Consider the following 56,299-nt stretch of genomic DNA (forward strand, 5'->3'; position numbering starts at 1 on the left):
GTTCTTATGACAAGAAAAATAGTGAACACCTCGCACCCACTAACTCCTAACCATTGGTAGAGTGTCATTTTAAGGGAGGCAAAATGCCTCCCTTTTCTATTTCACTGTTAATGAATGACACCAATCAGCCCAATATCACTCTGGGTGACAATGCCTTTCTTATCAACCTCAAATACAAGTCCTGACTCAGTCTCGAACGACAACAGATTTTCATTCAATGTCAGCTTAGCTACTGAAAGAGAAGAGTATGAATGATCACTGATTTTCACATAGTTATGAAAATATGATGCATGCCGCGAGGTTGCCATCACTGTATCTCCATATTTCACATCTATCTTAAAATCACCAATGCTGGTATCAAGTGCCACATAATTATCTTCTTTTGCACACACACGTATACTCTTTACGACAAAAATAACGTCTTCTTGTAGTTGAGGGCTGTAGTACTCATAATTCTCTTTCACGAAGCAACCGTTGGGCTTCTCTTTCGCGATTGCAGAAAGGTTTTCGAATTCCGATTGTGGAATAAAGCTGTAGTTTATTTGTTCCTGCCCTAGCGCCAAAATCAGCTGCTCTCTAAAATCAACCATATCTTTATTGGTCATCTCAGCATCTTTAAGCAGATACTGAACATTAAGAGCCTGTGTCGCTGCTTTTTCACTGAGTACCTGAATCAGCTCGCTCTTCTGTAAATCCATCGGGATCACCTTTGAAGGTTCATCTTTACTTGGGCTAGCACACCCGAAAAGAAGCATCGATAAGATTGCCATTAACGCAAATTTTTTCATCCTAACACCAACTGGTTAAGTTAACTCACCGCAAATATAAAACACCGTTCAATATTTTAGCAAGAAAAGTTATTATTTTTATTCTTCCCCTAAATCACCAAATACCGCGATTTTCTTTTAGAGGCTTAGTTAGCAAATTTATACTTGATGCGAGGACTATAACAGATGAAAAGCAAAAAGTTGTTATCTGGCATCAATAATTATGAACACTGCTCAAAACTCAAGCAAGATACCTAACTCAAGAAAGATACCTGAGCCACTAGTACCTCAAGTAAACAATTGTTGTATATAACAACGTGATGCCCTGTTCGACAGGGCATCTGGGAAAGCTATCGTGGTTTAGCCACATATTCATAATTATCACCACGACGCTTGTAGTAGTGATTGTCGATAATGGCGTAGGTCGCACCTGCAATCACAGCAAAAGTAGCGATTTCAGGAAGACGGCTACGGTGATAATGACGGTGCTTGGGGTATTTATGTACAACCACAACTTTCTTATGTTTCTTTTTAGGCGGCTTTTTCTTCACCACCACGACATGGTGCTTATGTTTGTGCTTGTGCTTATGATGCTTGTGTTTGTGGTGGTGATGATGGTGGTGATGTTTATGCCCTTTTGCCTCTGCTACATTGGGTACAGTTATCCCCGCAGTGGCAATGATCACCGCGATAGCGCTCGTCATCAGGACTTTTGTCAATGATTGCTTATTTTTAGGCAGTTGCTTTGATTCCGCTCTAAGTAGTAGTTTCATGGTTTAGCTCCACTCTTTTTTATGGCGCTAGGTTACTTTCCCCAGTGAAAAACAATGTTCGATTTCTGTAAAATTTCGTCAAGCGGACAGTCAAAAACCCTAGAGATATTAATGGTACTGATTAAGTGATTGAATTGTTGGTAACCCTCGAAAAATCCCCTTACATTTCAACTAGAGCAAAAAAACTATTCCAGTTTTGCAATCTAGGATTCTTTATTCAGATAGTTCATTTTCTCGCCACCGGCGTATAGTTAACCACATCAACAAAGCATTTGTTGATGGGAGATGATGTTCCTCCTTTAACCGCCCTACTGGGATGATGACGTCTAACAACAACGGCAATGAATGGCCGGGGATCCTTAATGACACTGTGCTCTCACAGTGCATCTAGGTATGTTGTTAGCGTTAAAACTCCTCCTCCATTCTTTGCTCAAAAATACACCTGTTAGAGATGAGCAAAAGCAATGCAATATTCAACTGAAATCCAGAACATGTGCCCAATCCAGAGAGGGCCTCAACACCAATCATCCCCTATCCCTGTCGAAGGGCGCTGGGTTCACCCCAAAGATGTTATCGCTATTTCCGGGGTCAGCCACGGCGTCGGCACTTGTGCGCCTCAGCAAGGCGCGGCCAAACTTACCCTTAATGTCAAAGACGGCGTTATCGAAGAGGCCCTTATTGAGACTATTGGCTGTTCGGGCATGACCCACTCTGCGGCAATGGCTTCCGAACTTATCACTGGCAAAACCATTCTTGAGGCACTGAATACTGATTTGGTGTGTGATGCCATCAACGTCGCGATGCGCGAAATCTTCCTGCAGTATGTCTATGGCCGAACTCAAACCGCCTTCTCATTGGATGGCCTACCCATTGGTGCCGGTCTTGAAGATTTAGGGAAAGGCTTACGCAGCCAGGTAGGCACCCATTACGGTACGAGTGCCAAGGGGCCACGTTATATGGAAATGGCCGAAGGGTATGTAACCGAACTGGCCTTAGATAAAAATGATGAAATTATCGGTTACCGCTTCGTCAACCTTGGGAAAATGATGGAATCCATCGCCAAAGGAACCGCTGCCGACGAAGCGATGCAGTTGGCAACTGGCCAATATGGTCGATTCGACGAGGCAGTCAAAACCATTGACCCACGCCGGCAATAACGAGATTAGTGATTACCTTTGCACCAAGAGTGACAGTGTCACTAACCGTATAGCAAGAATTAAATTTCCCGAGGACATCATCATGGCCGCTTTATTCGAAAACTACGACCGCCGCATTAACCAAATCCAGCCATTGCTGGAACAGTACGGCTTCACCTCTCTGAACGACGCCCTAGACTATTGTATAGAACACAAGGTTAACCCTTACGAAATCGTCAAAGAAACCCAACCTATTGCATTTGAAAATGCAGCTTGGGCGTATGTTCTAGGGGCCGCCATTGCATTAAAAGATGAATGCCAAAGCGCCGCTGAAGCGGCAGAAGATATCGGGCAAGGCTTGCAAGCCTTCTGTATCCCAGGCTCGGTAGCTGACCAACGTATGGTAGGATTAGGACACGGGAAATTAGCCGCACGCCTACTCAGTGAAGATACACAATGCTTCTGTTTTCTCGCCGGCCATGAGTCTTATGCTGCGGCAGAGGGCGCAATCAAAATTGCCCTCAATGCCAATAAAGTTCGCCGCCAACCACTCCGGGTGATCCTCAATGGTCTTGGCAAAGATGCTGCCTACTTAATTTCCCGAATCAATGGCTTTAACTATGTCCAAACCCAGTATGATTACGACACAGGAAAGCTCGCTGTTGTCTCAGAGCGCCGCTTCTCACAGGGACCACGAGGCGAAATCAACTGCTATGGTGCCGACGATGTTCAGGAAGGCGTAGCTATTATGCATCGAGAAAACGTCGACATTTCGATAACGGGCAACTCAACCAACCCTACCCGCTTCCAACACCCCGTCGCAGGTACTTATAAGAAAGAATGCTTGGAACAAAGCAAACCGTATTTTTCGGTCGCATCAGGTGGTGGCACTGGCCGTACACTCCACCCCGATAATGTGGCAGCTGGCCCAGCTTCTTATGGAATGACAGATACCATGGGAAGGATGCACTGTGATGCCCAATTTGCTGGCTCATCATCCGTACCAGCCCATGTTGAGATGATGGGGTTGGTAGGTATGGGCAACAACCCGATGGTTGGCGCAACGGTTGCGGTAGCTGTAGCTATTGAGCAGGCTTTGAAACCAGCTACTCATTAAGAAAAGCTTGTTCAAACTATCTAAACTTTGGCCCAACCTTTGGACATGAAACTAAAAAGGTTGGGCTGGCTATTGCACCTTCTAACCGAGTTCGAAAGTGGTGACACCGAAAGTACGGTTGACTGAAATCTCAGGGGTTTCGCCGGTATACATGCGGGCGGTAGTAAAAACAGGCTCCATGCTGTATTTTTCAGCCAAAGCCACACCAGCTAGGTTAACTTCCGGCACATCCAGATAAATATTATCTGTTGGCGTTGCTTTGGACTTAAGGGCGAGAAAGAGTTCCCCAGCCAACAAGGCATCATTGGCAAAAAGCGGCCCGATCTTAAAGCCATTTCGACATGGGCGGATCACTCCATAACCCACCAGTTTACCTGCTTGTTTAATACCCAATGCACTAGATCCAGTTTGTCCTATCCAGTGTTTTAAAAAAACATGCCTTTCCGTAGGGAAAAAAGCGGAATCATAGTCCTGAACTTCACTAAATGGCAGTTCATTGAGATCAACCAAGCCAATACCTTCAGGCTCATCACCTCCACCAAAGCCTTCAAAACGGATATTGCCATAAGCGAGTTTAAATCCTGATTGTTTATAGTTGCCCTGCTGCTCAACAACGCCGTCTAAACCCACATTACAGCCTTCGAGATATTTCAGCCCTGCCTGCCACAGCTTGAGACCATAACCTTTGCCTCGAAACTCGGGCTTTACGATATAGAAACCCAGAAAGCCATAGCTGTTGTCATACTTCACTACAGAGATTGAGGCTATCGCCTCATCACCGAGAAAACCCATTAGAAAGCCATTCGGATCTGCCGCATGGAATGACTCGATATCATGTAGCCCCGGATTCCAACCTTCAGCAGCCGCCCAATCTACCGCTTTTGCTAGATCCTGCTTCGACATAACTTTGATGTGATAGTTTTCTTCTGCCATGTTTTCCCACCTTTACTCTTGCCCCACCCTAATATGCTAATGGTAGATTATATTTGTACTTGAATTGGGTAGAGGGGGGCTAATAACTAGCGTAACGGGTCAAACTGGCTCGGGCTACTAGCAGAAAAGTATGGTTTATTTTCAAATTTCATTTGAGAATATATCAAAGGTTCTCCTGTTCTCAGACAGGCTTACTGCATCTACTATTCATTACATCAGCACGGCACACGCCGGCGTTACAGACAAACATTGTTTTTTCGAATAGAGGAAGTCCCATGACTAAGCTAACCATTGTTGCCAACATCATTGCCAAACAAGATAAAATTGAACTCGTCAAAGCAGAGCTATTAAAGCTTATCGATGTGACCCGAGCCGAAGATGGTTGCATCAACTACGATCTTCACCAAGACAATGAAAACCCAGCGCACTTCCTGTTTTTTGAAAACTGGACATCACGTGAATTATGGCAACAGCACATGGGCAACAAGCACCTTGCTGATTACTTGGCTGCAACTGAAGGGTGCGTAGAACAATTTACCGTAAACGAAATGACTCAAATCGCTTAAATTACCGCTCTTAATCACGCCCAAAAAAATTACCCATCGCCGCTTATTGCGGCGATGGATTTATACATCTCATCTAAGCAGGTTACTAAAAGTTAACTACTTGAAGATAGTGGTATTCGTGTCCACAATGAGCACTGTAATTCAAACAATCTATACCAATGGAGTGAAACATGGATTATTCGGTGAAGCTCAAAGCAGGTAACGATTTCCCTGCCCTAACAGCAACAACCCTCGATGGCTCTGAAGTAAAACTGGGCGAGCCTCAAGGTGATGCAACTTGGCAAGCCGTATTTGTCTACCGTGGCAAGCATTGCCCTCTTTGTACCCAGTACCTCAATGATCTTGAAAATTACAAACAAGCTTTCGCAGATGCTGGGGTTGATATCCTCGCGGTCTCTGCAGACTCTAAAGCGCAGCTAGAAGCCCACCTTGAAAAACTCGATATCTCTTTCCCTATTGCTTACGGGCTAACTGAAGAGCAAATGAAAACCTTAGGTGTTTACATTTCCCTGCCGCGTTCCGAGCAGGAAACAGACCATAACTTTGCCGAGCCGGGCTTGTTTGTGGTCAACGAACACGGAAAGTTGCACGTGGTCGACATATCCAACAACCCATTTGTCCGTCCTGAACTTGGCGCTTTAACCCGCGGTCTTGCTTGGATCAGAAACCCTGACAACCACTACCCAATCCGCGGTACGTTGGATTATTGATTAACTGAAAAAAAGATGAAGGCGGAACTCCAGCCTTCATCTTTTTATTACGCTTATTCAACTGAGACGTTGCTGAGCTAATTACATACCGCTGCCCGCACTGATAAATACGTCATAGAAAAATGCACGTCCCATCAACTCTGAAGCTAGTACGATAGCGAAACTGGCAAAGGCTACAGACTTGGTGCTATGGTTGCCCTTGGTTGCGCTGACCAGCCAGAAAATGATCCCTGCCATCAACAAACCGACACGAATCAGAGCCACACGGAATGAATAGTCCACCACCTCAAATGGGTTTACGTGGACGTTTAGCTGACCAAGCCATACCAAATATGCCGCGTACCCCATCAAAGCAATAGTGCCAAAGGCCGCAGCCGAAACGGCAAGGGTTTTATCCGCTTTCGCCGCCAACTCTCCCATTCCCTTGGCTTGCAAGCGAAGCATTACCGCTGCAGCAATAGGCCCAAGAACCGCAGCCGTCATCAAGAACTGGAATGAGGTAAACGGCGTGTTCCAAGTCGGTACAGTGGCCAACGTATACACATTTGCAATCGCAAGGATGAAAACCAGCCCCATCACCATTGCGATTGGCAACAGGAATTTCCGAACATCTGGCCTGATATCAAAAAGGCGCATACCGGTATATGCAGCGCCCGCACCACCAAATAGGCTAAGGCCGACAATCTCAAGGCTAAGTGCGCTACCGTGGGCAAGACCAAACATAACGTTAAACATACGGAATGGTTGGCCTAGGTGGGTGACAGACGCCATAGCACCGACACCCAGCAGGACAAAGACCGCAATGAAACTCTGGGTCATCACCTTCTCATTGGGTTTTAGCCGCATTTCAACCAGGCCTAAGGCAATGAACATACCGACAGCAGCCTGTGCCAAGACAGTAAAGATAACAAGTGATAGCTGGCTCATGCCCCCACCTCCGTTGGATTCTGGATTTTCCCTTTGGTATCACCACTTAGTTTGCTGTTGGAGCAAGTGCTAACAATCAGGTTCGGGCTTGTCAAACGAGGATCAGGCAACGGTGCAATGTCGGCCCGTGCGCCATATTTCTCACGCAGCTCATGAATCGGCCCAAAGTCCAAGGCACGCAGCGGGCAGGACTCCACACAAACTGGCTTTTGCCCAGTGCCGATACGCTCATAGCAACCATCACATTTGGTCATGTGTTTCTTTTCAGGGTTGTACTGCGGTGCACCATAAGGGCAAGCCATTTCGCAATAGCGACACCCTACACACACATCGCCATCAACAACAACCAAGCCATCTTCTTTTCTTTTGTGCATTGCACCGGTTGGACAAGCCTTGGTACAGGCAGGGTTGCTACAATGATTGCAACTCACCGACATGTAGTAGGCGAAAACATCATTGGTATAGGTACCGTCAGTGCCCATTACCCAGTCACCACCTGCGTATTCATATACCCGACGCCAATTCACACCAACCGGCAGGTCACTTCTATCTTTGCAAGATACCTGGCACGTTTTGCAGCCTGTGCACTTACTGGTATCAACGTGAAAACCATACTGAGTCATTTATACCCGCTCCTTAGACTTTTGCGACTTCAACGAGGATGGAGTGCTGGCCGTTGCCCTTGGACAATGGTGTTGCACGCTGATTGGTAAGTGTATTGACACAACCCCCTAAATCGACGCCGTTTTTATCCGGCGAGTACCAAGCGCCCTGACCTAAGCCGACAACACCGGGCATGATTCGTGGCGTAACCTTCACAGCCATACGGATCTCACCGCGGTCATTCCAGATTTTGACGTGGTCTCCACTTTGCAAGCCACGCTTGTTGGCATCAATTGGGTTGATCCACAGCCCGTCAAAGACGGCTTCGCGCAGCCACGGGATATTATGGTACGTAGAATGCGTACGCCCCTTGGTGTGATAGCCTGCAATTTGTAACGGGAAGTCCTTAGCCCTTGGGTCTAAATGACTGTCCCAACTAACCACATACTGAGGCAGTGGTGTCACGATGTCGCCCTCGACCAAATCCCATTCTTTGGCAATGGTCTCAAGCTTCGTGGAATAGATTTCGATCCGGCCTGATGGGGTTCCTACCGGGTTGGCAACAGGGTCTTTACGGAAATCTTCCAATGCGATACGCCCTTCTTTCGGGGCGACAATCCGGTACGGACCCTGCTTACGCAAATCTGCCAAGCTCGGGATCGCTGGGTCTTGCTTCATTCGTTCGCTATAAAGGAATTCCAACCACTCATCATGAGTGCGACCTTCCGTAAACTGTTCGTATAAACCAAAACGCTTTGAAAGTTCGGCACACATTTCATATACGCTCTTGGTTTCAAACAGTGGCTCAATAACCCTTTCAAGCGGGAACAGAGCGGCCATCGAACCCGAAGAGTAGCCGTCTGAGCTAACTTCGGTATTTTCAAGCGTAGTCACATCTGGCAGCAGCAAATCAGCCCAGCGAGCAGAAGCTGTCATGTGGTTATCACACACTACGATAAACTCACAAAGTGACTCATCTCCCAAGATCTCTGCCTGACGGTTCAAGCCCGCATGCTGGTTCATCAACACGTTACTGGCACAGGAAATAATAAACTTGATAGGATTTTCTAGCTTATCGCCGCCTTGTAGGCCATCAGATTTATCCGTCATTTCATGGTGACGCCAGATAGCATCCACCCACTTGAAGAAGGTAACCCGGGTTGAAATGGGATTTGAGCCGACAGGTAAGCGAGGCGCAGGATAGCCATAGTTAGCTGGCATATCGCCGGTATTCGTGCCCGCAAGGCCAATGTTACCCGTAAGAATTGGCAACATTACGATTGCACGGGATGTTTGCTCACCATTGGACTGGCGCTGGATACCCGTCCCCTGAGTAATAAAGCAAGGTTTAGCGGTACCAATTTCACGGGCTAGTTGAATAATTTTCTTGGCTGAAACACCGGTAATTTTAGATGCCCATTGAGGTGTTTTCTCTATACCATCAGGCCCTTGCCCAAGAATATGCGCTTTATAATGACCATTTTCAGGTGCGCTGTCAGGCAGGGTTTTCTCATCAAAACCTTGGCAGTACTTATCGAGGAAATCCTGATCAACCAGGTTCTCGGTGATCAACACATGGGCGATACCTTCAACCAAAGCAGCATCAGTACCCGGACGGATTGGGATCCACTCATCTTCTTTACCCAGCATGGTATCGGTATAGCGTGGGTCGATAATGATGGTACGCACGTTGCGCTTACGCTGGGCATTAATATGTTCGTGGATCTCACCGCCGCCACTCATTCGTGTTTCAGCCGGGTTGTAACCGAACATCACCAGCAGCTCGGCATTTTCAATTTCCGTGGTATAGGAGCCGTAAGCCGATGGCTTGGAACTGCCATAGGTAAAAGGTAGTGCAAACTGGATTTGGCCCCAGCTGTAGTTACCGTAGTAGTCGAGGAAACCACCCATCAGGTTCATTAGGCGCTTAAAGCAATCTTTGCCGTCTGTACGCAGCCCTTGGGTGCCAGAGCCATAGGTAATATGCACTGCGTCGTTGCCGTACTCTTTGAGGGTATACTTCAGCTTGTCCGCCATTAAATCAAAGGCTTCATCCCAGCTAATACGTTGGAAGCGGCCTTCGCCACGCTTACCAATACGTTTCATCGGATACTTGAGCCGATCTGGGTTGTATACCCGGTGCTTGATTGAGCGGCCTCGCAGGCAAGCTCGTATCTGGTGCTGGCCGAATTCGCTGTCATCACCCCGGTTATCCGTTTCAATTTGGGTGATCACCCCATCTTTGGTATGCACCCGAAGGGCACATCGACTTCCGCAGTTCACCATACAAGCTGACCAAGCTGTATTTGTATCACCGGCAGGTATTTCAGGTTCTTCGGCTGCCACCGTTTTGAACGGCAAAGGTGCCATTGCCACGCCACCAACAGCCGCCCCCCACTTCATGAATGTCCGGCGTCTCATTTTAGAGAAATCCGTATCGCTCATCCTCTACTCCGTAATCAGTATTGATATAAATTAAGTTGCCCATGTCCCATTGCACTTATCATGGGAAAAACAAAAAAGATGAGTTGATGTACGGGTACCGAGATGTCGTAAAGGTATTGCTATCAACTCATCCATCGCTAAAAATTCTTTATAGCGAACAAAAATCCGTTATAGTGTCCAACGGATTTTTTGCATTGTCAATTTGAGATTGTTGTTAATAGAGGTAGCGCTTGTTGCCATTCAGCGCATCAATAGGTTGCTTTCTGCATTCTTCAGACCTAACACTCTGTAATTAAACCCTTTATATTCGAGTTGCGAAGCTCGTATACAGCAACTATGATTCACCCTCTTTAGGCGCTGTCTGTCAGCGTTAAAGCCAGTGGTGATGTTGGTCATCTAAGCAACAAGTTTCAAAAGAGGTAAAAATGGACGACTTTTCCGTGTTGGGGGACAACTTAAAAAGCACCCGTAAGAAAATGGGCCTAAGTCTCGACAAAGTGTCTGCTATGACGGGTGTCAGCAAAACCATGCTGAGCCAGATAGAAAGATCGGAGTCGATGCCGACCATTGCCACCGTTTGGAAAATCGCTAACGGGCTCAAAATTAAACTGGAAACTTTGCTGGAAAACTCATCCTCAGAGGTTGATGTACAGAATATCGAAGATATGATTCCGGTGATGGATGATGACGGTAAAATGATCATCCATAGTATTTTTCCTTTCTCGCCGACTAGCGGTTATGAAGTATTCCACGGCACCTTCAAGCCTGGCTGCAATTATTCAAAATCGAATCATACAAACAGCACCACAGAGCAAATTTTCGTTAATCAGGGTGTACTTGAATTAGTAGTGAGCGGCCAGTCTTATGTGCTCAAAGCGGGTAGCTCCATTACTTTCGATTCAATGCAAGAGCACAGATATATCAACCCTGGTGATGAAGATGCCAAAGTGGTGATCATCGTCAACTATTAACAAAATGGATTTGTGACGCAAAAAGGTCATAGTCTTGCAAACTAACTGTCATCCCCCTTGCATAGTCTCTATCGAAACTGAGCGAATGCCGTTAGAAAACGGCTTAGCAAAAGCTAACGTATACAAAAAAGATGATAGGAACACAGTTTGACAACCAATAACTCTGCACACATTAACTCTACAAACAAGCAGCCGGCAAAAAAAGTGACACCTTACCTCGCGATTTTCGATTTAGATGAAACATTGATTGCTGCTGACTCTGCTAGCCTATGGAGTGCCTACTTGGTCGAGAAGGGTGTGGCGCCATCATCACTTCTGCAAGAAGAAAAAGAGATGATGGAAGCCTACGCCAAAGGCCAGATGGATATGGACGACTATATGCAGGCAACACTCAAGCCGATGATTGGTATGGATGATACAGCCATCGCAGGTTTAGTGGATGAGTTCATTGTTCAGCGCATCAAGCCTGCGCTATACCAAGATGCGATTGAGCGAATTGAGTGGCACAAGCGCCGTGGCGATACCATTTTGGTGATATCGGCTACCGGTGAGCACCTAGTTAAACCTATTGCTCAACTACTCGGTGCTGACGACGCCATTGCCATAAATCTGGAACAGGTCGATGGTAAATTCACTGGTAAGACAACAGGTACACTCAGTTACCAATATGGAAAGGTGATCAGGATGAAAGCTTGGCTCGACCAACAAGATACCACGTTCAAAGGCAGTTACGGATACAGCGACTCTATCAACGACCTTCCACTATTGGACGCAGTCGATCGCCCATTTGCCGTCAACCCGGACCCTGCACTGGCGCTTCACGCCCAGATGAATGAGTGGACTATCATGGATTGGCGCCACGATAACAATATCCTGCGCTGAAGCTCCCCTCTTTACATAAACCGTCGTCATTCAAGGCGACGGTTTAACAGCCATTAAATCTTTGATTCATCCTCATCCGTTAATTCATATTTATCTCTAGCACCCAATGTTATTCAGATAATTTGATGTTGTTGTTCAATTGTTAGTACTTATGTTCTTGACAGTGATGTCTACAATAACCGTATAAGTGACATACGGTAGAACAAGATGAACAAGGACAGAAAGACATACGATGGATTATCCATCTTCATTCACTGGCTTACAGCCCTCACCGTGATAGGGCTATTTGCAGTAGGCTTGTGGATGGTTGACCTCAATTATTATTCGCAGTGGTATAAGCCTGTTCCCCACTGGCATAAATCAGTCGGCATCTGCCTTGCTCTGCTAACGCTCTTCAGGTTGATATGGAAGCACGTCAAAAAACAACCAGCAATTGAAGGCGCGGCATGGGAAATCGCTGCAGCAAAAATGGCACATGGCCTCATCTACATTTTGCTTCTCTGTATATTCATGTCTGGCTATCTCATTTCAACAGCCGATGGACGTGCAATCGAAGTCTTCGACTGGTTCGCAGTACCGTCTATGGGGGAGTTATTCCCTAACCAAGCAGATATTGCAGGAGAGGTGCACTATTACCTCGCCTTTGCCCTTATCGGACTCGCTAGCTTGCATGCCCTCGCGGCGCTCAAGCACCACTTCATAAATAAAGACAACACCCTAAAAAAAATGTTGGGAGTAAAGTAAATGAAAAAGCACATCATCGCCATGGGACTAATGGCAGCGGCATCTGTTTCAGGTATTGCTCAAGCGGCTGATTACGCCATTGATACAAAAGGTGCTCATGCCTCTATCAACTTCAAAGTCGATCACCTGGGCTATAGCTTCATCAAAGGTCGTTTTAATACTTTTGACGGTACGTTTAGCTACGATCCACAAAACTTGTCAGCTTCTAAAGTAAAAGTGAATGTTGATACCACCAGCCTTGACAGTAACCATGCTGAGCGTGATAAGCACTTACGCAGTGCCGATTTTATTGATGCGGGTAAGTTCTCAACTGCAACATTTACCTCAACCAAAGTAGAGCCAAAAGGCAATGGCGAGATGACCATCTTTGGTGAGCTAAGCCTGCACGGTCAAACCAAACCTATTGCCATTGATGCCCAATTCATTGGTGAAGGTGAAGACCCATGGGGTGGCTACCGCGCCGGTTTCACTGGCACCACCCGTATCGAGTTTAAAGATTTTGGTATTCAAGTAATGGGCTCTTCAAGCTATGCCGATATCGAACTTCATGTTGAAGGCATTCGCCAATAACCATCTCAATGTCAAATAAATGCAAAATCCGGCTATTTGCCGGATTTTTTGTATGCATTTCAACCGTTCAGCAACATTTTTTACGCATGGTTACAGATCGAAACAGGAACCATGCGCTAGGATGAATGTCATAAAAACAAAGCATAATGACGTGCTACTCAATGAGAAGGTAAATCATGACACCACAAGAAAAAGAGCTGATTCAGAATGTCGCCAACAAACTGAAGCAAAGCCCAAATAAAACCAAGGATGCAGAAGCAGAAAGCTTGATCAACAATGAAATCGGCGCACAGGATGATGCAGTCTACAAGCTTACCCAAGCTGTTCTTGTGCAAGAAATGGCGTTGAAAGAACTCAAGCAAAAGAATGAGTACCTTGAGAAGTGCGTTGAGCACCACAAATCTGAAGCTAACCGAGGCGCACTAAGCAAGATGATGGGTGGCAACCGCCCTGCCCCTCAACCGCCACAACCAACCCACCAACCAAGTGCCTTTGGTAGCTTTATGCAAACGGCAGCCAGCGTTGCTGTGGGTATGGTAGCTGGTAACATGATCAGCAATATGCTGTTCAACAATGATGACCCGGCAGCTGATGCCATGGCCTCAACGGATGCACAAGCTACAGACACGCCAGCCGAAGAAGCTCCTGCAGATGATGCATTAGCGAGCTCTGGCGCAGAAGAAAGCAGCGGTGGTTTCTTGGATGATTCCTCAAGCTTTGCTTCAGAATACACTGACAACACAGGCGGCTTTGGTACCGATGGACTGGGTGGCAGCAGTGAAGGTTTTGGCGATGCCGGTTTCGGTGATGCAGGCTTTGGTAGCGATGGCTTTGAAAATACCGACTTTGACGACACACTAGCCAACAATGGTTTCAGCAGCGAAGACGACTTCTTCGGTGGTGGCGGTGATGACGGCGGCTTTGACTTCGGTGGAGACGAATAACCACCTCACCATCTCTATAGGGCACGATTCGTGCCCTTTTTAGCCTCTATTATCTTTTGGCGTGTCCATCACTACCATGGTACTAATCGAGTTTACCTGAGGGATCTCACCCAGCACGTCTGCATGAAAGCGCTTGTAAGCATTCAGATCTGAAGTTTCGACCCTTAGCAGGTACTCACTCGCACCCGTGATGTTATGGCACTCCACGACTTGCTTAGCCAAACAAATATGGGATTCGAAGTCCAACTGCGACTTTTTGCTGTGGTTAGCCAATCCAACACTTACATAGGCAACAAACCCTACCCCCATTTTGGTCTGGTTTAAGATCGCCTTATAACCGGTAATGACCTTTTGCTTCTCGAGCTCCTGAACGCGCCTGAGTGTCGCCGATGGCGACAACCCTACCCTTTGAGATAACTCAACGTTGGTTAATCGGCCATCCCGCTGTAGCTCTTGCAATATTTTTTCGTCAAATCTATCCATCACGCAACTTTATTGTGATTTAGGTGTTTATCAAGCAAAGTTAGACACAAAATTGCCTGCCTCTTTCATTAATATACAGATTAAAGATGAACAGACCAACTAGGCAACATTATGGAATACCAACACCTCATTGCACTTGTTACATTTGCTTTTGTTTCGACAGTTACCCCTGGGCCTAACAATATTATGTTAATGACCTCGGGTGCGAATGTCGGCTTTTTACGCACCATACCCCATATGATGGGGATCATCTTTGGCTTTAGCTTCATGGTGATTCTAGTGGGGATTGGTTTAGTCGGTGTGTTCCAGAGTTACCCGATATTGCATCAGATATTGCAAGTTGTTAGCGTCATGTACTTACTTTACTTAGCGTTTAAGATTGCAAAAAGTAAACCGGCCTTTTCTAATACAACCCAATACCAACCTATGACTTTCTTTTCGGCTGCGGGTTTTCAGTGGGTTAACCCCAAAGGTTGGACAATGGCAATCACGACTGTCAGCGTATATAACACCACATCAGACTGGCGTGGGATAGCGCTCATTTCATTGGTATTTGCTGTTGTTAATATCCCTTCAGTCAGCATATGGACCTTTGCCGGGCGGCAGCTGCAATCTCTTATTCAGCACCCAACCAAGATGAAATACTTCAATATCGCGATGGCCGCATTGCTGGTTGTTTCCTTGAGCCAGGCTTTATAACTGGCATATTATGAAGTAAAAAAAGCCTCCGGAGTGGAGGCTTTCAAGGTTTATTTCTTCTCTTTTGCATTATCTAGGATTTCTTTAATACGCTTATTTGATACACGCTTAGCCATAACCATAACTCCTTTTAAAAATTACATACCACGGTCTAAAACTTCATCCCATTGTGCTGAAGCACACTTTATGGACTTAACTTTAATATACGTAAGTTGATGCACATTGGAATACCTTATTAAACATCAAACACCTAGATAGAGCCCCCTTAAATAGAATTAATCACTAAAAAATAGGCCAAATGGAAAGTAAATATCCGAACAAGATTAATTTATCATCAGTTTATCAATGAATTTTAATAAAAGCGCAAAACCTTTATGCATATAGAAATTTGTGAGGTCGAACTCAAAATGTGGCTTCTTGTTACGATTTTAGCCAAAGTTCTAGCACAGTTTTCGAGTCTGTCGCTAGGCAATACGCAAGGTAATAACTACAATTAAAACTTATGTTTAGAGAAGATTATAACTATAAGGTTTGAATTAACTTGCTGCGCTTTGTTCAATACTTTGCTCTTGTTGTCGGATTTATTTCATTTTTTGGTTGCTCATCGTTGCCTGAAGCAGAAAAAACGCCAACATATACTATTCCATTCGATGCACAAACCGAGCTAGGGCGTCAGGTTAAGCCTTACCTTGATGACTATGCAGACCTAACCGGTTTCTATCCGCTTGGTGATGGTCAAGAGGCTTTTCTGGCCCGGTTGGCATTAATTTATAGTGCCGAGCATAGTCTAGATCTTCAGTATTATATTTACCGCAGCGACAGTACCAGTTCACTGATGACTTACGCTCTCTACCAAGCCGCCGAGCGAGGTGTGCGAGTAAGGATTTTACTGGATGACATGCAGTCACGTAACGACACGTCACTCGCTAGATTGTCGAGTCATCCGAATATTAAAATTCGCCTGTTCAACCCTTTCGTTAACAGAAAGTCACGCATCTTTGGTTTCATCAGTGACTTCGACAGGCTCAATCGCCGAATGCACAATAAAGCCTTAATTGCCGATAATGCTTTTTCCATTACTGGAGGACGGAATATCGGCGATGAATACTTCGCAGCAAACAGCGCCATTGACTTTGGTGACTTTGATATTCTTATGGTCGGTGATGCCATTACAGATATTTCCGTTCAGTTTGATCTCTATTGGAACAGTAAACCTGCGATACCTATTGAGTCGTTGGTACAACCCCAGCCCAAGCCAACACCAGAAGAAGTATTCGAATGGGAAACTGAACTCAAGCGTGACTTTAAGCACTCCGAATATATGGAGTCGATGGCTAAACTTCCACTCACGGATCATATTAAAAATAAAACACTAGAGTTTTACTGGGGAAAAGCTGAAGTACACTATGACCTTCCCTCGAAAGTGTATTCACCCGAAGACACCGATCTCATGCTCCACCAACTGGGCGCGATCCTTGAGCAAGCTGACAGCGAACTCTTACTGGTATCACCCTATTTTGTACCAACATCACAAGGAGCTGATGCCCTTGTCCAAGCCGTTGATGAGGGTATCGATGTCACGATAATTACTAATTCTCTCGCCTCCAATGATGTATTTGCGGTTCATGGTTGGTACGCCAAGTACCGAGAGCCCCTGCTCGCCGGTGGAGTCAAATTGTATGAAGTTAAGGTCGATCCTAGCCTTAAGAAAAAACGCTCATGGTTGGGTAGCTCCCGAACCAGTTTGCATGCAAAAACTTTTATTATCGATCGCAAAAAGCTGTTCGTCGGTTCCTTTAACTTCGATCCCCGCTCTGCCTACCTGAATACGGAAATGGGGGTGTTGATTGAATCAAGTGAGTTCGGTGAGCTGTTATATCGCCAAGTAGACAGAAACCTAAAGAAAAACACATACCGCTTAGCATTGGATGAATCAGGTAACCTTGAGTGGCACAATGATGTAAGCGGAATTATAAAGCGGAAAGAACCTGACTCAGGGCTATTCCTTCGTTTCTCAGCCTGGTTTGCTGGACTGCTTCCTATAGAAGACCAACTCTAATTAGCAAAAAAGCCCCATCAACAATCATGTTGATGGGGCTTTTAATGAAATCTGCTTTAACGAACGTCTTAGGACAAATTAACGCTTCATTTGACCATGAGCCGATGCCATCGCACCTTTACCGACACCTTCATAGGCAATAACTTCAATGGTTGAGCCTGATGCTACAGAGGTACTCACCTGTTCTGCAATATATTGGGCAAGCAACTCAACCGTCGTATCGGTATCTATCATCTCAACATCACTACGGGCAATCGCTAGCTCAAACTCTCCTTGCGGCGCTGTGTAGCGAAATGCATGGTGAGTTTGCTCAGTCACATTTGCAGCAAGTGAGCTCAAGTTAAGCTCGCTCAACACGCATTCATCCTCGGTACTACCAAGGTAAATGTCCTGCCAGCGCTCAGCCCATTGTTGCTCCAAAGCGGTATCTCGCTGACCGTTAATCACTAACTCAACCGGTGAACGGTGGCCATGAGCAATTCGCTGACAGTTACCATCGTGTTTTTTCAAACCGTGGCTGTAGTGATAAAACGGTCCTGGGATATGCTCGTGGCGAAGCGTTAGCTCCAACCCTTGTACATTCTCTGGCAGCTTTCCTTCGAGTACTTTATAGATATGGCGTGTGACAGACTCGATAGTGACTTCACTGTCTTCGATAAAGCAATATGCTTGCTCTGGACAGTGCAGGTGAAGGCTTTTGTCTCCACGCAACAAATCAACGGTAGCGTAACCCGGTTTGGTTGCTGCTGTACGAATTGCATCGCTTTGGCTCGGGACAATCAATCGATGATCAACATATTCGTCAACAATCTGTTTGATTTGTTTTTTTACCCGGCTGAAATCGAGCACCATGCTCATTTCATTCAATTCGCCCGACATCACCACATCGAGAATCCAACTCTCCCCTACCATACCTCGTTGTTGGCAAAGGTAAGAGGCATCGATGACGGTAAGATCTCTAACAAATAGCTTCAAACTGAAGTCCTTACTGATTCTGGTTGCGGCAAGGCATTATACGCAGCTAAATTCCTGAGTAAACCGCTCAAGCTATCCAGTGAACCATTAAAAACGATAGGTGGCGCCAAGATAGGCAGATGTCACCCCTTTGAGCTGCGTTTCAACGGTCACAGGCTCACCGGCACTATTTTCTGCCTGCCAAGAACGTCGGTCTGAAGGAAGAACAGTATGGCGCAAGCCAACCTCTAGGCCCAGATCATCCATGACATCCCAACCCAAACCGGCTTGAAAGCCGAATACAATGCCACTTTCATCATAATTATCTGAAAAATCAGAATCGGTTTCTGCGAAGGCATAACCAATATGCAAACCAACAAAAGGCCTTACAGAGCCTTGCGGGCGGAAAATATGATCAGCACTTAAAAGGTGTAAACCAACATTAGTGTCATAGGCGTCCTGACCATCAAACTGAGTCGTTGTAGAGTGGTACTCAAAGCTGTAATACACACGCCCGCGATCGTTAGGCATGTAAACACCCAAGTCTAATCCACCAAAAACGCCATAGTCCCCATCATCAGAATCAATATTTCCGGTAGAGATGGAGGCGGTGTCATCATTACCGAGCAAATTGCCACCACCTCGAAGGCCAACAAAATATTGGAAACCGGGCTCCTGAACAACAGGCACTTCTACACTCTTTGATGAAGCTTGTACATTAGCGCTCTCACTGCACCATGCCTGCATAGAAAATAGCGACAACAAAACCCCAGACGCAATTACATTCCTTTTCATTTTCACCATACCTGTAGCGAAATTTATCTTTTTACTAGGGTCTGCTTAGCTTTCCCCAAAACTATCAGCATCTTAATGTAAACATAGACGCAATACTAGGTAACGCTATCTTATTTCATGCCTGTTTTATTCTTCTCGTAGCCAGCTAATTGCCTCTAAAGAGTCTTCAAAATAAAGCACTTCCCCACTGACAAACCAGCTCCCCACTTTACTCATCACTTCTTGCCAGTGTTGGTTACCATAAATAGCCACTTTATTGAATTTTCGACCAAACCTGAGGCCAAGCTTCAGGTCGTCCCAGGCTGCGTGTAGATCCCATCCTTCAAAGTCGGTGCCATCAAAGTACACATTGACGATTGGGTTCTCGATCCCTTCTAAAGCGTCTTCTATCAATGGCGTTATCTTTTCATAATCGGCATGGGTTAAGGTACCGACAGCTTTCAGCTCCATAAAGACCAAATCATCTAACCGCTCAACCTCAAGGTGGATACCATGGACATAACTCATGTTTACTCCTCATTGCATCCGGCTATCTCCATAGTTTATACCCTAGTAGCCTGAGTAGCTGGCTGAAGTCACCCGTGTACTTAACCTCTTGTTCTCGCTATTATTCAACCAAGGCCCAAGCTGTAATCTCACCAATATGGCTCTTATCACCGAAGAAGACAGATTCAACCCAGACACAATTAACAGCCAAGTTGTTGGCATTGCCGCGAGTATTGGCCGCCATGACTCAGGCATGCACAGCCACCAGAAAGCCCAACTGCTCTACGCCCCTTCTGGTTCTATGAGTATTACGTTGGAAAATCAGCAGTGTATCTTACCGCCTACTCGCGCAGCTTGGATTCCAGCGGGTGTTCGCCATTGTGCCGTCATGACCAATGTTGTCGCCTACCGTTCGGTGTATTTCGATGTCTCTCACTTAGAACGGCATGGTGACCAAATCAAGATCATGGACGTCAACCCACTGCTGCGCGAACTGATTGAAAGAATGGCTTTTTGGCCCTGGGATATGCCTTATTTAGAGCAAAAAGCACTGGTGGAATTATTTTGGCAAGAACTCAAAGCAGCCCCTGATGAAAGCTTGTTGTTGCCTATACCTTCAGACAAAAGGCTGGAGGCATGGTTGAACAAACTAGATAAAGAAGGTCATTCTCCGCTACCACTGAATGAAACAGCCCTATCGATAGGAGCCAGTGAAAAAACCATATCACGAATTTTCTCTCGGGAAACAGGTATGCCCTATCAAGCCTGGCGCCAACAATGGCGTCTTATGAAGGCGATAGAACTTCTGTCTGAGAACAAACCGGTCTCGACCGTTGCTTTTGAACTGAACTTTTCCAGCGACAGCGCATTTGTTAGTTTCTTCCGCAAGCAAACGGGAAGTACGCCAAGTGCATATATCAAACGCCCCAACCAATAAGACCTGACAGTTCATTTGCACTCACTGACTTAACACCAACGTCTAACTTGTTGGCAGTATTGTTCAAACTTCTCTTGAAACATTGCTTGCAATACTGCTTCTTCAGGCGCTATCTGGAAATGGTTCATATAGAAGACGAATAGCACGACCATGAGCAAAGGGCTAAGTGCCGAAAGATAGACAAACGCCGCACATATAAAGCACAACAAGCCAAGGTACATAGGGTTACGTGAAAAGCGGTAAATACCTGATGTTACTAACTTGGATGTTTTATTGGGGAAACGGGGGTCAATCGTGGTTCGGGCCTTGGAAAATGACCACACCGCAGCCAAACCAAGGAATGTCCCTAACAAGCAACACCCTAGAACAATCAACATCTGGGCCGAAAATGAAAAAGTGTAAAGTGGCCAATATTGAGCAAGGGCATACATACAACCAAGGGTAATGAGCAGCACCAAAGGTGGGGGTAAACGTAATTCCATTTTTGCCTCCTTTTTCTTCTATTTTAGTGTCTCTTATTGTCCCAATCCTAGCCTGTGATTGCCCAGATCTTACAAAATGTTTAAAATCGCGGCTCAATTCCCTTGTTGAGTAATATCTGGCTGCATAAATGCAAAAACTAAAATACCTCCAAGGCTACCCTGATCAACTCATTGGCCAAGTCAGCCAACTGGTCGAGCAAGGGAACCTAAAACGTTATCTATTAAAGAAATACCCAGAGCAACATACTATCCAGTCAGAGAAAGCGCTCTACGATTATGTGATTGAGCTGAAAAACCAATACCTGAAGAAGTCATCGCCTGTCAGCAAAGTGGCTTACGACGGCAAGATCCACATGGTTAACCATGCACTGGGAATGCACAGCTTCGTTTCGCGTGTTCACGGCAACAAACTCAAAGCCAAAAATGAGATACGGGTTTCAACTATCTTTAAGCAGGCTCCTTTGCCATTACTGCGTATGATCGTGGTGCATGAGCTTGCTCATATCAGAGAAAAAGAGTACCAGAAAGGGAGACCACTTTTTTTACGAGTTTAACTGTGTGCGTTCGTAACCCCCATTCTATATAGCTTTCAAGAAAAAGGAGAACTCGTAACTTTATGAATTGACATCTACGCATTACGAGTCCATCTCATCAATTTCACGACATCTTACAGTCGAGAGACAATAAACAAGTAGACTCTAAAAAGGTTTGGGACGGCTTACTTGGTTTCCGCTTTACCATCCAATTCAGCATCCAGCAATGCCTGAACCGAGCGCGCAAGTAGTACCCAGCGCAGGAAAGCGTGAGGTTGTTCGATAGTCGCTTTACGAGCTATATCCTTGTCACCAACCAGAATCACCTTGACCTTGGCACGGGTGATGGCAGTGTATAACAGGGTTCTATCCAAGATCTGACTTTTAATTACCGGGATGATCACCTTCGGGTACTGACTGCCTTGGCTTTTATGCACCGTAATGCAGTACGACAGGGTGAAGTGTGCCACGTCCTGCTCGATGACTTCTCGGGTTTTACCATCATCCCACTCTATCTGGCCAAAGCTCAGCACCTCGATCTCTTTTGCGTCTGCACCTAAAGTCACGTCTTCTTCGTCGGCATATTCAACTTTTAGCTTGACCAGTTTGGGAGTTTCGTAAACGTCTGTAATGCGACCCGTGTCGCCGTTGCGCAATCCTCGTTCATACAAATTATCTATGCACATGATAGGATCGCCCCGGCGCAGTCCTGTCCGCATCCAATTACCTTCGTAGTCCTGAACATCTAGCGATTCGGGGTTTGGGTTGAACATCCGCTGCGCAAGTGCGTTCAATTCAGCAGAACCAGGGCGCTTCATGATCTTCTCGATGCCCTGTTTAGTTGCTAGTTCCTGCTTCGTGGGCTTAGAACCCCGAGTCGCACAGAGGATCTGTGTGTTATTTGGATCGTCTTTCATCAGGCGAAGGACAGTCTGGTTGATCTCGGTTCTTTCGCACTCAACGAACGAGATATCATCGTTCGGTTCACTCGAGACGATGTCTACCCACTGACCCTTGCCACGTCGTACTAGCTTTGCAAAACGGGGGATTAGACTATCAGCGCCCTGACGCTTAACTACCGACAACTCAACACAGGGGATCTTTGGCGGGTTGCCGTCACGAGGTGTGATCAAATCCTGCAAGACTAGCCCTGGCCCAACCGGAGGGAGTTGATAAGGGTCGCCAATGAGGATGATCCGTACTTGCGGTGGCGTGTGACGGATCACCTGATACATGCTGTGGATATCAATCATACTGGTCTCATCCAGCACCAGGAATGTCTGCTCCGGTGGCATATTGAGTATCTTATTCTTGGCCACCATCCGACGCCACTTGAAGCGCTTCAGGTAACCGGCAATGGTTCGGCTGCGCTCCCCTGTCGTCTCGGTCATACGTTTTGCAGCCCGACCAGATAGGGCCATCTGGATTCGCTTGAACCCGACCTTATCAAATAAAGCGTACAGCGCCTCCAACACGGTAGTCTTACCCACGCCAGCCCCTCCTGTGATTACAGAGAAACGATTATACAGGCACGTCGTCACAGCGAGGCGCTGCTCTTTGTTGAGTTCAAATATATCATATTGATTAAAAACGTCTTTTCTGCGTAACTCATCTGTCTTCTGCTGCTCGAAATTAGCGATTACATCGTCGACTTGGGCAGCGTTCAGGGGAAGGGACATCGGCCCCTTAATCAGGTCAGTGATACGCTGTGCAACAATCTGCTCCATAACGGCCGGTTCCATCAGGCGCACCAGTCCGTCAGAGGTGAACTGGTAACGGTCAGTGAGCAACCCTAACACCTTCGCTAGAGCAATGCGGTCATGCTCAACACCCAGCTTTTCCTGAAGCTTTTCTGTGAGAGTTTCCTGGGTGCAGCAGGTATGACCACCATCGGTAAACAGATCCCAGAGGGCGCTCTCAATGCCTGCACGTATACGGCGCGAATCGTCGCGCTCAACCGAGAAGTTCTTCCGGGCAAACTTATCGACCTTAAGCCAGTCTGTTGGAGAGAACACAGCGAGTCGGTAAGGGTTTTCTTCGATAGCCCTAATAGCGTCTTCACCGTGAAACTCATAGACCATTTCCCCGGTCTGGCGGTCAAAGCCACGCTTACCAAGCCACTTGAAGACTTCACTATCACCGTATTGCGCCCAACCCTGAACCAGGATGTTGGCCGTCCGCTCGGTGATCGTCACTTTGGTACATCCCATGAGCCCAGCGACGTCACCATTGTCTAACAGGGTAAAAAGGTCTTCTCCAAAGCACTCCCATAACGCGTTGGCCTTGACACTACTGATGCCTCTATACACCTTAACCATCTTATTCTTGATTCGAACCCGATAGTTCTGCAGGTGCCAGACTATATGTGGGCCAGCGGGCCGTTTCAGATAAATTTCATCCGGCTCAAGATAATATTCCCTGATTTCCGTTTTATGCCGGACAGTACGCGCCTGACGCGTTACGACTCCACCAACAAACCAACTCTGGCCCTCTTCTACCTTTTCGTAATTCAGCAGGCTTGCGCTGGCTTTGACCACATAACGGGCAAATTGACCGGTTGAAACACGCTTGTCTGATGCAACAGCAATGAAGGTGGTGAACTCTCCTTTGACGCCTCGGATAGAGGTAACACGCACATCGCCGGTGAAGGGTTTCATTTCGGTCATAGGGGGTTTCTCTTCAAGGTATCCAGTGCCCGGGCCATCTCATCTACACCTTCGCGTTGGCAAGCCTCAAGTTTATTCTCTGCCTTTTCAGCCCGCGTTATTGCAGTTGCAAGGGCCGTCTTGGTGACTTTCAGTTCCTGTCGCAAGGCTGTTATCACCTGTGAACTGCTGTGTATCTCCTCCAAAACTGACTCGCCGTTACTGCCAATAGCGCCAGGAACCAAACTCCCTAGGATACCGAGATTCCGGAGCTCCTCTTCCAGGTGGTTGAGGTCAATGATGATCGGGCTTTGTTCGACGCCGATCCGATCCTTCTTCGACCGAAACAGGTTACGGGTTGCCTCCATTTCCGCAGCCATCGAACTTTTGTTCAACTCACTTGGATTTTTCTCGTTGACGTAAGGCAGCCAATCATCACCCTGTTTGGAAGCCCGATAGGCCTGCCAAAGTTGCACGCCCGCGTACCCCTTTGTCGGTGAGGGTTTCAATCGCTCATACGCTTGGATCACTATCTGTAAGGCATCCTCTGTTGATAGCGATGAAGCCCACAAAGTGAAAAGCTCTTGGTGCTTGGCCAATACTACCTCACCTGTCGCTTCCTTGTTGTCCTTGTCCCACTTCTTGAAAGCCGTGATGGCCTCATTGATGTTCATCAGCTTTCTCCAGCCATGCAGCCAGAACAGGCAGTTCTGTTTCGGTGACCAATACCGCTTCTTCGATTTCCGTTTCACCCAGTAAGTAAGGCTGTCCTTGGTGCTGACTCCAACGCACCGTGGCTTCCTGCCGGTCAGGATCATCCGGGTCAACCATTTCTAGCAGGCGACGGATCACCTTAATCACCTCGCGGGGGTATGCCTGGCTGGCACTGTCCGGCAATACAGCCGGGGTCGAGCCCGTTACCTGCTTTCCTGTGCGTTCAGGGACCGGCAGACCGCCTGTCACCGGATCAACCCCCATGGTGATTGCTTGCGCTGTGTCGTGCGGAGCCTGCCGTGTTTCCTGGAGCACCCGCTTTTCTAGATCTTTCTGTATGCCTTCGAGCAACTGGTTACGCTGTTGCAGATCCATTACCATACGCCGCGTAGACGGGTCTAATGCGCTGACGTCGATGGTGCGCGTACCCAACGTAGCCTTGATATTCGGGGTCTTAACCGGGTACGCAGCCTGGTACTCCTTGATGCGCAAGTCGATGTAGGGCTTCGCCTTGGAATTGGAGTTGGCGATGGTGCTGTAGGCTGGGCCACCAAAATGCTCCTGACCCAATCTGGCGATAGTGGCATAACTCATTTTGTTACCGCTGTCGGCGATCAAGTCACACGCCTTCTTGGCCATTTTCAGCGTTGCCTTCAGCTTCGGGCCCGCGCCAGTCATAATCTGCAGGTATATCTGCTCAGCGCTCGGACTCAGGTCGGGTAGAGTGTTCATAGCGTATCCATCTAGTCGGAAATAGAGGAGTCGTGATCTATCACGTTGATGCGGATCTGCTGCAGGTTGTTGAACCGACCCTGGTCATCAGGGAGCGCTAGGGCGGGTTGCTCACACACATTCCTTATTCCTTGCTTCAGATTGTCGTCGAATCCCAGATGCGTCAGTCCCTCAGCGCAAGCCTGGGCCTGCTCATCGCCGAACGTGGCTGATACGATACTGGCAAGTGTAGCTACCTTCATCGTCTCTTCTGCCGCCGTGTGAGGCTGATTAAACGGCAACATTAACTCCGGGGCCTCGGCGGCCAAGATGCGATTAAGGAAGTCCTTCACCAAGTGTCGACAATCCTCTGGTAGCTCTTGGCCGGTGCGGACATAACACAGCATCTGCTCCATTACCGTTCTAGCCAAACCGAAATCATTGCCTGACGCGACTACAGAGCTGAAATCGATCTGTTCGCTATCACCAATCACTACCATCTGCCCTGTTCCCTGTTGAGCACCCAACTCCTCTGACAGAGCCTGCGAGTCGGTGAAGTCCTTCCATCGCTGATACCATTGCAACACCACTGGTGCCAGCGACTCATCTTGATCAGCCAGCCGGTCTTTTGCTGTATTCCGTCGAATCACCAGTCGGTCGTAACGTGAACGAGTATGTGCCAGATCCCCATGAGGTAAATTGCCACCCTCTATCTCGCGATTTAGCGTGTTGATCTGCCTGCTCAGCGCCAGAAGGCTTTCCTGTGTCTGCTTGCGCTCGCGGGCCTTGCGACGCAACAACACCATCAACTTGTTAGCCTCCAATGCCTGTTGCAGCAGAAAATCAGGGCCGGTGCGATAGAAGCGCCCGCCTGCACAGCCACCGAGTTGTTCTGTGTATTCAGTCACCAGCTTGCCGGCTGTATCCGTTTCACGGATGGTGGTGGCGCAAATATCACAATGCGAGCCCTTACCTCCCATAACGCACACACCGCCTTCAACCGGTGCAAGTGCAGCAAAATCCAGAGGCAGGTCAGTCACGTGCTGGCGTACCCGTTCAGCAGGGGGCAGTAGGGAGTTGACCTCCTGCATCTCAGCCAGCCGCTCGGTGATGGATTCAATCCCATCGATCAAATCCCCCCGCAGGAAGGCTTCCATTAGCTGCTTGCGCATGTACATCGGCGTGGTCTGGAAGTATCTCAGGGTCATAATCACAGTGGCATGCCCGGCAATGTACTCTGACACCAAGTGTGCCGGAATGCCGAGTTCAATCAGGCGACTGATACCGGCCACGCGCAACGAGTGGATGTCGTATTTGGCGCGGCGCCTTTCTACAGCTTTGGTGTCACCTGATTCAACCTTCGTGGTCAACGCTAAGCGGCTCAGGCGCTTATCCTTGCGCAGTTTACGCTCCACATGTACGCATAGCGCATTGTATAGCTTTTCAATCTGCTGTGGGGAGACCGGCTGCGCGGTGCGGTGTTTCGTGCCGTCCGGCCAAGTGACAGTAATCTCCTTGTGGCCTAACTGGCGGCACAGCGGTACGAACCAGGGCAACTGCTGGCGCAGGTCGTCGTCGCTGGGCACCAACCTGCTGTCTGAGGCCACGTGATAAAACGAGATGGGGCTCGGATCGGGGTCGTGTTGGGCCATGTACAAGTGTTGGAAACGTAGCACTTCGTACACCCGGGCTAGGTGCTGGCCACGCTTCTGCAGGTCGCTGTCGTCGCTAAGCATCAGCAACTGGCCATCCGGCCAAGGCAACGCATAGCCGGTCTTTTTGCACCCGTCCCAAAGCGCAGTCTTGTTTGTCGAAGCCCAGATTACTGGTTCGAGAGCGCCATCCATCTCGTCCGGGTGCAGTTGAATCGTCCCGGATGCCGAGCCGTAATACGCCTCTTGGTCCGAGCCATCAGCGTAGCGGAAGGCAGCCAGCGAATGCTCATTGGGTATCATGCGGCCTGTGCTAAAGTCGAACACCTCACTATCCATCAGGCCCTGATCGAGCCAGCGCACCTGCTTGCCGCGCAACGGCATCAACAACAACAGGGCCAGCGCCACGGCGGTTGACGGGTTCCAGTGCCATTCATCGTCGAATTGATACCAGTCGGGAGCCCGGGATTTATACGCGTCAGTTATAGCCTCTGCTTGCTGCCGTGCCCAGTCGAAGGTCGGCACCTGGACGGTGATGGTGGTCGGCTGGTCAGCCAGCAACGGTTGTCCGTCATCATCTAGCAGGATATTGCCATGTTCATCCTTTTGTGGCTGGTATACCTCACGTTGCTCGGACTGGAGTCCCAGCAACTCATCGACGAGGGCTTCCTGCAACTCGGTCAACAGGCGGCTACGCGGGGTTTTACGGGTTTTCCTATTGTGGTTGGAGCGCTTTAATATCTGCGGCAAATCCTGAAACGGGTCTACCGGCTCTTCCGGAACGGTCAGATCCGGTTCGATGCTCGGCAATTTGGCTAGGTTACAAACATCCTTAAATACCTTCGCAGTAAAGCTCCAGAGAGTGGCTGCGATTTGAGATTCCGGGTTACCCGTCGCATTCTGGCGTTGCTTAAGGTATTGATGGAACGTGGTTGTATCACCGGGTGCATGCACATTATTCAAATGAATCGGGGTGATATCCCAGGGACCCAATTCAAGTGGTAGGGCCCATTCAATTAGGCTCGCAATCATCCTGCGTCTACCAACGCTCAAGTTTGGTTGTGCACGGTCCCACAGAGTGAAGAAACTAGCCCAGTCAGCGGACAAGTTAGATCTAGCCCAACCTGGGGTGTATTTCTTGAAGGCAGTCAGCGCGTTGCGGTGCTGATGTTCCAGCAGATGTGTGGGAAAAGGCGGTGTGTTGCGGTGCGCTTTAAGAACCGAAGCAACAGTCTTTACAGACTCATGGTTCCCAATCTTAGGATACGGCACGATATCCATGATAAGTTCCGGCGTATCGTCGATATCGCGCAGAGTACTACTGGCGTAGACCTTGCTCAGCCAGCGCGATGTCCACATCCTTTCGTCGTTATCGAGAACATCCCATTCGAATTGCCGACCTAACTCCTTACGCAGGGAGGTCAGATCTGGCGTCACCGTACTGGCGTTTAACGGCATCAGCCAACGTCCCCCCAGAGCGCCGAGGAGCAGCCACTGGCTGCACGCCGTTTGAAACCGTGGCCACCAATCCCAATGTCTTGCTGCATTGTTTATGGACAGGTATTGAGCTACATCAGGCGCTAGACGCCGGAACGCCGCACCGGCTGCAGAGGACATCAAGGCATCACGCGTTGTCATAAACAGAGCCTTATTTTCTTGGATATGCCTGACTTTTTCACCCTCAGGTATGAACTTCGTATTATCGGTATTGTGAATCAGCATCAAGTCGGCCAGCAAGTTGTCCCGGTCATAGTCGGCCAATGTGTTGGTTGGCAAAAGCAAGGTGGCATGAGCACCTAAAAGGGTTGTACCGCCACCGAACCGTATCGCTTTCGCTGCTCCCTCTCCCCAGGCCGACGTCTGCCACGCCTGGCGAATAGCCTGCTCAGCATTGGCCTGACTTCCGTATCGTTCGACCAGGTTTTTGAAGGTTGGGGCCAGACATATGTAGCCACCTCTTTTGTATACATCGTTGGCAAATTCCGGCAGAAACTCCCAGCGCAGGTCGCCCCAAGCGAGACGCCCGTTGAACCTAAAGGATTTATCATGAGCCAGCCAACCCGGTAGGCAATGCCGCTGGAAATCCGTAAGCACCTGAATAACATCCGCTGTCGTCATGGTGTCATCGCACAGCACTTTGTCTGTTTCGTTGAACTGGACAGTTTTACCGCTCCAGTAGCCGGTCATCTTGGTGGTTTTTTCCAATATAGGTAAGATGTTATCTTTCATGTGGTACATCCTCCAAAGACTGCCTGACCACGGCAGGTAAGGTGTTGGTCGGGGTATTCAGTTTTTCGATCTGGGTCATCCAGAGGTTGTAAAAATCGTTCGTCCAGTGCTCGGGTAGATCTGGCACCCGGCTTCCCTTAAGGAACAGGTTGGGAAGTAAGTCTTCCCGTCCAGAGGCCCGTAAATTCGCCTCGGTGATTGAGTCGCGCACATTGCTATGGGAAAGGTGGAAGTAAACCTCAGTCGATGTCGGCTGCCCGTGGTGCATCAGCACCTGTACTTCCTCCAGGCGAAGACCCAAAACGTTGGCGCAGTAATACCCGAAGTAGTGCCGCAGGCTATGCCAGCCCAACTTGTAGTTGATGCCAAGTTTCTTTTTCAGACGGCGCCATATCGCCTTGACGGCGGTCATGCTCAACGGCATGCCGTATCTATCTCCCGGCTCGATAATTATGAACAGCCAGGGGTGTCTCAACGTCAGCGGTTCATCAGTAAATGGATTCCGCTTCAGATATTTAGCCTCGTACTCAAGGAATAGATCGTACCAGTAGGCCCCCAAACGGGGATCGCACCACCAGACGTAATGGACGTCGTAATCCCGGCCGTCCAGTCCATTTGCCACCATGCTCTGCTCGCCAGCAGAAAGTGTCATCCCTTTGAAGCCGCTATGCAGGCCCTGATTGCGGCGGTCGAGCTGCGTGCGCGGCGCCAGATGACGCAGCGGATGGGTCTCCGGCACATCGCGGTTCACCGACGCCCAGTAACGCTTGAAAAACTCCTCACGGGTGCCGGACTGAGAGATATTGTCTTCATCGAGCCACTCGGTCATTCCGACCTCGGGATGGGCTAGCCGGATTTTTGCCTGACCCATGCTATCGACGCCCTCCACATCGGAGTAGAACAGGTGCAGGGGTTCTGAGCGTCTTAGACTGCCGCCGAGCATCGTCAACAGCAACAACTTGTCACGTACGTTGTTAGCCGCGCTGTCAATGAGTTCAACAATGCGGTTCGGCGGGAACGACTTCATGTTTTTGATGGGCTTACGACCCCGCGCCGACCTGTCCAGTCGGCGCTGGATTGCCTCCTGGCGCTGCTGTACCGTGCCAGAGCGGCTGCGATTTAGATGCAACAACATGTCCCATTTACTGCGCTGTTTGAAGTCCTGAAAGCGCTCCCAGGCACTCATGAAGCGGGTTTCAGTGGGGCTGAGGCGGTTGGTGCCGTGATAGACGCGTTGCCACTTGTCGAACGCGGTTATCGCATTGGCGTAAGTTGTCAGCGATGTACCCTGTGTCCGCTTGCTGAACAGGAGGGGTTCCCAGAATAGCCCGAGGTTGCGTAACCAGTCGTATCGCTTAGCCCGCCGGGCGCAATGATGATCGGTGCCATACATTTTTGCATCTAGGAAGTCGGCAACCAAGTTTGCAGACTCGGCATCTGTCAGCGGTCGGGTACCATATCGGGCGCAAGTGAAGGCATACAAATGGCATAATGCACGTGTCTGCACCTCCATCTCGTTATGGCTGGCATCGCGTTTCATCAAGTCATAGAGATATTGATTGATCACAAAGCCGGGAGCGCCATTAGCCAGATAGACCATGGGGAACTGGCGACCATCTGAATTGCTGTCGTAGATCCAGACAGTTTTGTACCACGGAGATCCATTCATGACACAGCTACTCATAACTCGTAAGGTAATCTTTAGCTTGAAGTATGGATCTATATACAGTATTTATCAAAAAAAATGACCAAATAATGACCAAAAAACAGCCAAAACATGATCTCCTTGTAGTATTATTCGTAAGAAATTAGGGTCTCCCTTACACAACAAAGCATTCTACCAGCTATGCTGCCACATGGAGCCTAGCTACCACCAGCTTGAACTCGATGCCCGCTTGCTGCTAACCCAGCTAGAAATTGACGGACCACTGTACAACTAGCGTTGAGAGGCATTTAATTTCTGGTATTTATTGCGCATTTGCCTAAAATACCCTGCTAACTACATTATTAGGTGTTTACATGAAAATTTGTGCTGTTGAGCTTCGTAGCAACGAGGCTGTCATTTGCCTTCTTACCAAGAGTAACGGTCTGTTCGATCTTCCAGAATGCCGTGCTCAAAAGTTCATCATGCAAGACTCAATGGACAATGAGCAAATGCGTAACTTCCAGCAGACTTTCAAAAAGCTTCTGGATGACTACCAAATTGACCGTGTTGTGATCCGCACTCGTGAAACCCGCGGTAAGTTTGCAGGCAGCGCAATTGGCTTCAAACTTGAAGCTGCAATCCAGCTAATTGACGGTGTTGAAGTAGACTTCATCTCTAGCCAAGAGATCAAACAGAAGCTAAAACGCAACCCGCTAGCTATCGAATTCCGTGCAACAGGCCTACGCCAGTTCCAGGAAGCCGCTTTCATGACAGGTTTTGCCTACCTAGGTAAATAACGTTATATCAAAGCTAAAAAAGCCAGCATTGAACTGACCCCCAATAGTTGGACAACCAATTATTGGGGGTCTTTTTATGTCCAAATACAGTTTCTCCCTCATTTAACCTTTGTATATCAATTGAATTCGTTCCCGAAGCCATCGATGCCCTTGATCATCGTCCATCGCTTTATGCCAAAGTAAATAGATTTGAATCGGACTGCTGCTAAATGGAAGATCAAACATTTTCAGGCCGAGAATATCCTGAAAATGATCAGCCATAGAAATTGGCAAGGTAGAAATTAACTCTGTCTGAGACACTGTGACCATAGACTCAAACAAAGACTGGGTGTGAGACACGATATTCAAGCGATGGATTTGTGCTTTGGTCAGCCATCTTATCCCAGCCAATTGGTCGCGCGTTCTGTTCAGTTTGACGTAGGGTTCAGAAAGAAATTGCTCCAACGAAATTACCTCTCCCTGTAACCTAGGGTGCTTATTGCTGGCAATAACACAGGAACGGTCAACGCCCAATGACTGGGCCATAACACTGGGGTGATCAGGTACTGTCACATCAATAAACAGATCTCTCTCACGATCCAGAAGTTGCTGCATAAGTGCCTCGCTACTACTGGGCTGATCATGAAAGACAATCTTCAAATCAGGATTTACTAGATCATTTAGCTGATTGAATAGCACGGTATTGCTAAATTCTGGACAAGAAATCGTAAATTGGCGTTTTGAACTCATAGGATCAAACGCAGTGATCCCCGCAACGGTTCGGTTTAATTTCGTCAAGTCCACAGAGACATCACGATAGAGCGACATGGCAATAGCGGTTGGCTTGACTCCCCGACTCTGACGGATGAACAACTCTGCTCCAAGGCTATCCTTGAGCTTTTGCATGGCCGAACTAACTGCAGACTGATTCATATCTAAGTTCTTGGCCGCCTCCGACATACTGCCCGCTTCAACTACTGAGCAAAAAACCTTCAGCAAATTTAAGTCCAATCCTTGTCCGACCATATTCAACCCTGTTTCAGTCATGTTAATGATATCTGTTTTTCAGATATCATATTTATCCAATCCGATTATATTCATATTTCATATCAATAGATACTAACGCTCTCTGAAACCCACAACCAAAGCTAAGTCTCTATTATGAAAACATCTTTATTAGCATTCTCGGTTATATCAGCCATTTCTTTTGGTGCTTTCGCTAACCACCTCGGTGAAGGTGAAGAGCATCTCATCAACTACAGCAACTTGCTCGAATACAAAGGTAAACCTGCTTCAGAACACACTATCGCTGCCAATAATGCGTTCTCTAAAAAGCTACCATGGGACGATCGCAGCGTTATTGAACGCCAAAAACATGGGCTGATTGCCGAATTTGGTGATCACCCTGCTGGTGAAATACTTCGTCGCTACGCTTTTCTCGACGGTGCAATTGATGTCTCGGCTGATGCTGTACCGGAAACTGTCAATCCTTCTATTTATCATCAAGCTGCACAAAACTTCTTAGCGAACGGTCTCTACCAAGTCGCTGATGGTGTTTACCAGCTCCGCGGGGCAGACGTCACCAACCTGACCTTCTATCGCACTGACAATGGTTATGTTGTTCATGACCCAGCCCTAACGGTTGAAGCGGTTCAACATGCCATGGACTTTGCCCGTACGCACCTCCCTAAAATCAATGGCGAAGTCAAAGTAACTGGTGTCCTTTACTCCCATAACCACATTGATCACTTCGGTGGTGTACGTGGTTTGTGGGAAGACGGTAAGCTTCCAGAAGGGGTTCCAGTCATTGGCCCACGCGGATTCCTCAAAGAGCTTATCGACGAGGGTATCCTTGCAGGTAATGCCATGAACCGCCGCTCGCAATATCAGTACGGCACCACATTGACGCCATCCGAGACCGGAATTGTAGACAGCGCAATTGGCCTAGGTGCCTTTGGCGGGAACATGTCGCTCATCCTACCGACCGAAGAAGTCCAAGAAGACACGAAAGTAATCAACATTGACGGGGTAGATTTCGAAATAACCAACGTCCCATACGCAGAAGCACCGGCAGGCATGATCGTCTGGGTTGAGAAATATAGCTCCCTGAATACTGGCGAGTTGACTTACGACGGTATGCATAACCTCTATACACTTCGGGGTGCCAAAGTGCGAGACGGCTTATTGTGGTCAAAATATCTGGCTGAAATGCTGGTTAACTACGGTGACCGTGTTGACCATATTGTGGCGGCGCACTCCGCACCGGTTATTTCCAATGAGTATGTAAATCACTACCTTGCCCTGCAGCGCGATAACTATGGTTTCATCCACAACCAATCACTTCGACTGGCGAACCATGGGGTTAACATCAATGATGTAGGTCGCAAGCTGGAACAGATTGTGCCTCAATCTCAGGAACAAGCGTGGTTTACCAATGGCTATCATGGCTCATACTCCCATAACGCCCGTGCGGTACTTAACCTGTACCTGGGCTATTACGATTCTAATCCAGCGAATTTGAACCCATTGCTCACCCAAGAAAAGTCGTGTACGTATGTGAAAGCGAGTGGCGCAGATACGATGTTCAACGCAGCCAAGGAACATTTCAGCGCAGGGCGCTATCAGCAAGCCACCATGCTATTTAACGACCTTGTCCAGTGCGAGCCGAATAACGTCAAGTATCGCCTAGCTATGGCTGACTCTCTAGAGCAGCAGGGATACCAGTCTGAAACTATGGCATGGCGAAATAGCTATCTTCAGGGGGCGTACGAACTCAGAACCAATGAAATCAAAGACCCAATCAAAACGACTTCTGCCGACGTGTTAGCAAATACACCTACTTCTGCAGTATTGGATTTGCTTGCCGTGCGCTTAAATGCACCAAAAGCGGAAGAGCTAGCAATGGATGTGTCCTTCCAAATCGTACACCCAGATATTGAAGAGGTTTACTACGGTACGATTGCCAATGCCAATATGTCTTCAGTAAAAGTTAGCGACAAGCAAGACAATGTTGATATGACGGTCACAATCGACAGAGCCGATCTGACAAGGGTATTGCTTGGGCGGGCAACATTTGAGCAAATGATAAAATTCGGCGTGGCTAAGATAGAAGGCCAAGCGGACATTCTTAACCAGTTAAATGCAATCCTTGACGATTTCAGCTTGGACTTCGAAGTCCTGCCAATGCCAAGCAAGGCTGATTGACCCAGGTATTTTAGCTTTGCCATGACTAACCCCACCGCCATGGCGGTGGGGTTCATATCTAAGTCAAACTTTTGACACAGCTCCGACCTGACACTTCAATACAATTGTAATATGTTTTTTACACGCTAATTATCACAAATATATAAGCCTTATCATTATCCCAAACCTACTTTTCACCGCTGATTTTTCCAAACAAACCCGTTTTTTTACAGATTAGAAGTCAAGCCATACAGAACCAATACAATTCAGGACACATATCCTATTCACCTCCACCTATAATCCCGCCCAATCATTACATGGACAGTTATGAACCTTTTATAAAACTCACTTTACATGGTCTCATAATGAAAAAAACGATTATCAGCCTTTCTATCATTTCTCTTCTAGCTGGTTGTGGTGGAGGCGGTGGCGGAAGCTCAACACCAGACGACAAAAAACCAGCGCCACCAGCACCAAAAGTTGATTTTCCTCTTAAGGGATCGACCTTTGATGCTGCAAAGCTTAAAAGCACGACATTGGCAATTAAAAAGTACCAATCTTCCATGATAGAAGAAGATACTTTACTTGAAACTAAGTATGAAAAAAGCAGTTATCGACCACTTGAGGCTGATGAAGTCGCTCATGATTACATTCTTAGTGAATTGGAAAATAACGCACAGGCTTCATCTTTCTTCTCCATTTCAACATCTGAGTATTCTGATGCCCAACTCACGCAGTTGGAAGATAAAGAAGAATTTTATGGTGGCCTGCTAGCGAATTCCAAATTTATCACTTACATCGAAGGTATAGCCCTAGAGCAACAAAGCTGGGAACTACCTGACTTTGTAGCTGATGGTAATTTCATCGAGGGCCAACAAAACACATACACAGTCAAATTCGAGACAAAGCTTAAAAACTTATACCCAAATCAAATTCAGGCACTACTTGAAGATTACGGTATGTGGGCCAAAGAATATGAAGGTGTCTCATATTGCTCTTCAATAGAGGCAACGAGAACTTTCGACTTTTCAGGCGCTAAGAAAGAAAACATAACAATCAATAATAAAGTCATAGAAACTGTTAAAGCTAATATTATTGATAAAGTTTCGGGCACTTGTTACATCGGGGCAGATGGAGATAGCTTTGAATTTGGCGGCTATCGTAATGGTGACTTCACAGGCCTAAACGTCTGGTTGAACCCAACGTTTGGTATCGTTAAAGGCATTGAAAAGAACGACTCTAAACAAGAAAAATATGTAGTTGAGCTTGTTGATTTCTCAATGAACCAATAAGTCTAAAACAGCCAGCCTCTACCCAAGCTTTGAGAAAAGCTTGGGTATTTTTTTTATTTGGCGATCATTACATATGTTGACCTGTCTACACTCATTACTCTTGATTTCAACTGTGGTAATTTCGCCGCTTCCTCAGCTTATACAACGTCAAGATCAGCAGTGCACTGACAACCACAGATAGAACAACAAACGCATAGATTAAAAGGTTGGTACTCTTCATCCAACTCAGCAAATGAAAAGCGCCAAAGAAGAAAAGAAAATAGCCACCGATCACGGTGAACAACTTGTAAAAATCGACCTCACTGACTTTCCTAAGCATCACTGATCGCTCCTATTGCTATATCCAAGCAACGTCAATGAACATCTGTCACTTGGAATACGTTACAAGTATGGTGCGTCCTGCCGGTTTTGCCTCTACCCTGATTATACCCAAGCTACTTCAAGATGCAGGTTCAGCGAGAATTTATAAGCTTATAGACAAGGCATTGTTTTGAAGATCTAGTGGCTCTAAATCAAGAAACAATAACGCGGTATATGAGCTTAGAAAACTCGCCCTTTGGGAGGTTGTCAGCCCATCCACTCCTGCGTTGAAGCTTTTTGAAAGGGAGTGCCATTCCTGCAAACCTTCGCCTTGGATTGAATGCGCTGACAACCCTCTGAATCCTGCACCTTGAGGTAACTTGGGTATATAATTACTTTACATCCAATCAGTTAACTTTGCCGTGACAGGTGCCCTCCAGATACAAAATCGAACAAATAGTCACCAAATCACATAGTGTTAAATGCTTGCTCTTACATTTTGTGTGCTGTGGTCAGGCTCGCAGCTTTCGACCCTAGTTTTATCTATACTCATCAATAATATAACGGTGCAAGCTCTCGCAGGCTTATAGGAAAGGAACTCAAATGGATAAGGTCTACGATTACATCATTGTTGGTGGTGGTATCGTCGGTATATCAACGGCTTGGCAACTAAAACAACGCCGCCCAGATGCATCGGTCATCGTTATCGAGAAAGAAGCATCACTGGCCTTGCATCAAACCGGACACAACAGCGGTGTTATCCATGCAGGGGTCTACTATGCGCCAGGAAGCTTGAAAGCAACGCTCTGCATAGCAGGGGAAAAAGCCACGAAAGCGTTTTGCAGAGAACACCAAATTCCTTTTGAGCAATGCGGGAAGCTGTTAGTGGCTACCAATACTGCCGAAGTAGATCGAATGCAGGCCCTTTATGAGCGATGCTTGGAAAATGGCATTGAGGTTGAGTTACTAAACCAAGAGCAGTTGCAACAGCAAGAGCCTAATATCATTGGGCTTGGGGCCATTTTGGTAACAGCTACCGGGATAGTAGATTACAAAAAAATCACCAACAAAATGGCCGAACTATTTGTCACACTCGGCGGTGAGATATCTAAGCGTACCGAAGTCAAAGCACTTGAAGAAACATCAGATAGCGTAGTTGTTCAATGCAGAAGTGATGGTCAGCCTTTTCAATTACAAGGCCGGTTCTTAATTTGCTGCGCTGGATTAATGGCTGATCGGCTAACCCAAATGATGGGCATTGAAACTGACTTTCAGATCATCCCCTACCGGGGCGAATATTACCGCTTAGCGCCGCAGCACAACCAGATCGTAAAGCATTTGATATACCCTATTCCTGACCCTGAACTACCTTTCCTTGGCGTTCACCTTACCCGGATGATAGATGGCACAGTGACCGTTGGCCCGAATGCCGTGCAAGGTTGGAAACGGGAGGGATACAGCAAGGTTAACTTCAGTGCCAAAGACACTGCCGAGATGCTCACTTTCAAAGGGTTCTGGAAAGTCACTGCCAATCATTTTACGGCGGGTTTGGCTGAAACCAAAAACTCATGGTGGAAGCCGGGCTACCTGAAGCTAGTCAACAAATACTGTCCGCAATTAACAACCTCTGATTTACAGCCCTATCCTGCGGGGATCCGTGCTCAGGCGGTACTCAATGATGGTACGCTTGTCCACGACTTCTTGTTTGCCGAAAGTCCGCGAAGCCTCCATGTTTGCAACGCGCCTTCTCCAGCGGCTACCTCTGCGATGCCTATCGGGAAATACATTTGTGACAAGGTGCTGGATCTATAAAGTATGGTGGCGTTTAGCTCGCTGGCGATATAGGCTCAACGCCAAATCCTTTTCAAACTCTCGCTGAGATTGATAACCCAACACCTGCCATGAGTATTTTGCTTGGTAGCCGCAGACAACCCTTGCCAAGCAGTCTCGACGGGTTTCAAAAATCAGTTTTGTTATCAATTTTTTAAGCTTGTTCATTGTGTTGGCTCCTCGTATGGCTTGCCTCAACAATACGCTTAAAGGGATAACGGACTTATCCGAATTTATCAACTATTGGTACTATCCCTTCAAAGCATTCACTTTAGGGCTAATTCCAGTACTATATTGATAAAGATTGGTACTTTTCCTCAAATCTCGGATTTTCTTCAATGCAACAAGCGACTATCGAAAGAGTCATGCAGCGTCAGGGATATTCTTGGCGGTATCGCAAGATAGAAGAGCCACATAAGCACTATGATTGGCACTTCCACCAGGAATATGAGCTAGTGATCCACCGCAACTTTCGCGGTAAGGCCTCTATAGGCCATTACGAAGGGGAGTTTGGCGATAACAACATGGTACTGATTGGCCCGGGATTGCCTCACCGCTTCCACTCTACAGAGACGCAAGCTAACCAGTCTTGTGAAACCCACATCATTTGGTTCAAGAAAGAATGGATTGCCAACATGATGTTCAGCTGCGTAGAGATGAGGAAACTCGACTCATTACTGAAACGAGCCGATAAAGGTATCGAGTTCTCTGGCAATGCTTGCCAAGAAGTACTAACTTTGCTGGAAGGTGTGACTAGCCACCCTCCGATGACTCAACTTGGTATTCTGCTTCAGGTACTCAGCACTTTACTGGGTGATAAAGACAGCCGTACCCTACTCTCTTATGCGCCTCAAAAGCAGGTTGATGGCACGCAAAAAGAATACAGTACAGAGAAAGCCAACCAAGAGAAAATCGAGAAAGTGTGCCAGTACCTTGAGGAGCACTTCAGTCAAACGGTCACTCTGGCTGATCTCGCTTCGCATATGAATACCAGCGAGAGCAGCATTCACCGGCTGTTTTCCGTCCACTTCAAAGAAAGCTTTAGCCAGTATTTGAAGAAGCTGCGCTTGAACCATGCCGCAGAATTACTACAAACCACCAGCCAGCCCATTGGCCTTATTGCCGAAAACGTCGGTTACCGCAATCAGGTTAACTTCAACCGCCAATTCAAAGACTACAAACAGATGACCCCACGTCAATACCGCAACAACTACAAAATCAATGCTGCGGTCTGACTAGAGCACTTGTTTACGGTTTCTATGGGTTGTTGTGGCTAATAACCGTTTTATACCCCGTTTCGGCACACCCTACAAAATCCACAAAGTTTTGGATACTGTCGAGGGAATCTTCCGGATGATGAGAGACGTACAAAAGTTGGCTCAAGTTGTTGTTGCCAATCATCTCCAGGGCATTTTTCACCAGTTGGCGATTGAGGAAATCTAGACCCTGATACGGCTCATCAAGAATAAGCAGCTTAGGCCGCTTAATCAGCGCCCTCGCTACCAGCAGTAACCTTTGCTGCCCATATTCCAACTGCCTGAAAGATTTAGTGGCGAGGTGTTCCATATGCAGTAGTTTAAGCCAGTCTCTGGCCTGCTTGATCTCGTCGATACTTGGTTGCTGGTACAAACCGATAGAATCATAGAAGCCAGAGATAATGGTATCCAATGCCGAACATGACACACGGTATTGAAGGTGCAGAGCCGAAGATACCATACCGATATGTTGCTTAATCTGCCAAATCGTCTCGCCGCTCCCCCTCTTGATACCAAAGATATCAATATCATTGCTGTAGCACTGTGGATGATCGCCAAAGATCAAACCAAGTAATGTACTCTTACCACAACCGTTGGGGCCTCTGATCTGCCAGTGCTGGCGATGATTAATTTGCCAATTCACCCCATCAAAAATCAGCTTGTCGGTATACTCAACTTTGCCATTTCGAATCGCCACCAGGGGATCAGGCATATCGGTTTGATGTTGGTATTGTTGGATCAACGCCAACATGGCTTCGCTACGTTCAGCCGATTGGGCCCGGAGGTGAGAAAGCAGTGGCAAGGACTCCCACTCTTTTCTGGTATAAATTCCTGTCAGTTTCTCCTCATCGAAAACACCGATATGGGAAATGCTGTTTGGCAAGGCCTGCTCACGGGATGTGATCAGGATAATTTGAACATCTTTTTGAAGTTGATCAATCAAAGTAATGAGTTGTGCTTGATGCGCAATATCGAGACCAGCAAGCGGATCGTCCAAGATCAACAGATCTGGCTGTTCGGCCAACGCTCTGGCCAACATGACACGGCGAGTTTCCCCTGTAGACAGGTTTCGGAACCCGCTTTTTCTCAGGCTCTGAAGATCGAACAGCGTAAAAAGCTCTTCAGCATATTCAGGGCTTTGACAGCAGGCGAGAACCAATGCTTCGACACTTGTTCCTTTGTCCAACCTATCGAGAAAATCAGTATCATCCTTTGCCAGCTCTTCCTCTAGCAATACTTGTTGTTCAGCAAGAGAGACCAAGCTGACATTTTCAGGCAAACCTGATAGCTCACCGTCAAATTCCAATTGCTCCCTGGACTTACTATTGGGTTTGGATTGATGCCTATCGTTGATTAATAGTTGGGCAAACACCGAACCCGCATCGCCTCTCGCACAGAAAAAAGCCCAATGCTGATCTTGCTGGATGTCGAGTTTGGGAATAGATAAGCGGATAACCGGCTTCGGAGTACCCGGTTCACTGCTGTAGAGTTTGATTTGGTGTAATTGGATAGACATTGGCTCCATTCCCTGTAAGGCCGTTAGGTAATAACTGATACCTTACATGGAACGCGTGAAGCCAATCAAATTAACTTAATTTCTAACTTGAACCAGTGAGCTTTAGGCTTTGGGAAATGCCATGGTGATAGCGCCGGTATAGCAAGCAGTGCGGCACTGACCACACCCATCACAAGACTCAGCATTGACGGTTGGAGCTTGTCCCTGCTTAATAGAAATGGCCTCATGCGGGCACTGCTCTGCACACAATTCGCAGTAACCTGACAACCGGTTGGCGCAACGAGTCGTGAACTCCGGTCGCACACCAATATCTTTATCCGCCGATGAAAGCGCCTGTGTCGGACATGCTTTTTGGCATTCGCCGCACTGGCTGCAATCGTTATATTCAAGGTTTAGCTGGGGCAGCCCTTCCGGGCGCTCAATCACCTGCTGGGGACATGCCTTTTCACAGGCATCGCATGACTGGCAGACCTGAAGAAACAAAGCTTCTTCGATAGCACCAGGGGGACGAGGGACCGTGCGAACGATAGTTGGGGCTTGCGCCTCTTTCTTTACACGGTTTGCACCTGAGAATAAGCCACGAAGCAAACCGCGTCGGCTTACCGTGTAATGCTCCATGCAAGCTTTGTAATATCGTTCGTCACGTTCAATCATTAGAAATAAACCTTTTTCTCCACAGCCGTTACCGCAAGTTCTTCCGCAATAAAGGCTAACCATTGCTCTGCCATGGCACCAAGCAACTGATAAGACTGGGTGTTGGCGTTTTTCTGCATTAGTTCAAGATATCTTGGTGCCCAAGGTAGCAAGTGAACGGATAACAGAGCCTTAATCGCCTCGCTATCTTCGGCTTCTGCCAGTTTTGACATCGCCATTAGCATCAAACCGAACTGGTCTTCCGGTTCACGCATTCCTGTGTCCAGCGACATTTCTTTGTCGGCAAGGAAGCGACGGTAGGCAACGGTGGTTTCACCAAAGATCACTTGCTCTTTATCGAGGTATACCGAACCCCATGGCGGCGCAGGCATCACTTCGCAGCCTTCAAATAACTGCTGGAAGTCCATTGCAAGATCATCAGCCCCATCCTCTTCCACAGCTTTAAGCAACTCTGCAAACGGAGAATCCTCTTGATCTTCACTATCAGCAATCATCTGACAGACTTGTCGGTTCGTTTCGTGGGTTAGTGGATAATAATAAAAGCTACCCAGAATACGAGCGATTGTTGAAATGTGCTCCATGGTCACATCCGCCTCCAAAAATATGTAATATCATGCAATAAGTTTTCATGATGCCAGTGGAATAACAGCTAAATTAGGTTATTCATTAACATTTTCCTATGCACGATAGCCGATAACTAACACGGAAAACATGCTTTAGGACAATATTTACTGCTTTAAGTTGTTGATAGTGAATGATAATCACTATCAACACCCTCAATATAGAAACATCCTGTTACACGCATTAATCCCTTTATTTACATTGTTACAGATACATAAATATTCAAAATTATTCTCAGTGTTTTATTGATCGACGGCAAAGTTAAACCTTCCCATAGACGGAAAATGCGTGTCAGAAACCTACCCACTAAGTGTAGGACTGTTAGTCAATACCGAGAATGTCGTGTCATGAAATCACAACTCAAAAAGCTATTGGCACCTAAATTCACCCGCCGGGACTTTGTTAAGTCAAGCTCAGCGTTAGGTGGATTAGCTGCAGTTGCCGGCAGTGTTTCCCTGCCATTTAAATCAAGTAAAGTCGAAGCCGCTACAACAACCGACGAAAAAGTTGTTTGGAGTGCGTGTACCGTTAACTGTGGTAGCCGTTGTCCGCTGCGCATGCACGTTTCAGACGGTGAAATCAAATGGGTTGAGACCGATAACACCGGTGATGACCAATACGGCAACCACCAGATCCGTGCCTGCCTACGAGGCCGCTCTATGCGCCGCCGTGTTTACAACCCAGACCGCTTGAAATACCCAATGAAGCGTGTCGGCAAGCGTGGTGAAGGTAAATTCAAGCGTATCAGCTGGGATGAAGCCTTTGACGAGATCACCAACAACCTTAACCGCATCCGTAAAGACTACGGTAGCGAAGCGGTATACCTGAACTACGGTACGGGTACCCTCGGCGGTACAGTCACTAAATCATGGCCACCGGGCGCAACACTGATTGCTCGCCTGATGAACCTGAGTGGCGGTTACCTGAACCATTACGGTGACTACTCAACTGCGCAGATTGCTGCAGGTATGCCTTATACCTATGGTAACGGTGCCAACAACTCATTCTCAGATGTTGAAAACACCAAGCTTATCGTGCAGTTCGGTAACAACCCTGCTGAAACCCGTATGTCAGGCGGTGGCCAGATCCACCACTTGATGGAAGGTAAAGCTCGCTCTAACGCCAAGATGATCGTTATCGATCCTCGATACACAGATACCGCTGGTGGTCGTGAAGACCAGTGGATCCCAATCCGCCCGGGTACGGATGCGGCACTTGTAGCTGGTATGGCACACGTGATGATCAGCGAGAACTTGGTTGATCAGCCTTTCCTAGACAAATACTGTGTCGGTTACGACGAGAAGACGCTACCGGCTTCTGCGCCTGCTAATTCTGACTACAAGTCATACATTCTTGGCCGTGGTGAAGACCAAACTGAGAAGACACCAGCTTGGGCTGCTGATATTACAGGTATTCCAGCTGATATCATCATCAAGCTTGCTCGCGAAATTGGTGCAGCCAAGCCATGTGCCATCTTCCAGGGCTGGGGCCCACAACGTCACGCTAACGGTGAGTTGGCGGCTCGTTCAATTGCGATGCTGGCAATCCTAACCGGTAACGTAGGTGTAAGCGGTGGTGGTACGGGTTCTCGTGAAGGTAACCAGGCAATTCCATTTGTTCGCTTCCCTATCCCAGAGAACCCGGTGAAAACCGCTATCTCTATGTTCCTTTGGACAGATGCCATAACCCGTGCAACTGAAATGACGGCGAAAGCTGACGGTGTTCGTGGTAAAGACAAGCTAGACGTGCCAATTAAGTTCATCTGGAACTATGCGGGCAACTGCCTGATCAACCAGCACTCAGACATCAACCGTACTCACGACATCCTACAAGATGACAAAGCGTGTGAAATGATCGTCGTGGTTGATAACCACATGACTTCATCTGCTAAGTACGCCGATATTGTTCTGCCTGACCTAACAACTTCTGAGCAATCAGATTTCTGTATGGATGGTGCAGCTGCAAACATGCCTTACTTCATCTTCGCCAGCCAGGCGATTGAGCCGGTATTTGAAGCTCGCGGCATTTACGATATTTGTACTGAACTTGCCAAGCGCCTGGGTATTGAAAAAGAGTTCACTGAAGGTCGTGACCAGGAAGGTTGGCTACGCCACCTATACGCACAGACCCGTGAGCTTGATCCGACTCTGCCAAGCTTTGATGCAATGCGTGAGCAAGGTATCTACAAGCGTAAAGCCGAGCACTTCATTGCCCATGAAGACTTCCGTAAAGATCCTGAAAACAACCCATTGGCAACGCCATCGGGCAAAATCGAGATCTACTCTGAGCGTCTTGCCGACATTGCGGCTGAATGGGAACTACCTGAAGGCGATGTGATCCACCCGCTTCCGGTATACGCTTCAACCTTCAACGGTTGGGACGATCCAAAGCGTAAGGACTACCCGCTACAGCTAACAGGTTTCCACTACAAATCTCGTACCCACTCGACTTACGGTAACGTTGAGCAGCTTAAAGAAGCAGCACCACAGCAGATGTGGATGAGCCCAATGGATGCAGATCAGCGTGGCATCAAAAATGATGACCAAATCCGTATCTTCAACGAGCACGGTGAAATTCACCTTACTGCCAAAGTAACTCCTCGCATGATGCCGGGTGTTGTTGCCCTAGGTGAAGGTGCATGGTACGCACCGGATAAGAAAGGTGTTGACCACGGCGGTAGCATTAACGTGCTAACTACCCAGCGTCCTAGCCCGCTGGCCAAAGGTAACCCGCAACACACCAACCTAGTCGACGTGCAACTGCTGAAAAAAGCATAAGGTTTAAACCATGAAACAATACGGTTTTTATATTGATTCAAGCAAATGCACCGGCTGTAAGACCTGTCAGCTGTCGTGCAAGGATAACAAGGACTCAGACATCGGCGTGAACTACCGCCGTGTCTATGAGTACACCGGTGGTAACTGGGTAAAAGAAGGTGAAACCTTCCGTCAGGACGTATTCTCCTACTACCTGTCTATCGCCTGTAACCACTGCGATGAGCCAGCCTGTGCCAAGGTTTGTCCATCAGGTGCTATGCACAAACGCAAAGAAGACGGTTTGGTTATCGTTGATACTGATACCTGTATCGGTTGTCAGTACTGCTCTATGGCCTGTCCTTACGGCGCGCCTCAGTACAACGCAGAGAAAGGTCACATGACCAAGTGCGATGGCTGTTACGAGCGTGTTGGCCAAGGTCTTGAGCCTATCTGTGTTGGTTCTTGCCCACTACGTGCACTTGAGTTTGGTCCAATCGATGAGCTACGAGCGAAATACGGCACCAATGCCGATGTCGCCCCACTGCCGTCATCGCTGAAAACCAAACCAAACCTAGTCATCAAAGCAAACCGCCATGCCCGCCCAACAGGCGATCGCACCGGTTTCCTAGCAAACCCTAAGGAGGTATAAGATGGCTTGGCATGAGTGGCCTCTGATCCTATTCACAGTATTGGCACAAACTGCTGTTGGTGCCTTCATCCTGCTTGGCGCAGTGATCCTGAGCGGCAAATTGTGTATTGGCGTGAACGACCGCCTTCACAAAGCCATGTTCTTTATTTGGGTACTGATGGGTCTGGGCTTTATGGCTTCGACCATGCACCTAGGTAGCCCGCTACGTGCATTCAATGCACTGAATAACGTGGGTAGCTCTTGGCTTTCTAACGAAATCTTCACCGGTAGTGCCTTCTTTGGCCTAGGTGGCGTTTACTGGCTTCTAGAAATGCTGGACAAAGGCAGCGAGAAAATCCGCAAAGCCCTGCTTGTTGCCGGTATGGTCGTTGGCTTGAGCTTTATGTTCTCGATGACCAAACTGTACCTTCTGGACACAGTACCGACTTGGAACACGGTTTACACACCTATCGCGTTCCTTAGCACTATGGTTATCTCTGGCCTGATCTTCGGTCACCTACTACTGACAGGTGCCCAGCATAAGATGGCTGGCTTGGACCGTGTCCTGCCTTACATTGGTGCCGTGGCTATCGTCGTCAGCCTAGTTGCCCTTGTTAGCCAGTTAATTGGTCTTGCTGAAATCCAAACCTCGGTGATCACAGCAGCAGAACTAATTCCAAACATGGCACAGTTGCAGATCATCCGCATCGGCCTACTACTTACTGCCCTAGCGGTGTGGTTCATCCCTAACCTGATGAACAGCCGTCCTGCAATGCCAGTAATGGGTGTAAGTTTTGCCTTGGTACTGCTTTCAGAACTTGTTGGTCGTGGCGTGTTCTATGGCCTACATATGACAGTCGGTCTATAACCATTAAGTGACGTGAAATAGACAAAAGGGAGAAATGGCCAGTGCCGTTTCTCCCTTTTTGCATTTTGTATGCAGTCTATATATCTCGCGATTACGGAATGTATATTAGCAATTCAAGCAGTTCATCCCAATTTCCTGCCAAAAACCAAGTCGCAAAAAATACGCCGAGTCCGAACTTCAGGCATAGAAGAAGCATCCCTACCTTCGTCTTCACAGAATCAAAGTTAGTCATCGTCATCTTTAAACCACCAGCCTCATCAACAAACAGGACGAAGTCTCTCAGCGATCAAGCAGATAAGGCAATGATGAAAAGGCTGTTTTTATATTTATTTTAGATATACCCCACCAGTAAACCATTGATTTGATAAAGCACAACCAAAATAAGAATAAGTATCATTACATAAAATACTGATATGTAAGAGGTAATTTACATCCTACATTTTTGTATGATGAATATCACACTCCGTTACATTTTATGCTGCCATTGGATTTATCTGCGCCGTTTATTGATAGAAAACAAAGCTAGCTATTAGCGCCCAGACGATTATCTCGATAGAACTCTACCTCGAAAGTAGTGTGAATAACGAAAATCAAGAGAATGTCGTGCTATGAAAAATAAGCTCAAACAGCTCCTCTCTCCTAACTTCAGCCGTCGTGATTTTATGAAATCGACGTCTGCAGTAGGTGGACTAGCAGCCGTTGCCGGTAGTATTTCCCTACCCTTCAAATCATCCCCTGTTGCTGCTGCAACGACCCCTTCCGAAGAAAAAGTCGTATGGAGCGCCTGTACCGTTAACTGCGGTAGCCGTTGTCCATTAAGGATGCATGTTGCAGACGGTGAGATAAAATGGGTGGAAACCGACAATACCGGTGATGACGAATACGGTAGCCATCAGGTTCGTGCCTGTTTGCGTGGCCGCTCTATGCGCCGCCGAGTATACAACCCTGACCGCCTGAAATACCCAATGAAGCGGGTGGGTAAGCGTGGTGAAGGTAAATTCAAGCGAATCAGCTGGGAAGAAGCCTATGATGAAATCGCTAACAACCTAACCCGTATCCGCAAAGACTATGGTAGCGAAGCCGTATACCTCAATTACGGCACCGGCACGCTAGGTGGTACAGTCACTAAGTCTTGGCCACCGGGCGGTACTTTGATTGCTCGTTTGATGAACCTATCAGGTGGCTACCTAAATCACTATGGTGACTACTCAACTGCACAAATCGCCGCCGGCTTAAACTACACCTACGGCGGATGGGCAAGCAACAACAGCTTCTCCGATTTGGAAAACACCAAGCTTATTGTCCAATTTGGTAACAACCCAGCAGAAACCCGTATGTCTGGCGGCGGCTTGATCCATCACTTGATGGAGAGCAAAGCACGATCCAACGCCAAGATGATCATGATCGATCCGCGATACAACGATACCGCAGGTGGCCGCGAAGATCAGTGGATCCCAATCCGTCCCGGCACTGACACGGCTTTGGTTGCCGCTATTGCCCATGTCTTGATCACTGAGAACATGGTCGACCAACCATTCCTAGACAAATACTGCGTCGGATACGATGAAAAAACCTTGCCAGCTTCAGCCCCAGCCAACTCTGACTACAAGTCATACATTCTTGGTAAAGGTGAAGATGGCATCGAAAAAACACCAGCATGGGCATCACCGATTACGGGTATTCCGGTCGATATCATCGTCAAACTGGCGCGTGAAATTGGCCAAGCCAAACCTTGTGCTATCTTCCAGGGATGGGGCCTACAGCGAACCGCCAACGGTGAAATCGCCTCCCGCGCTATTGCCATGCTGGCGTTGCTAACAGGTAACCTTGGCATCAATGGTGGTGGCACCGGCGCTCGTGAATCTGACTATAATATTCCGTTTGTCCGCTTCCCGATCCCAGAGAACCCAGTCAAAACATCAATTTCCATGTTCCTTTGGACCGATGCAATTGTGCGTGGGCCAGAGATGACAGCCACCAAAGATGGCGTTCGTGGTAAAGATAAACTCGATGTGCCAATCAAGTTTATCTGGAACTATGCGGGTAACTGCCTGATCAACCAGCATTCAGACATCAACCGTACCCATGAAATCCTGCAGGACGACAAAGCCTGTGAAATGATCGTGGTGATTGATAACCACATGACTTCATCAGCCAAGTATGCGGATATCTTGCTGCCGGATTTGACCACTTCTGAGCAAGCCGACTTCTGTATGGATACCAAGGCTGCCAACATGCCTTACTTCATCTATGCCGACCAAGCGATCGAGCCGCAATTCGAAGCGCGTGGCATTTATGAAATGTGTTCTGAAATTGCCAAGCGCCTAGGTATTGAGAAAGAATTCACCGAAGGTCGCGATCAGCAAGGTTGGTTGGAACACCTCTACAAATTAACAAGAGAGAACGATCCTTCCCTGCCTGATTTTGAAACAGTCAAAAAACAAGGCATTGTGAAACGCCGAGATCCAAACGGCCACTTCGTTGCCTATAAAGCCTTTAGGGATAACCCAGAGCAGAACCCGCTTTCGACCCCATCGGGCAAAGTGGAAATCTATTCTGAGCGCTTGGCCAACCTCGCCAAGGAATGGGAACTGCCTGAAGGTGATGTTATCCATCCGCTTCCTGTGTATGTATCAACAGCTGAAGGTTGGGATGATCCGAACCGTAGCAAATACCCACTACAGCTAACGGGTTTCCACTACAAGGCACGCTGCCACTCAACCTATGGCAATGTCGACATTATCAAAGAAGCCGCTCCGCAAGAGATGTGGATGAACCCTATTGATGCCGAACAACGCGGCGTCAAGAATGGCGACCTTATCCGTATCTTCAACGATCGCGGTGAAGTACACATCAGTGCCAAAGTCACCCCTCGAATGATGCCGGGTGTTGTTGCCCTTGGTGAAGGTGCTTGGTATGCCCCAGATGGCCAGAAAGTAGACCACGGCGGCTGTATCAATGTATTGACCACCCAACGCCCTAGCCCGCTGGCGAAAGGCAACCCGCAGCACACCAACCTGGTGGAAGTACAACTGGTGAATAAGGCATAAGGTATAAACCATGAAACAATACGGTTTTTATATTGATTCAAGCAAATGCACCGGCTGTAAAACCTGCCAGCTATCGTGCAAAGACAACAAAGATCTCGATGTCGGCGTCAACTACCGCCGTGTCTACGAGTACACCGGAGGCAACTGGGTAAAAGAAGGCGAAACCTTCCGTCAAGATGTGTTCTCCTACTACCTCTCTATTGCCTGTAACCACTGTGACGAGCCTGCTTGTGCCAAGGTTTGCCCATCAGGCGCGATGCACAAACGTAAAGAAGACGGCTTAGTAGTGGTCAACGAAGATGTCTGCATCGGCTGCCAATACTGCTCTATGGCATGTCCTTACGGTGCGCCTCAATACAACGCAGAAAAAGGTCATATGACCAAGTGTGACGGCTGTTACGAGCGTGTTGGTCAGGGCCTTGAACCAATCTGTGTCGGCTCTTGTCCGCTGCGTGCATTGGAGTTCGGCCCGATCAATGAATTGCGCGAGAAATACGGCACCAACGCAGATGTCGCGCCGCTGCCATCGTCACTGAAAACCAAACCAAACATTGTCATTAAACCAAATCGTCATGCCCGCCCGACCGGCGATCGCAGCGGTTTCCTAGCAAACCCTAAGGAGGTATAAGATGGCTTGGCATGAATGGCCCCTGATTTTGTTTACGGTGTTGGCACAAACGGCTGTCGGTGCCTATCTGCTGCTTGGCGGCGTGATCCTCAAAGGCAACCTTTGCGTCGGTGTTAGTGACCGCCTGCACAAGGTAATGTTCTTCCTGTGGGTGTTGATGGGCATGGGTTTTGCGGCATCAACCATGCACCTTGGCAGCCCGCTGCGAGCATTTAATGCCCTTAATCAGGTCGGTAGCTCTTGGTTATCCAACGAAATCTTCACTGGTAGCGTGTTCTTTGCCCTAGGTGGTGGTTACTGGTTGCTTGAGGTGCTGGACAAAGGCAACGAAGCCCTACGCAAGCTACTGCTCGCGGCGGGTATGCTAGTGGGTATCGCCTTTATGTATTCCATGATCAAACTGTATCTCCTTGATACAGTCCCGACCTGGAATACTGTTTATACCCCGATTGCGTTTGTGATGACGATGCTGACGTCTGGCCTTATCTTCGGCCACCTGCTGCTTACTGGCTCACAGCACAAGATGGCAACTCTGGATCGCATCTTGCCGTTTGTTGGCTCTTTGGCGGTAGCAATTAGCCTGACAGCCTTAGTCAGCCAACTAATCGGCCTGGGGGATATCCAGACCTCAATCACTACGGCTTCTGAGCTAATTCCTAACATGGCGCAGTTGCAGGTCATCCGAGTCGGTCTATTGCTCGGCGCGCTCGCGGTATGGTTTATCCCTAACCTGATGAACAGCCGACCGGGCGTGCCTGTGATGGTATTGAGCTTTGGTTTGGTGCTGCTATCAGAATTGGTAGGCCGCGGTATCTTCTACGGACTACATATGACAGTGGGCATTTAAACTCAATAACTAGTTTCTCCAAAACAAAACGGGAGCCTTATTCAGGCTCCCGTTTATTTTGGGCTCTAATCCATGATTAGAAATTAGCTGTCATACCCAAGTACCAGCTACGTGGTTCGATAGAGTAACCACGCTGGGTAACATCGAATTCATCAAACTGCTCGTCGGTGATGTTACGTACCCCTGCACGTAGACGCCAATCACTGTTAATTAGGTAATTCATACCCAAGTCGGCTGTGGTGAAACTAGAGCGATGAAGATCAATAGTGTTATCAATCAGTGCTTCACCGGTGTAGTTCACTCGCACGAAGGTATCCAGATAATCTGTCGCGTACCAAGTAACGCGCACATTCGCTTGGTGATCAGGGCGATCTTCAAGGGCTTTACCGGTAGATTTATCTTCAGTATCTAAGTACGTATAGGCACCGTTTAGCTGAATAGATTCAGTAACATCATAACGACCGGTCAGCTCCAAGCCCTGCGTCATGGCTTTATTGATATTTTTGTAGGTGAAAATATCACGGCCATCAGGTGACGTACCCACTGCATTGTCACGATCTTGGTCAATCAGGTTCTTGATGTCATTACGGAACAGACCTGCTTCAATACTCCACGAAGTCTCGTTGTAGATTGCAGATACTTCGTAGCTAACACTGGTTTCCGGGTCGAGATCCGGGTTACCCACAACCTGACAATCACCCTTACAGCTGTTAATAACATTCTCTTCTGAAGTTTGCAGCAGCGTCGGCGCATTGAATGCCGAACCAACACCACCCTTCAGTGTCAGTTTATCGGTTACGGTGTTCACCAAATAAGCTCGTGGACTCCAATGGCTACCGTAGGCTTCGTGAAAATCAAGGCGTGTACCGTATGTCAGTGTATAAGAGTCATTGATCTCCCACTGATCCTGCACGAACAATGCTTGTTCATGGACATCCGCTTTACCTGTTTCTGTCAGGCTCTCAGGGTTTTCAAGCTCTGAATAACTCCACTCACCGCCGAAAGTCAAAGTATGGCTGCCAATATAAGTCGTACCATGGCCGTAGACTTGTTGGTTGGTCTCATCAATGTCCGACACGCCAGTATCAATTTCTGCTGCATCAACACTTGAAACTGCATCACGGTTATAGCGAAGCTGTGCCTCACCCCAATCAAACATACCGTTGTAGGTTATTGCCTGCATATCACGCTTAACACGTGATTCCGAGTCAGTAAGACCAGCGGTTGATTCTATGATGCCCTCACGGTCATCGTCGGTGTACGAGAAATCAAACGCGATATCGTGCATATCATTGATATACCATAGAACATTACCGCTAACCGCTAACGTGTCGCGTTCTTCTAGCGTTGTCGCTTGAGAACGGTCGTAATCGTTTCCATTACGATCCTGCGCCGTACCAGAGAAAGCACTATACGCATCACGACCTGTTTGGCTAACCGCGAATGACATATACAGTTCATCATCAATCAATGCACCGGATGTATTAAATCCTGCCGAGTATTCACCACCCTTGTCGTCATCACGGTAGCTATAGTCACCGCTGATTTGAGAATTCCACTCATTGGTTGGCTTTTTGGTGATCACGTTAATCACGCCGCCCAGTGCTTCTGAGCCATATAGCGCAGACATAGGGCCGCGGATCACCTCAATTCGCTCAATACTTTCCTTCGGAATAGCGGCTAAATCAAAGTCATTACCACGGAAAATGGCATTTGATGAACTGAGTTTACGGCCATCAACTAAAATCATGGTGAATTTAGGATTAAGGCCACGAATCGAAATCATCTCACGGCCTGCTCGGCCACCGTCCATTTGGCTCTCTACACCAGCAATATCTTTTACCAAGTCATTCAGTGCAAGGCTCGGCTCAGACAAAATATCTTCTTCTGTTACAACCGCGATCGAAGCTGGCGCTTTTGCTAGCGTTGTTTCAGTTCGTGTTGCTGTAACAACCATTTGCTCATCGGTTTGTTCTTCCTGAAGATCAAAGTCCGCGTAAACAGGCATGGAGATAAACACAGAAGCAACGGCTGCAGCCAGAGGCTTACGAATGAAAGTGGTGCTGGAATACATAAACGTCCCTATATAGAACTATAAAGCCAAACATAATGATAATGATTCGCATTAGACACATTATTCATAGAAATGGCAATACAAGTTCCATTCGGGTTTTGAATTGTGATTATTCACTTTTTAAATAATCATGCGGCCATAAATTCACATTTTAGCTTGTATGCAGTTGCTTGATGATATCCCTTACCCACATACAAAGCTCATCATTGTGATATCGCTTATGCCAGTAAAGATAGACATCTTGGTAAGGCGATTTAAGCCCCTCAGGCACAGGGCGAGTTACTAGATTTCGGTTGATGCAGGTTTCTTCGGCAAAGGGGGTTGGCAGATGGAATATCACATCAGAGTGTTCTGCCATTGCTGGAGCAACGTTGAAGTTTGTCAGCATCAGAGGCGTTGAAACCGGTTTGTTCCTATCTGACAACCCCAAATCCCGGAAGCGCTGCTCTATCGATAAGTTGCGATCACCATGCAATGAAATTTGCCCGAACTGGCATTCGGCCAGTTTTTCAGGGGTAAGTTCTTGCCCTGCCATTGGGTGATCTGCACTCATCAACAACCTGAAATCACGGGACGCAATGAAACTGCGGTAGATATTTTGCTCCGATGACGGGGGTTGCTGGGTCGACAACACAAAATGTACATCCCCTGCGATAAGAGCATCAAAGTGGCGCTGAGGTACCGTATCTATCTCGAGGGTCAACAACGGAGCATGCTCTCTTAGGTGTTGAAATACCTTGGGCATTAACCAATTAATTTGTGGCACTAGGCCAAATATCTTAAGGGATTTCTCACAACTCTTCGGATCGAATTCCTGGTCGTGCACCAAGCGATCCAACGAAGCCAACATCGAGCTGATCTCTGTCTTTACAATTTCGGCCTTGGGCGTTAATTCATACCCATAGCTTGACCGGACTAGTAAGTCATCATTGAACAGTGCCCTGCACTTTTGCAATGAACGGCTCACTGATGGTTGGCTGATGTTCAATGCTTGGGCAGTATTCGAAACATGTTTTCGCTCCAGCAAGTGCTTTAGAACGATTAGGTGACTGATGTCAATTTGGCATAACTTCATAATTCAACGACACTTTCCGCTATAAACACCGCTCTTTTGCCTGGATTCATAAACTTCAAAATCACATCACTTGAAATCTGAATACAGATAGATTTCATATTCAATTTTCGAATAGTCACTATTCAAAGTCAAAATACCGTGGACCAAATGAACTGTGCTACAAATAGCTTTCAACGCTTTAGAGTGTAAATAAAAATTAATATTACTATGATTTATGCCCCTTTCATGAGTAATATCAATAAAAATTATTCTCATTTGTGATTAGATTGCACTTATCAGCTTTCAATCAGCTTAAAGTTTACAAGGTTCGTTATGACTCGCTTTTCCACTGCGTTAAAATCTGCACTTCTTGTCGGTGCAATGGCTTTCAACTTCCCGGCTGTTGCAGAATCAGTGACGGTTCAACACTCCTTAGGCTCGACAACCATTGAGCAAACCCCGCAACGCGTCGTGGTGGTTGGCGGTCACGGTAGCCTAGATACACTAAACCGTTTGGGCATCGAACCCGTTGGTGCTGTAACAACCCTATTGCCTGAATACCTTGAAAGTTACAGTGAAACAGCAACGTCTATCGGCAGCATGAAAGAAGCTAACTTCGAGCAGATCTTCACATTGAAGCCGGATGTGATCATTGCAGAAAGCCGCATGGTTGACGCCTACCCGACGCTATCACAAATTGCGCCGACTGTTATGCACGTTGTCGAGAACGGTAACTACTGGGAAGATACCAAGAGCAACTGGCGTATGCTGGGCAAAATCTTCGACAAAGAAGCAGAAGCCGAGCAACTGATCTCAGAAACTGAAGCCCAAATGGCTGAAGTACGCGAGCAAGTTCAAGCACAAGGCCTGAAAACCCTGGCAGTCATGAACAACGGCAACAACGTATCTATGTTTGGTGAAGTAAGCCGCTTTTCAGTATTGTTTGACGAGTTCGGTTTCGAACCTGCCCGCACTTCTGATACGCAAAACCCTCACGGCAACCTGATTTCATTCGAATTCATCGCCGATGCCGCTCCTGACGTATTGTTCGTTCTAGATCGCGAGAGCGCAATTGGCCAAAGCTCCGGTAAAGCACAGCAGCTGTTTGATAACCCACTAGTTAAAAGCACTCCAGCCTATAAAAACAACCGCATTGTGTTCCTGAACCCAAGTGCATGGTACCTGACTATCGCGGGTGTTAACGCCACCGAAATCATGATTGATGATGCACGAAAAGCGGTAACGTCTACTCAATAACAACCAATAAGCCCGGCATTGGCCGGGCATCATTACCATGCATAATAAAAAATTACTCTGGGCTGTAGTTGCCCTTTTCCCACTCGCGGCCTTTTCGCTCTTTATTGGTGTCGCCAATATCAGTTTGGAAAGCTTTCTAGCCGGCGATGAACATACCTTATCTATTCTGTTTGGCAGTCGCTTACCTCGTTTACTCGCTATTTGCCTTGCAGGTGCCGGCCTTAGTGTCGCAGGCCTGATCATGCAGCAGGTCTGTCAAAACAGATTCGCTGCCCCATCGACAACCGGTACCATTGATTGCGCAATGTTGGGCTATGTGCTGGGTATTGTCTTCTTCGCTGGTGCTAATCGCTGGGTTAGCCTTGGGGTCATTCTAACGTTCGCGCTAGTTGGTACTTTGGTCTTTGTACAGTTCCTACAGCGCTTGCAGTTCAAGAATGCCGTTTTGGTTCCGCTTATCGGTATCATGTATGGCAACGTAATATCGGCAATGACCACCTTTATTGCCTATCGCTATGACTTGGTTCAAACCATGTCGGCTTGGACTGTCGCCAATTTTGCCTCGGTGCTGCAAGGCAATTACGAATTCCTATATCT

Annotated in this window: 51 protein-coding genes, 1 pseudogene and 1 riboswitch (1 of these 53 running past the window's edge); of the genes and pseudogenes, 28 read left to right on the forward strand and 24 right to left on the reverse strand. The window is 47.5% G+C overall.

Annotated elements, in window-relative coordinates:
• Nucleotides 1–50, forward strand: the final stretch of a protein-coding gene (locus BIZ37_RS00260; RefSeq protein WP_187459851.1) for an SLC13 family permease. It extends 1,453 nt beyond the left edge of the window; 50 of the gene's 1,503 nt are visible here — the last part of the coding sequence; its start codon lies off the left edge, out of view; its stop codon occupies nucleotides 48–50.
• A 57-nt stretch (nucleotides 51–107) separates the two neighbouring features.
• Here the strand turns inward: BIZ37_RS00260 and BIZ37_RS00265 are convergent, their stop codons facing one another.
• Both BIZ37_RS00265 and BIZ37_RS00270 read right to left on the reverse strand, forming a co-directional pair.
• Nucleotides 108–788, reverse strand: coding sequence for a hypothetical protein (locus tag BIZ37_RS00265; protein WP_187459801.1), 681 nt, complete (start codon nucleotides 786–788; stop codon nucleotides 108–110).
• Between the two features lie 329 nt (nucleotides 789–1,117).
• Entirely contained in the window at nucleotides 1,118–1,540 is a 423-nt protein-coding gene (locus tag BIZ37_RS00270; protein ID WP_187459802.1) for a hypothetical protein, read from the reverse strand.
• A 272-nt stretch (nucleotides 1,541–1,812) separates the two neighbouring features.
• Nucleotides 1,813–1,876: riboswitch (Fluoride riboswitch) on the forward strand.
• A 128-nt stretch (nucleotides 1,877–2,004) separates the two neighbouring features.
• Here BIZ37_RS00270 and BIZ37_RS00275 point away from each other — a divergent pair.
• Together BIZ37_RS00275 and BIZ37_RS00280 are read left to right on the forward strand one after the other, a co-directional pair.
• A complete protein-coding gene (locus tag BIZ37_RS00275) occupies nucleotides 2,005–2,697 on the forward strand; it encodes an iron-sulfur cluster assembly scaffold protein (RefSeq protein WP_187459803.1) in 693 nt (230 codons plus the stop codon).
• A gap of 82 nt (nucleotides 2,698–2,779) precedes the next feature.
• The gene (locus tag BIZ37_RS00280; protein ID WP_187459804.1) at nucleotides 2,780–3,793 is read left to right on the forward strand and encodes a GGGtGRT protein; all 1,014 of its coding nucleotides are present in this window, start codon (nucleotides 2,780–2,782) and stop codon (nucleotides 3,791–3,793) included.
• 81 nt (nucleotides 3,794–3,874) lie between these two features.
• On the opposite strand, the gene BIZ37_RS00285 is transcribed toward BIZ37_RS00280, so the two are convergent.
• Nucleotides 3,875–4,726, reverse strand: a complete 852-nt coding sequence (locus tag BIZ37_RS00285; RefSeq protein WP_187459805.1) for a GNAT family N-acetyltransferase — start codon at nucleotides 4,724–4,726, stop codon at nucleotides 3,875–3,877.
• Between the two features lie 275 nt (nucleotides 4,727–5,001).
• On the opposite strand from BIZ37_RS00285, the gene BIZ37_RS00290 reads away from it, so the two are divergent.
• Together BIZ37_RS00290 and BIZ37_RS00295 are read left to right on the forward strand one after the other, a co-directional pair.
• Nucleotides 5,002–5,292 (forward strand): putative quinol monooxygenase, encoded by a 291-nt coding sequence (locus BIZ37_RS00290; RefSeq protein ID WP_187459806.1) that lies wholly within the window; start codon nucleotides 5,002–5,004, stop codon nucleotides 5,290–5,292.
• 170 nt (nucleotides 5,293–5,462) lie between these two features.
• Nucleotides 5,463–6,002, forward strand: a complete 540-nt coding sequence (locus BIZ37_RS00295) for a peroxiredoxin family protein (RefSeq protein WP_187459807.1) — start codon at nucleotides 5,463–5,465, stop codon at nucleotides 6,000–6,002.
• An 81-nt stretch (nucleotides 6,003–6,083) separates the two neighbouring features.
• Here the strand turns inward: BIZ37_RS00295 and BIZ37_RS00300 are convergent, their stop codons facing one another.
• The 3 genes from BIZ37_RS00300 to BIZ37_RS00310 are packed head-to-tail and all read right to left on the reverse strand — an operon-like array spanning nucleotide 6,084 to nucleotide 9,977.
• Entirely contained in the window at nucleotides 6,084–6,929 is an 846-nt protein-coding gene (locus BIZ37_RS00300) for a DmsC/YnfH family molybdoenzyme membrane anchor subunit (RefSeq protein WP_187459808.1), read from the reverse strand.
• The gene (locus BIZ37_RS00305) at nucleotides 6,926–7,552 is read right to left on the reverse strand and encodes a DMSO/selenate family reductase complex B subunit (protein WP_039469785.1); all 627 of its coding nucleotides are present in this window, start codon (nucleotides 7,550–7,552) and stop codon (nucleotides 6,926–6,928) included. The genes BIZ37_RS00300 and BIZ37_RS00305 overlap by 4 nt, the downstream gene beginning before the upstream one ends.
• A gap of 13 nt (nucleotides 7,553–7,565) precedes the next feature.
• A complete protein-coding gene (locus BIZ37_RS00310) occupies nucleotides 7,566–9,977 on the reverse strand; it encodes a DMSO/selenate family reductase complex A subunit (RefSeq protein WP_187459809.1) in 2,412 nt (803 codons plus the stop codon).
• 425 nt (nucleotides 9,978–10,402) lie between these two features.
• Between BIZ37_RS00310 and BIZ37_RS00315 the strand changes: the two genes are divergently transcribed.
• The 5 genes from BIZ37_RS00315 to BIZ37_RS00335 all read left to right on the forward strand — a co-directional run bounded on the left by BIZ37_RS00315 (nucleotide 10,403) and on the right by BIZ37_RS00335 (nucleotide 14,088).
• Nucleotides 10,403–10,948, forward strand: a complete 546-nt coding sequence (locus BIZ37_RS00315) for a helix-turn-helix domain-containing protein (RefSeq protein ID WP_187459810.1) — start codon at nucleotides 10,403–10,405, stop codon at nucleotides 10,946–10,948.
• Nucleotides 10,949–11,095: 147 nt separating this feature from the next.
• Nucleotides 11,096–11,830, forward strand: a complete 735-nt coding sequence (locus BIZ37_RS00320; RefSeq protein WP_222939531.1) for an HAD family phosphatase — start codon at nucleotides 11,096–11,098, stop codon at nucleotides 11,828–11,830.
• A gap of 207 nt (nucleotides 11,831–12,037) precedes the next feature.
• A complete protein-coding gene (locus BIZ37_RS00325; protein ID WP_187459811.1) occupies nucleotides 12,038–12,574 on the forward strand; it encodes a cytochrome b in 537 nt (178 codons plus the stop codon).
• Nucleotides 12,575–13,144, forward strand: a complete 570-nt coding sequence (locus BIZ37_RS00330) for a YceI family protein (protein ID WP_187459812.1) — start codon at nucleotides 12,575–12,577, stop codon at nucleotides 13,142–13,144. It begins immediately after the preceding gene.
• Between the two features lie 176 nt (nucleotides 13,145–13,320).
• Nucleotides 13,321–14,088: a DUF2076 family protein gene (locus BIZ37_RS00335; RefSeq protein WP_187459813.1), complete on the forward strand. Its 768-nt coding sequence runs from the start codon at nucleotides 13,321–13,323 to the stop codon at nucleotides 14,086–14,088.
• Between the two features lie 39 nt (nucleotides 14,089–14,127).
• Here BIZ37_RS00335 and BIZ37_RS00340 read toward each other — a convergent pair whose 3' ends face one another.
• Nucleotides 14,128–14,571 carry an Lrp/AsnC family transcriptional regulator gene (locus BIZ37_RS00340; protein ID WP_187459814.1) on the reverse strand — a complete coding sequence of 148 codons (444 nt, stop codon included), beginning with the start codon at nucleotides 14,569–14,571 and terminating at the stop codon, nucleotides 14,128–14,130.
• A gap of 111 nt (nucleotides 14,572–14,682) precedes the next feature.
• Between BIZ37_RS00340 and BIZ37_RS00345 the strand changes: the two genes are divergently transcribed.
• Together BIZ37_RS00345 and BIZ37_RS00350 are read left to right on the forward strand one after the other, a co-directional pair.
• Complete coding sequence (locus tag BIZ37_RS00345; protein ID WP_187459815.1) at nucleotides 14,683–15,270, forward strand: LysE family translocator; 588 nt, start codon at nucleotides 14,683–14,685, stop codon at nucleotides 15,268–15,270.
• Nucleotides 15,271–15,811: 541 nt separating this feature from the next.
• Entirely contained in the window at nucleotides 15,812–17,329 is a 1,518-nt protein-coding gene (locus tag BIZ37_RS00350; protein WP_222939532.1) for a phospholipase D family protein, read from the forward strand.
• Between the two features lie 78 nt (nucleotides 17,330–17,407).
• Here the strand turns inward: BIZ37_RS00350 and BIZ37_RS00355 are convergent, their stop codons facing one another.
• From BIZ37_RS00355 to BIZ37_RS00365, 3 genes are all read right to left on the reverse strand, one after another.
• A complete protein-coding gene (locus BIZ37_RS00355) occupies nucleotides 17,408–18,304 on the reverse strand; it encodes a 6-carboxytetrahydropterin synthase (protein ID WP_187459816.1) in 897 nt (298 codons plus the stop codon).
• Nucleotides 18,305–18,391: 87 nt separating this feature from the next.
• Nucleotides 18,392–19,078, reverse strand: a complete 687-nt coding sequence (locus tag BIZ37_RS00360) for an acyloxyacyl hydrolase (RefSeq protein WP_187459817.1) — start codon at nucleotides 19,076–19,078, stop codon at nucleotides 18,392–18,394.
• Nucleotides 19,079–19,204: 126 nt separating this feature from the next.
• Complete coding sequence (locus BIZ37_RS00365) at nucleotides 19,205–19,585, reverse strand: STAS/SEC14 domain-containing protein (RefSeq protein WP_187459818.1); 381 nt, start codon at nucleotides 19,583–19,585, stop codon at nucleotides 19,205–19,207.
• A gap of 136 nt (nucleotides 19,586–19,721) precedes the next feature.
• Between BIZ37_RS00365 and BIZ37_RS00370 the strand changes: the two genes are divergently transcribed.
• On the forward strand, nucleotides 19,722–20,501 hold the full coding sequence (locus BIZ37_RS00370; RefSeq protein WP_187459819.1) for a helix-turn-helix transcriptional regulator: 780 nt from the start codon (nucleotides 19,722–19,724) through the stop codon (nucleotides 20,499–20,501).
• A gap of 29 nt (nucleotides 20,502–20,530) precedes the next feature.
• Here BIZ37_RS00370 and BIZ37_RS00375 read toward each other — a convergent pair whose 3' ends face one another.
• Nucleotides 20,531–20,983: an isoprenylcysteine carboxylmethyltransferase family protein gene (locus BIZ37_RS00375; RefSeq protein WP_187459820.1), complete on the reverse strand. Its 453-nt coding sequence runs from the start codon at nucleotides 20,981–20,983 to the stop codon at nucleotides 20,531–20,533.
• A 128-nt stretch (nucleotides 20,984–21,111) separates the two neighbouring features.
• Here BIZ37_RS00375 and BIZ37_RS00380 point away from each other — a divergent pair, with 128 nt between their 5' ends.
• Nucleotides 21,112–21,537, forward strand: a complete 426-nt coding sequence (locus BIZ37_RS00380; RefSeq protein ID WP_187459821.1) for a DUF45 domain-containing protein — start codon at nucleotides 21,112–21,114, stop codon at nucleotides 21,535–21,537.
• A 164-nt stretch (nucleotides 21,538–21,701) separates the two neighbouring features.
• Here the strand turns inward: BIZ37_RS00380 and BIZ37_RS00385 are convergent, their stop codons facing one another.
• The 5 genes from BIZ37_RS00385 to BIZ37_RS00405 are packed head-to-tail and all read right to left on the reverse strand — an operon-like array spanning nucleotide 21,702 to nucleotide 31,136.
• Complete coding sequence (locus tag BIZ37_RS00385; RefSeq protein WP_187459822.1) at nucleotides 21,702–24,182, reverse strand: AAA family ATPase; 2,481 nt, start codon at nucleotides 24,180–24,182, stop codon at nucleotides 21,702–21,704.
• The gene (locus BIZ37_RS00390) at nucleotides 24,179–24,835 is read right to left on the reverse strand and encodes a hypothetical protein (protein WP_187459823.1); all 657 of its coding nucleotides are present in this window, start codon (nucleotides 24,833–24,835) and stop codon (nucleotides 24,179–24,181) included. The genes BIZ37_RS00385 and BIZ37_RS00390 overlap by 4 nt, the downstream gene beginning before the upstream one ends.
• Nucleotides 24,822–25,607 (reverse strand): hypothetical protein, encoded by a 786-nt coding sequence (locus tag BIZ37_RS00395; RefSeq protein WP_187459824.1) that lies wholly within the window; start codon nucleotides 25,605–25,607, stop codon nucleotides 24,822–24,824. Before BIZ37_RS00395 ends, BIZ37_RS00390 begins: the two co-directional genes overlap by 14 nt.
• Before the next feature lie 11 nt (nucleotides 25,608–25,618).
• The gene (locus tag BIZ37_RS00400) at nucleotides 25,619–29,467 is read right to left on the reverse strand and encodes a VPA1269 family protein (protein ID WP_187459825.1); all 3,849 of its coding nucleotides are present in this window, start codon (nucleotides 29,465–29,467) and stop codon (nucleotides 25,619–25,621) included.
• Nucleotides 29,457–31,136, reverse strand: coding sequence for a tyrosine-type recombinase/integrase (locus BIZ37_RS00405; RefSeq protein ID WP_187459826.1), 1,680 nt, complete (start codon nucleotides 31,134–31,136; stop codon nucleotides 29,457–29,459). The genes BIZ37_RS00400 and BIZ37_RS00405 overlap by 11 nt, the downstream gene beginning before the upstream one ends.
• Before the next feature lie 154 nt (nucleotides 31,137–31,290).
• Between BIZ37_RS00405 and BIZ37_RS30365 the strand changes: the two are divergent.
• Together BIZ37_RS30365 and BIZ37_RS00410 are read left to right on the forward strand one after the other, a co-directional pair.
• A pseudogene (locus tag BIZ37_RS30365) lies at nucleotides 31,291–31,407 on the forward strand (metal-dependent hydrolase); the annotation flags it as partial.
• 79 nt (nucleotides 31,408–31,486) lie between these two features.
• The gene (locus tag BIZ37_RS00410) at nucleotides 31,487–31,909 is read left to right on the forward strand and encodes a DUF3010 family protein (RefSeq protein WP_187459827.1); all 423 of its coding nucleotides are present in this window, start codon (nucleotides 31,487–31,489) and stop codon (nucleotides 31,907–31,909) included.
• Nucleotides 31,910–32,011: 102 nt separating this feature from the next.
• Here the strand turns inward: BIZ37_RS00410 and BIZ37_RS00415 are convergent, their stop codons facing one another.
• Nucleotides 32,012–32,935, reverse strand: coding sequence for a LysR family transcriptional regulator (locus tag BIZ37_RS00415; RefSeq protein WP_187459828.1), 924 nt, complete (start codon nucleotides 32,933–32,935; stop codon nucleotides 32,012–32,014).
• Nucleotides 32,936–33,049: 114 nt separating this feature from the next.
• On the opposite strand from BIZ37_RS00415, the gene BIZ37_RS00420 reads away from it, so the two are divergent.
• Both BIZ37_RS00420 and BIZ37_RS00425 read left to right on the forward strand, forming a co-directional pair.
• A complete protein-coding gene (locus BIZ37_RS00420; protein WP_187459829.1) occupies nucleotides 33,050–35,092 on the forward strand; it encodes an alkyl/aryl-sulfatase in 2,043 nt (680 codons plus the stop codon).
• A gap of 344 nt (nucleotides 35,093–35,436) precedes the next feature.
• Nucleotides 35,437–36,363, forward strand: a complete 927-nt coding sequence (locus BIZ37_RS00425; protein WP_187459830.1) for a hypothetical protein — start codon at nucleotides 35,437–35,439, stop codon at nucleotides 36,361–36,363.
• A gap of 106 nt (nucleotides 36,364–36,469) precedes the next feature.
• On the opposite strand, the gene BIZ37_RS00430 is transcribed toward BIZ37_RS00425, so the two are convergent.
• Nucleotides 36,470–36,685 (reverse strand): hypothetical protein, encoded by a 216-nt coding sequence (locus BIZ37_RS00430; RefSeq protein ID WP_187459831.1) that lies wholly within the window; start codon nucleotides 36,683–36,685, stop codon nucleotides 36,470–36,472.
• A gap of 581 nt (nucleotides 36,686–37,266) precedes the next feature.
• Here BIZ37_RS00430 and lhgO point away from each other — a divergent pair.
• Complete coding sequence (gene lhgO / locus BIZ37_RS00435) at nucleotides 37,267–38,475, forward strand: L-2-hydroxyglutarate oxidase (protein WP_187459832.1); 1,209 nt, start codon at nucleotides 37,267–37,269, stop codon at nucleotides 38,473–38,475.
• Here the strand turns inward: lhgO and BIZ37_RS00440 are convergent.
• Nucleotides 38,470–38,661 carry a hypothetical protein gene (locus BIZ37_RS00440; RefSeq protein WP_187459833.1) on the reverse strand — a complete coding sequence of 64 codons (192 nt, stop codon included), beginning with the start codon at nucleotides 38,659–38,661 and terminating at the stop codon, nucleotides 38,470–38,472. The genes lhgO and BIZ37_RS00440 overlap by 6 nt on opposite strands.
• 170 nt (nucleotides 38,662–38,831) lie before the next feature.
• On the opposite strand from BIZ37_RS00440, the gene BIZ37_RS00445 reads away from it, so the two are divergent.
• The gene (locus BIZ37_RS00445) at nucleotides 38,832–39,728 is read left to right on the forward strand and encodes an AraC family transcriptional regulator (protein WP_187459834.1); all 897 of its coding nucleotides are present in this window, start codon (nucleotides 38,832–38,834) and stop codon (nucleotides 39,726–39,728) included.
• 22 nt (nucleotides 39,729–39,750) lie between these two features.
• On the opposite strand, the gene BIZ37_RS00450 is transcribed toward BIZ37_RS00445, so the two are convergent.
• The 3 genes from BIZ37_RS00450 to BIZ37_RS00460 form a co-directional block, all read right to left on the reverse strand.
• Nucleotides 39,751–41,265: an ATP-binding cassette domain-containing protein gene (locus BIZ37_RS00450; protein ID WP_187459835.1), complete on the reverse strand. Its 1,515-nt coding sequence runs from the start codon at nucleotides 41,263–41,265 to the stop codon at nucleotides 39,751–39,753.
• A 102-nt stretch (nucleotides 41,266–41,367) separates the two neighbouring features.
• Nucleotides 41,368–41,919 (reverse strand): ferredoxin-type protein NapF, encoded by a 552-nt coding sequence (locus BIZ37_RS00455; RefSeq protein ID WP_187459836.1) that lies wholly within the window; start codon nucleotides 41,917–41,919, stop codon nucleotides 41,368–41,370.
• Nucleotides 41,919–42,500: a molecular chaperone TorD family protein gene (locus BIZ37_RS00460; RefSeq protein WP_187459837.1), complete on the reverse strand. Its 582-nt coding sequence runs from the start codon at nucleotides 42,498–42,500 to the stop codon at nucleotides 41,919–41,921. The genes BIZ37_RS00455 and BIZ37_RS00460 overlap by 1 nt, the downstream gene beginning before the upstream one ends.
• A 387-nt stretch (nucleotides 42,501–42,887) precedes the next feature.
• Between BIZ37_RS00460 and BIZ37_RS00465 the strand changes: the two genes are divergently transcribed.
• The 6 genes from BIZ37_RS00465 (at nucleotide 42,888) to BIZ37_RS00490 (ending at nucleotide 51,317) form a co-directional block, all read left to right on the forward strand.
• Nucleotides 42,888–45,317 carry a DmsA/YnfE/YnfF family dimethyl sulfoxide reductase gene (locus tag BIZ37_RS00465; protein WP_187459838.1) on the forward strand — a complete coding sequence of 810 codons (2,430 nt, stop codon included), beginning with the start codon at nucleotides 42,888–42,890 and terminating at the stop codon, nucleotides 45,315–45,317.
• A gap of 10 nt (nucleotides 45,318–45,327) precedes the next feature.
• Nucleotides 45,328–45,945, forward strand: a complete 618-nt coding sequence (locus tag BIZ37_RS00470) for a DMSO/selenate family reductase complex B subunit (protein ID WP_107296230.1) — start codon at nucleotides 45,328–45,330, stop codon at nucleotides 45,943–45,945.
• A gap of 1 nt (nucleotide 45,946) precedes the next feature.
• Nucleotides 45,947–46,792 (forward strand): DmsC/YnfH family molybdoenzyme membrane anchor subunit, encoded by an 846-nt coding sequence (locus BIZ37_RS00475; protein WP_187459839.1) that lies wholly within the window; start codon nucleotides 45,947–45,949, stop codon nucleotides 46,790–46,792.
• Between the two features lie 608 nt (nucleotides 46,793–47,400).
• A complete protein-coding gene (locus BIZ37_RS00480) occupies nucleotides 47,401–49,842 on the forward strand; it encodes a DmsA/YnfE/YnfF family dimethyl sulfoxide reductase (RefSeq protein WP_187459840.1) in 2,442 nt (813 codons plus the stop codon).
• Between the two features lie 10 nt (nucleotides 49,843–49,852).
• Nucleotides 49,853–50,470 (forward strand): DMSO/selenate family reductase complex B subunit, encoded by a 618-nt coding sequence (locus tag BIZ37_RS00485; RefSeq protein WP_187459841.1) that lies wholly within the window; start codon nucleotides 49,853–49,855, stop codon nucleotides 50,468–50,470.
• A 1-nt stretch (nucleotide 50,471) separates the two neighbouring features.
• Nucleotides 50,472–51,317: a DmsC/YnfH family molybdoenzyme membrane anchor subunit gene (locus BIZ37_RS00490; RefSeq protein WP_187459842.1), complete on the forward strand. Its 846-nt coding sequence runs from the start codon at nucleotides 50,472–50,474 to the stop codon at nucleotides 51,315–51,317.
• Nucleotides 51,318–51,393: 76 nt separating this feature from the next.
• Here the strand turns inward: BIZ37_RS00490 and BIZ37_RS00495 are convergent, their stop codons facing one another.
• Both BIZ37_RS00495 and BIZ37_RS00500 read right to left on the reverse strand, forming a co-directional pair.
• Nucleotides 51,394–53,391, reverse strand: coding sequence for a TonB-dependent receptor domain-containing protein (locus tag BIZ37_RS00495; protein WP_187459843.1), 1,998 nt, complete (start codon nucleotides 53,389–53,391; stop codon nucleotides 51,394–51,396).
• A gap of 151 nt (nucleotides 53,392–53,542) precedes the next feature.
• Nucleotides 53,543–54,466: a LysR family transcriptional regulator gene (locus BIZ37_RS00500; RefSeq protein ID WP_187459844.1), complete on the reverse strand. Its 924-nt coding sequence runs from the start codon at nucleotides 54,464–54,466 to the stop codon at nucleotides 53,543–53,545.
• 312 nt (nucleotides 54,467–54,778) lie between these two features.
• Here BIZ37_RS00500 and BIZ37_RS00505 point away from each other — a divergent pair, with 312 nt between their 5' ends.
• Together BIZ37_RS00505 and BIZ37_RS00510 are read left to right on the forward strand one after the other, a co-directional pair.
• Entirely contained in the window at nucleotides 54,779–55,702 is a 924-nt protein-coding gene (locus tag BIZ37_RS00505) for a siderophore ABC transporter substrate-binding protein (RefSeq protein WP_187459845.1), read from the forward strand.
• Nucleotides 55,703–55,739: 37 nt separating this feature from the next.
• The coding region (locus tag BIZ37_RS00510) for an iron chelate uptake ABC transporter family permease subunit (RefSeq protein ID WP_187459846.1) at nucleotides 55,740–56,299 on the forward strand (560 nt) is incomplete at its 3' end.

It is taken from the genome of Photobacterium sp. BZF1, from assembly GCF_014349205.1.
GTDB lineage: Bacteria > Pseudomonadota > Gammaproteobacteria > Enterobacterales > Vibrionaceae > Photobacterium.

Coding starts and splice junctions, on each gene's coding strand:
- BIZ37_RS00425 (WP_187459830.1), top strand. CDS start 35,437: ATGAAAAAAACGATTATCAGCCTTTCTATCATTTCTCTTCTAGCTGGT.
- BIZ37_RS00375 (WP_187459820.1), bottom strand. CDS start 20,983: ATGGAATTACGTTTACCCCCACCTTTGGTGCTGCTCATTACCCTTGGT.
- BIZ37_RS00290 (WP_187459806.1), top strand. CDS start 5,002: ATGACTAAGCTAACCATTGTTGCCAACATCATTGCCAAACAAGATAAA.
- BIZ37_RS00480 (WP_187459840.1), top strand. CDS start 47,401: ATGAAAAATAAGCTCAAACAGCTCCTCTCTCCTAACTTCAGCCGTCGT.
- BIZ37_RS00505 (WP_187459845.1), top strand. CDS start 54,779: ATGACTCGCTTTTCCACTGCGTTAAAATCTGCACTTCTTGTCGGTGCA.
- BIZ37_RS00370 (WP_187459819.1), top strand. CDS start 19,722: ATGGCTCTTATCACCGAAGAAGACAGATTCAACCCAGACACAATTAAC.
- BIZ37_RS00455 (WP_187459836.1), bottom strand. CDS start 41,919: ATGATTGAACGTGACGAACGATATTACAAAGCTTGCATGGAGCATTAC.
- BIZ37_RS00270 (WP_187459802.1), bottom strand. CDS start 1,540: ATGAAACTACTACTTAGAGCGGAATCAAAGCAACTGCCTAAAAATAAG.
- BIZ37_RS00315 (WP_187459810.1), top strand. CDS start 10,403: ATGGACGACTTTTCCGTGTTGGGGGACAACTTAAAAAGCACCCGTAAG.
- lhgO (WP_187459832.1), top strand. CDS start 37,267: ATGGATAAGGTCTACGATTACATCATTGTTGGTGGTGGTATCGTCGGT.
- BIZ37_RS00265 (WP_187459801.1), bottom strand. CDS start 788: ATGAAAAAATTTGCGTTAATGGCAATCTTATCGATGCTTCTTTTCGGG.
- BIZ37_RS00490 (WP_187459842.1), top strand. CDS start 50,472: ATGGCTTGGCATGAATGGCCCCTGATTTTGTTTACGGTGTTGGCACAA.
- BIZ37_RS00325 (WP_187459811.1), top strand. CDS start 12,038: ATGAACAAGGACAGAAAGACATACGATGGATTATCCATCTTCATTCAC.
- BIZ37_RS00285 (WP_187459805.1), bottom strand. CDS start 4,726: ATGGCAGAAGAAAACTATCACATCAAAGTTATGTCGAAGCAGGATCTA.
- BIZ37_RS00465 (WP_187459838.1), top strand. CDS start 42,888: ATGAAATCACAACTCAAAAAGCTATTGGCACCTAAATTCACCCGCCGG.
- BIZ37_RS00345 (WP_187459815.1), top strand. CDS start 14,683: ATGGAATACCAACACCTCATTGCACTTGTTACATTTGCTTTTGTTTCG.
- BIZ37_RS00475 (WP_187459839.1), top strand. CDS start 45,947: ATGGCTTGGCATGAGTGGCCTCTGATCCTATTCACAGTATTGGCACAA.
- BIZ37_RS00295 (WP_187459807.1), top strand. CDS start 5,463: ATGGATTATTCGGTGAAGCTCAAAGCAGGTAACGATTTCCCTGCCCTA.
- BIZ37_RS00340 (WP_187459814.1), bottom strand. CDS start 14,571: ATGGATAGATTTGACGAAAAAATATTGCAAGAGCTACAGCGGGATGGC.
- BIZ37_RS00310 (WP_187459809.1), bottom strand. CDS start 9,977: ATGAGCGATACGGATTTCTCTAAAATGAGACGCCGGACATTCATGAAG.
- BIZ37_RS00485 (WP_187459841.1), top strand. CDS start 49,853: ATGAAACAATACGGTTTTTATATTGATTCAAGCAAATGCACCGGCTGT.
- BIZ37_RS00385 (WP_187459822.1), bottom strand. CDS start 24,182: ATGACCGAAATGAAACCCTTCACCGGCGATGTGCGTGTTACCTCTATC.
- BIZ37_RS00450 (WP_187459835.1), bottom strand. CDS start 41,265: ATGTCTATCCAATTACACCAAATCAAACTCTACAGCAGTGAACCGGGT.
- BIZ37_RS00495 (WP_187459843.1), bottom strand. CDS start 53,391: ATGTATTCCAGCACCACTTTCATTCGTAAGCCTCTGGCTGCAGCCGTT.
- BIZ37_RS00305 (WP_039469785.1), bottom strand. CDS start 7,552: ATGACTCAGTATGGTTTTCACGTTGATACCAGTAAGTGCACAGGCTGC.
- BIZ37_RS00300 (WP_187459808.1), bottom strand. CDS start 6,929: ATGAGCCAGCTATCACTTGTTATCTTTACTGTCTTGGCACAGGCTGCT.
- BIZ37_RS00360 (WP_187459817.1), bottom strand. CDS start 19,078: ATGAAAAGGAATGTAATTGCGTCTGGGGTTTTGTTGTCGCTATTTTCT.
- BIZ37_RS00500 (WP_187459844.1), bottom strand. CDS start 54,466: ATGAAGTTATGCCAAATTGACATCAGTCACCTAATCGTTCTAAAGCAC.
- BIZ37_RS00460 (WP_187459837.1), bottom strand. CDS start 42,500: ATGGAGCACATTTCAACAATCGCTCGTATTCTGGGTAGCTTTTATTAT.
- BIZ37_RS00440 (WP_187459833.1), bottom strand. CDS start 38,661: ATGAACAAGCTTAAAAAATTGATAACAAAACTGATTTTTGAAACCCGT.
- BIZ37_RS00380 (WP_187459821.1), top strand. CDS start 21,112: ATGCAAAAACTAAAATACCTCCAAGGCTACCCTGATCAACTCATTGGC.
- BIZ37_RS00410 (WP_187459827.1), top strand. CDS start 31,487: ATGAAAATTTGTGCTGTTGAGCTTCGTAGCAACGAGGCTGTCATTTGC.
- BIZ37_RS00395 (WP_187459824.1), bottom strand. CDS start 25,607: ATGAACACTCTACCCGACCTGAGTCCGAGCGCTGAGCAGATATACCTG.
- BIZ37_RS00390 (WP_187459823.1), bottom strand. CDS start 24,835: ATGAACATCAATGAGGCCATCACGGCTTTCAAGAAGTGGGACAAGGAC.
- BIZ37_RS00415 (WP_187459828.1), bottom strand. CDS start 32,935: ATGACTGAAACAGGGTTGAATATGGTCGGACAAGGATTGGACTTAAAT.
- BIZ37_RS00275 (WP_187459803.1), top strand. CDS start 2,005: ATGCAATATTCAACTGAAATCCAGAACATGTGCCCAATCCAGAGAGGG.
- BIZ37_RS00405 (WP_187459826.1), bottom strand. CDS start 31,136: ATGAATGGATCTCCGTGGTACAAAACTGTCTGGATCTACGACAGCAAT.
- BIZ37_RS00280 (WP_187459804.1), top strand. CDS start 2,780: ATGGCCGCTTTATTCGAAAACTACGACCGCCGCATTAACCAAATCCAG.
- BIZ37_RS00330 (WP_187459812.1), top strand. CDS start 12,575: ATGAAAAAGCACATCATCGCCATGGGACTAATGGCAGCGGCATCTGTT.
- BIZ37_RS00335 (WP_187459813.1), top strand. CDS start 13,321: ATGACACCACAAGAAAAAGAGCTGATTCAGAATGTCGCCAACAAACTG.
- BIZ37_RS00400 (WP_187459825.1), bottom strand. CDS start 29,467: ATGAAAGATAACATCTTACCTATATTGGAAAAAACCACCAAGATGACC.
- BIZ37_RS00420 (WP_187459829.1), top strand. CDS start 33,050: ATGAAAACATCTTTATTAGCATTCTCGGTTATATCAGCCATTTCTTTT.
- BIZ37_RS00445 (WP_187459834.1), top strand. CDS start 38,832: ATGCAACAAGCGACTATCGAAAGAGTCATGCAGCGTCAGGGATATTCT.
- BIZ37_RS00470 (WP_107296230.1), top strand. CDS start 45,328: ATGAAACAATACGGTTTTTATATTGATTCAAGCAAATGCACCGGCTGT.
- BIZ37_RS00365 (WP_187459818.1), bottom strand. CDS start 19,585: ATGAGTTATGTCCATGGTATCCACCTTGAGGTTGAGCGGTTAGATGAT.